This is a genomic window from Hyphomonas sp. UBA4505 (assembly GCF_002388685.1).
Taxonomy (GTDB): Bacteria; Pseudomonadota; Alphaproteobacteria; order Caulobacterales; family Hyphomonadaceae; genus Hyphomonas.
Map to the genome: position 1 here is coordinate 721,568 of NZ_DGMZ01000012.1, position 57,671 is coordinate 779,238.

General features: G+C 58.2%; 48 protein-coding genes, 1 tRNA gene and 1 pseudogene (1 of these 50 cut by a window edge). 27 read left to right on the top strand and 23 right to left on the bottom strand.

What is annotated here, in order from left to right; genetic code table 11:
* The first annotated feature begins 146 nt into the window (after positions 1 to 146).
* From B3527_RS12575 to B3527_RS12590, 4 genes are all read left to right on the top strand, one after another.
* A complete protein-coding gene (locus B3527_RS12575) occupies positions 147 to 2,507 on the top strand; it encodes an EAL domain-containing protein (RefSeq protein WP_290480093.1) in 2,361 nt (786 codons plus the stop codon).
* A gap of 309 nt (positions 2,508 to 2,816) precedes the next feature.
* The gene (locus B3527_RS12580; RefSeq protein WP_290480825.1) at positions 2,817 to 4,073 is read left to right on the top strand and encodes a site-specific integrase; all 1,257 of its coding nucleotides are present in this window, start codon (positions 2,817 to 2,819) and stop codon (positions 4,071 to 4,073) included.
* A gap of 184 nt (positions 4,074 to 4,257) precedes the next feature.
* Positions 4,258 to 5,814, top strand: coding sequence for a Fic family protein (locus B3527_RS12585; RefSeq protein WP_290480095.1), 1,557 nt, complete (start codon positions 4,258 to 4,260; stop codon positions 5,812 to 5,814).
* A gap of 66 nt (positions 5,815 to 5,880) precedes the next feature.
* The gene (locus B3527_RS12590) at positions 5,881 to 6,741 is read left to right on the top strand and encodes a hypothetical protein (protein WP_290480096.1); all 861 of its coding nucleotides are present in this window, start codon (positions 5,881 to 5,883) and stop codon (positions 6,739 to 6,741) included.
* Positions 6,742 to 6,813: 72 nt separating this feature from the next.
* On the opposite strand, the gene B3527_RS12595 is transcribed toward B3527_RS12590, so the two are convergent.
* Positions 6,814 to 7,167, bottom strand: coding sequence for a hypothetical protein (locus B3527_RS12595; RefSeq protein ID WP_290480097.1), 354 nt, complete (start codon positions 7,165 to 7,167; stop codon positions 6,814 to 6,816).
* A 244-nt stretch (positions 7,168 to 7,411) separates the two neighbouring features.
* Between B3527_RS12595 and B3527_RS12600 the strand changes: the two genes are divergently transcribed.
* From B3527_RS12600 to mobF, 6 genes are all read left to right on the top strand, one after another.
* On the top strand, positions 7,412 to 8,185 hold the full coding sequence (locus B3527_RS12600; RefSeq protein WP_290480098.1) for a hypothetical protein: 774 nt from the start codon (positions 7,412 to 7,414) through the stop codon (positions 8,183 to 8,185).
* A 673-nt stretch (positions 8,186 to 8,858) separates the two neighbouring features.
* A complete protein-coding gene (locus B3527_RS12605; RefSeq protein ID WP_290480099.1) occupies positions 8,859 to 9,479 on the top strand; it encodes a hypothetical protein in 621 nt (206 codons plus the stop codon).
* 466 nt (positions 9,480 to 9,945) lie between these two features.
* Positions 9,946 to 10,212 carry a helix-turn-helix transcriptional regulator gene (locus B3527_RS12610; protein WP_290480101.1) on the top strand — a complete coding sequence of 89 codons (267 nt, stop codon included), beginning with the start codon at positions 9,946 to 9,948 and terminating at the stop codon, positions 10,210 to 10,212.
* Positions 10,205 to 10,534 (top strand): hypothetical protein, encoded by a 330-nt coding sequence (locus tag B3527_RS12615; RefSeq protein ID WP_290480102.1) that lies wholly within the window; start codon positions 10,205 to 10,207, stop codon positions 10,532 to 10,534. Before B3527_RS12610 ends, B3527_RS12615 begins: the two co-directional genes overlap by 8 nt.
* On the top strand, positions 10,527 to 12,347 hold the full coding sequence (locus B3527_RS12620; RefSeq protein WP_290480103.1) for a type IV secretion system DNA-binding domain-containing protein: 1,821 nt from the start codon (positions 10,527 to 10,529) through the stop codon (positions 12,345 to 12,347). The genes B3527_RS12615 and B3527_RS12620 overlap by 8 nt, the downstream gene beginning before the upstream one ends.
* A complete protein-coding gene (gene mobF / locus B3527_RS12625) occupies positions 12,347 to 13,441 on the top strand; it encodes a MobF family relaxase (protein ID WP_290480104.1) in 1,095 nt (364 codons plus the stop codon). Before B3527_RS12620 ends, mobF begins: the two co-directional genes overlap by 1 nt.
* Before the next feature lie 42 nt (positions 13,442 to 13,483).
* Here mobF and B3527_RS12630 read toward each other — a convergent pair whose 3' ends face one another.
* Both B3527_RS12630 and B3527_RS12635 read right to left on the bottom strand, forming a co-directional pair.
* Positions 13,484 to 13,750 (bottom strand): hypothetical protein, encoded by a 267-nt coding sequence (locus tag B3527_RS12630; protein WP_290480105.1) that lies wholly within the window; start codon positions 13,748 to 13,750, stop codon positions 13,484 to 13,486.
* A gap of 293 nt (positions 13,751 to 14,043) precedes the next feature.
* The gene (locus tag B3527_RS12635; RefSeq protein ID WP_290480106.1) at positions 14,044 to 15,180 is read right to left on the bottom strand and encodes a Fic family protein; all 1,137 of its coding nucleotides are present in this window, start codon (positions 15,178 to 15,180) and stop codon (positions 14,044 to 14,046) included.
* Positions 15,181 to 15,361: 181 nt separating this feature from the next.
* Between B3527_RS12635 and B3527_RS16940 the strand changes: the two are divergent.
* Positions 15,362 to 15,601 (top strand): annotated as a pseudogene (locus B3527_RS16940) (phage integrase central domain-containing protein); the annotation flags it as partial.
* 199 nt (positions 15,602 to 15,800) lie between these two features.
* Here B3527_RS16940 and B3527_RS12640 read toward each other — a convergent pair.
* Complete coding sequence (locus tag B3527_RS12640) at positions 15,801 to 16,124, bottom strand: DUF736 domain-containing protein (RefSeq protein ID WP_290480107.1); 324 nt, start codon at positions 16,122 to 16,124, stop codon at positions 15,801 to 15,803.
* 304 nt (positions 16,125 to 16,428) lie between these two features.
* The gene (locus B3527_RS12645; RefSeq protein ID WP_290480108.1) at positions 16,429 to 16,980 is read right to left on the bottom strand and encodes an antirestriction protein ArdA; all 552 of its coding nucleotides are present in this window, start codon (positions 16,978 to 16,980) and stop codon (positions 16,429 to 16,431) included.
* Between the two features lie 589 nt (positions 16,981 to 17,569).
* Here B3527_RS12645 and B3527_RS12650 point away from each other — a divergent pair.
* Positions 17,570 to 18,409, top strand: a complete 840-nt coding sequence (locus B3527_RS12650; RefSeq protein WP_290480109.1) for a DUF3883 domain-containing protein — start codon at positions 17,570 to 17,572, stop codon at positions 18,407 to 18,409.
* Between the two features lie 55 nt (positions 18,410 to 18,464).
* Here the strand turns inward: B3527_RS12650 and B3527_RS12655 are convergent, their stop codons facing one another.
* From B3527_RS12655 to B3527_RS12685, 7 genes are all read right to left on the bottom strand, one after another.
* Positions 18,465 to 21,611, bottom strand: coding sequence for a type I restriction endonuclease subunit R (locus tag B3527_RS12655; protein ID WP_290480110.1), 3,147 nt, complete (start codon positions 21,609 to 21,611; stop codon positions 18,465 to 18,467).
* The gene (locus tag B3527_RS12660) at positions 21,604 to 22,500 is read right to left on the bottom strand and encodes a DUF6615 family protein (RefSeq protein WP_290480111.1); all 897 of its coding nucleotides are present in this window, start codon (positions 22,498 to 22,500) and stop codon (positions 21,604 to 21,606) included. Before B3527_RS12660 ends, B3527_RS12655 begins: the two co-directional genes overlap by 8 nt.
* The gene (locus B3527_RS12665; RefSeq protein WP_290488454.1) at positions 22,497 to 23,705 is read right to left on the bottom strand and encodes a restriction endonuclease subunit S; all 1,209 of its coding nucleotides are present in this window, start codon (positions 23,703 to 23,705) and stop codon (positions 22,497 to 22,499) included. The genes B3527_RS12660 and B3527_RS12665 overlap by 4 nt, the downstream gene beginning before the upstream one ends.
* On the bottom strand, positions 23,698 to 25,317 hold the full coding sequence (locus B3527_RS12670; RefSeq protein ID WP_290480113.1) for a type I restriction-modification system subunit M: 1,620 nt from the start codon (positions 25,315 to 25,317) through the stop codon (positions 23,698 to 23,700). The genes B3527_RS12665 and B3527_RS12670 overlap by 8 nt, the downstream gene beginning before the upstream one ends.
* A gap of 341 nt (positions 25,318 to 25,658) precedes the next feature.
* Positions 25,659 to 26,693 carry a FecR family protein gene (locus B3527_RS12675; protein WP_290480114.1) on the bottom strand — a complete coding sequence of 345 codons (1,035 nt, stop codon included), beginning with the start codon at positions 26,691 to 26,693 and terminating at the stop codon, positions 25,659 to 25,661.
* A 5-nt stretch (positions 26,694 to 26,698) separates the two neighbouring features.
* Positions 26,699 to 27,304 carry an RNA polymerase sigma factor gene (locus tag B3527_RS12680; RefSeq protein WP_290480115.1) on the bottom strand — a complete coding sequence of 202 codons (606 nt, stop codon included), beginning with the start codon at positions 27,302 to 27,304 and terminating at the stop codon, positions 26,699 to 26,701.
* A complete protein-coding gene (locus tag B3527_RS12685) occupies positions 27,301 to 27,867 on the bottom strand; it encodes an RNA polymerase sigma factor (protein WP_290480116.1) in 567 nt (188 codons plus the stop codon). Before B3527_RS12685 ends, B3527_RS12680 begins: the two co-directional genes overlap by 4 nt.
* A gap of 268 nt (positions 27,868 to 28,135) precedes the next feature.
* Here B3527_RS12685 and B3527_RS12690 point away from each other — a divergent pair, with 268 nt between their 5' ends.
* The 5 genes from B3527_RS12690 (at position 28,136) to B3527_RS12710 (ending at position 34,385) form a co-directional block, all read left to right on the top strand.
* Positions 28,136 to 28,360 carry a helix-turn-helix domain-containing protein gene (locus B3527_RS12690; protein ID WP_045699850.1) on the top strand — a complete coding sequence of 75 codons (225 nt, stop codon included), beginning with the start codon at positions 28,136 to 28,138 and terminating at the stop codon, positions 28,358 to 28,360.
* A 194-nt stretch (positions 28,361 to 28,554) separates the two neighbouring features.
* Positions 28,555 to 28,857 carry a helix-turn-helix domain-containing protein gene (locus B3527_RS12695; RefSeq protein WP_290480117.1) on the top strand — a complete coding sequence of 101 codons (303 nt, stop codon included), beginning with the start codon at positions 28,555 to 28,557 and terminating at the stop codon, positions 28,855 to 28,857.
* Positions 28,858 to 29,227: 370 nt separating this feature from the next.
* Entirely contained in the window at positions 29,228 to 29,515 is a 288-nt protein-coding gene (locus B3527_RS12700; protein ID WP_290480118.1) for a hypothetical protein, read from the top strand.
* Positions 29,502 to 32,021 carry an AAA family ATPase gene (locus tag B3527_RS12705; protein WP_290480119.1) on the top strand — a complete coding sequence of 840 codons (2,520 nt, stop codon included), beginning with the start codon at positions 29,502 to 29,504 and terminating at the stop codon, positions 32,019 to 32,021. Before B3527_RS12700 ends, B3527_RS12705 begins: the two co-directional genes overlap by 14 nt.
* Before the next feature lie 69 nt (positions 32,022 to 32,090).
* Complete coding sequence (locus B3527_RS12710) at positions 32,091 to 34,385, top strand: hypothetical protein (RefSeq protein ID WP_290480120.1); 2,295 nt, start codon at positions 32,091 to 32,093, stop codon at positions 34,383 to 34,385.
* Between the two features lie 259 nt (positions 34,386 to 34,644).
* Here the strand turns inward: B3527_RS12710 and B3527_RS12715 are convergent.
* The 5 genes from B3527_RS12715 to hemC form a co-directional block, all read right to left on the bottom strand.
* Positions 34,645 to 34,720: transfer RNA gene (locus B3527_RS12715), tRNA-Thr, on the bottom strand.
* 93 nt (positions 34,721 to 34,813) lie between these two features.
* Entirely contained in the window at positions 34,814 to 36,250 is a 1,437-nt protein-coding gene (locus tag B3527_RS12720; RefSeq protein ID WP_290480121.1) for a heme biosynthesis protein HemY, read from the bottom strand.
* Positions 36,251 to 36,256: 6 nt separating this feature from the next.
* Positions 36,257 to 37,480 (bottom strand): COG4223 family protein, encoded by a 1,224-nt coding sequence (locus tag B3527_RS12725; protein WP_290480122.1) that lies wholly within the window; start codon positions 37,478 to 37,480, stop codon positions 36,257 to 36,259.
* A 59-nt stretch (positions 37,481 to 37,539) separates the two neighbouring features.
* Positions 37,540 to 38,268: a uroporphyrinogen-III synthase gene (locus B3527_RS12730; RefSeq protein WP_290480123.1), complete on the bottom strand. Its 729-nt coding sequence runs from the start codon at positions 38,266 to 38,268 to the stop codon at positions 37,540 to 37,542.
* On the bottom strand, positions 38,262 to 39,245 hold the full coding sequence (gene hemC / locus B3527_RS12735) for a hydroxymethylbilane synthase (RefSeq protein ID WP_290480124.1): 984 nt from the start codon (positions 39,243 to 39,245) through the stop codon (positions 38,262 to 38,264). Before hemC ends, B3527_RS12730 begins: the two co-directional genes overlap by 7 nt.
* Before the next feature lie 104 nt (positions 39,246 to 39,349).
* Here hemC and B3527_RS12740 point away from each other — a divergent pair, with 104 nt between their 5' ends.
* Positions 39,350 to 41,221, top strand: a complete 1,872-nt coding sequence (locus B3527_RS12740; protein ID WP_290480125.1) for a DUF885 domain-containing protein — start codon at positions 39,350 to 39,352, stop codon at positions 41,219 to 41,221.
* 97 nt (positions 41,222 to 41,318) lie between these two features.
* Positions 41,319 to 42,503 (top strand): acyl-CoA dehydrogenase family protein, encoded by a 1,185-nt coding sequence (locus tag B3527_RS12745; protein ID WP_290480126.1) that lies wholly within the window; start codon positions 41,319 to 41,321, stop codon positions 42,501 to 42,503.
* 11 nt (positions 42,504 to 42,514) lie between these two features.
* Here B3527_RS12745 and B3527_RS12750 read toward each other — a convergent pair whose 3' ends face one another.
* Positions 42,515 to 42,730 (bottom strand): DUF1674 domain-containing protein, encoded by a 216-nt coding sequence (locus B3527_RS12750; RefSeq protein ID WP_290480127.1) that lies wholly within the window; start codon positions 42,728 to 42,730, stop codon positions 42,515 to 42,517.
* Positions 42,731 to 42,819: 89 nt separating this feature from the next.
* On the opposite strand from B3527_RS12750, the gene htpX reads away from it, so the two are divergent.
* The 8 genes from htpX to B3527_RS12790 all read left to right on the top strand — a co-directional run bounded on the left by htpX (position 42,820) and on the right by B3527_RS12790 (position 52,267).
* A complete protein-coding gene (gene htpX / locus B3527_RS12755; RefSeq protein WP_206991525.1) occupies positions 42,820 to 43,716 on the top strand; it encodes a zinc metalloprotease HtpX in 897 nt (298 codons plus the stop codon).
* A 16-nt stretch (positions 43,717 to 43,732) separates the two neighbouring features.
* Positions 43,733 to 45,001 (top strand): RsmB/NOP family class I SAM-dependent RNA methyltransferase, encoded by a 1,269-nt coding sequence (locus B3527_RS12760; RefSeq protein ID WP_290480128.1) that lies wholly within the window; start codon positions 43,733 to 43,735, stop codon positions 44,999 to 45,001.
* Between the two features lie 129 nt (positions 45,002 to 45,130).
* Positions 45,131 to 45,616 carry a glycine zipper 2TM domain-containing protein gene (locus B3527_RS12765; protein ID WP_051607800.1) on the top strand — a complete coding sequence of 162 codons (486 nt, stop codon included), beginning with the start codon at positions 45,131 to 45,133 and terminating at the stop codon, positions 45,614 to 45,616.
* Between the two features lie 69 nt (positions 45,617 to 45,685).
* Complete coding sequence (gene rpe, locus B3527_RS12770; protein WP_034814829.1) at positions 45,686 to 46,354, top strand: ribulose-phosphate 3-epimerase; 669 nt, start codon at positions 45,686 to 45,688, stop codon at positions 46,352 to 46,354.
* 3 nt (positions 46,355 to 46,357) lie between these two features.
* Positions 46,358 to 48,106: a heparinase II/III family protein gene (locus B3527_RS12775; RefSeq protein ID WP_290480129.1), complete on the top strand. Its 1,749-nt coding sequence runs from the start codon at positions 46,358 to 46,360 to the stop codon at positions 48,104 to 48,106.
* The gene (locus B3527_RS12780; protein ID WP_290480130.1) at positions 48,103 to 49,995 is read left to right on the top strand and encodes a polysaccharide biosynthesis protein; all 1,893 of its coding nucleotides are present in this window, start codon (positions 48,103 to 48,105) and stop codon (positions 49,993 to 49,995) included. Before B3527_RS12775 ends, B3527_RS12780 begins: the two co-directional genes overlap by 4 nt.
* Before the next feature lie 66 nt (positions 49,996 to 50,061).
* On the top strand, positions 50,062 to 51,666 hold the full coding sequence (gene purH / locus B3527_RS12785; RefSeq protein WP_290480131.1) for a bifunctional phosphoribosylaminoimidazolecarboxamide formyltransferase/IMP cyclohydrolase: 1,605 nt from the start codon (positions 50,062 to 50,064) through the stop codon (positions 51,664 to 51,666).
* A 13-nt stretch (positions 51,667 to 51,679) separates the two neighbouring features.
* Positions 51,680 to 52,267 carry a hypothetical protein gene (locus B3527_RS12790; protein WP_290480132.1) on the top strand — a complete coding sequence of 196 codons (588 nt, stop codon included), beginning with the start codon at positions 51,680 to 51,682 and terminating at the stop codon, positions 52,265 to 52,267.
* Between the two features lie 4 nt (positions 52,268 to 52,271).
* Here B3527_RS12790 and B3527_RS12795 read toward each other — a convergent pair whose 3' ends face one another.
* From B3527_RS12795 to B3527_RS12815, 5 genes are all read right to left on the bottom strand, one after another.
* Positions 52,272 to 53,090 (bottom strand): PhzF family phenazine biosynthesis protein, encoded by an 819-nt coding sequence (locus B3527_RS12795; RefSeq protein ID WP_290480133.1) that lies wholly within the window; start codon positions 53,088 to 53,090, stop codon positions 52,272 to 52,274.
* 84 nt (positions 53,091 to 53,174) lie between these two features.
* A complete protein-coding gene (thiD, locus tag B3527_RS12800) occupies positions 53,175 to 53,990 on the bottom strand; it encodes a bifunctional hydroxymethylpyrimidine kinase/phosphomethylpyrimidine kinase (RefSeq protein ID WP_290480134.1) in 816 nt (271 codons plus the stop codon).
* Between the two features lie 5 nt (positions 53,991 to 53,995).
* Positions 53,996 to 54,646 (bottom strand): fructose-6-phosphate aldolase, encoded by a 651-nt coding sequence (fsa, locus tag B3527_RS12805; protein ID WP_290480135.1) that lies wholly within the window; start codon positions 54,644 to 54,646, stop codon positions 53,996 to 53,998.
* A 26-nt stretch (positions 54,647 to 54,672) separates the two neighbouring features.
* Complete coding sequence (locus tag B3527_RS12810) at positions 54,673 to 55,983, bottom strand: UDP-glucose dehydrogenase family protein (protein WP_206991532.1); 1,311 nt, start codon at positions 55,981 to 55,983, stop codon at positions 54,673 to 54,675.
* Between the two features lie 226 nt (positions 55,984 to 56,209).
* A protein-coding gene (locus tag B3527_RS12815; RefSeq protein ID WP_349678100.1) for a phosphomannomutase/phosphoglucomutase crosses the window boundary here: on the bottom strand, positions 56,210 to 57,671 show its 3' portion. The gene runs 53 nt beyond the window's last position; the window shows 1,462 of its 1,515 coding nt (coding positions 54–1,515); the start codon falls outside the window, past its right edge — the gene reads right to left on this strand; its stop codon occupies positions 56,210 to 56,212.

A 57,671-nucleotide genomic window follows, 5' to 3' on the forward strand; every position in this document is an offset into this window, starting at 1 on the left:
GGAAACGGCAATGGTAACGGAAACGGAGATGGGTCGGACGATTTCGACGGTGACGATGGTGATGATGGTGACGACGATCGGGACGACGACTAATCACTGTGTCCAAAAGTCCGAAACTCTCCGCCGTCTATGATCTTTTTTGGCGAATGCGCGGGTGCCTGATTGGCTGCCTGACCCTGGTGGTATTCTCTTTTTCCGGCGCTTCAGTATCCCTCGACAACAATCTCGCGTCTGCACGGATGAATGCGCTGTCGCTCGCGCCAAGCGGCACGGTCACGATCGTCACGATCGACGCTGAAAGCATCAGCAAGGCTGGCGAATGGCCATGGCCGCGCGAGCGTTTCGCACAGGCACTGGACAATCTGAACGCCGCCGGTGCTGGCATGATCGCCCTCGACGTGGATTTCAGCGCCCGGTCGTCACCGGAGGGCGATGCGGCACTGGTTCAGGCTGTCCAGGACAATGCGGGCTGGATCGCCCTGCCGGCTTTCCTCCAGCGGGATTACAGGCAGTCAAATACTCCGTTTGGTGAACTGGCAGAGAACGCCGTCATCGCAAGTGTGAATGTGGAGCTTTCCCGCGACGGGCGCCTGCGCAAGTATCGTCGCGGTTTTGTCCATGAAGGAAAGTACATTCCCACATTGGGAGGCCTTCTTGCCGGAGCGGAGCCCAGCGATACACGCGCATTCATGATCGACTATGGTATTGATGCAGACCAGATAGATACGATCAGCTTTGACGATGTCCTACACAATCGGTTTGATCCCAAATTGATCGCTGGCCGCAGCGTCGTCATCGGTGCCACGGCACTCGAACTGGGAGACCTGCTTTCTACTCCGCATTCCCCTGCCATGCCGGGCGTCTATGTGCATGCGCTGGGCTATGAGAGCCTTGTTCAAAACCGAGCCCTGACCAGCCCGTCCAAACTTCCAATGCTCATCCTCGGAATGGCGCTGCTCATGATAACCAGTGTGGTGGCAAGACATACGCCGCTGCGACAGCTGTTCGGCATCCATGTTCTTGTGATGTCTTCCGTTCTTGTCATTCCGTTCATCATACAGAATTTCTTTCCAATCAGCATCAACACATCCAGTTTGATCTTCGCATTGGGATGGAGTTCCGCTGCGGGCATCTGGAATGCCTTCTCCAGGCACAAGCGCGCACTTCTCGAGCAGGAATCAAACTATCTGACCTATATGGCCGAACATGATTCCGAGACAGGCATGCCCAATCGTCGCTCCATGCTGGCCGCCCTGACGGACCTGCACAGAACAGACCCCGAGGCGAGCATACTCGTTGTCACATTCGGCATCAGGAGGTTCGGCGAACTACGCGGCGCGATTGGTTACACCAACGCAAAAACCCTGATCCGGTCGGCTGCCGAACGTCTCTACGAAACCGGCACAGGTCTTACACATTACCATTTGGGAGCATCTGTCCTCGGCACGCTAATCAGAGTGGGCGACCAGGACAGCGTCGACAAATGCATCGATGACGTTCGATCGGCGCTGCAACACACGATCGTCGTCGCCGGTCAGTCGCTCCATATCGAGCTCTCGGCAGGCGTCGCCATGATCGCAAGCCAGACCGACGATGAGGAGACAGCGTTGTCCCGCGCCTCCTTGTCATTGGACCATGCCCGACGGACAAGACGCGACCTGGTTCGCTGGGGAGAGGCCCAGTTTGAAGATCCCCAGCTCAGGCTCGCCCTGCTGACGGAAGTGAACGTGGGACTGGACCGTGATGAGTTCCACCTCGTCTACCAGCCCAAGATATGTACCAGAAGCAACGAAATCGTCGGCGTCGAAGCGTTGATGCGCTGGAACCATCCGGCCTTCGGTCAGATCGCGCCGGACAGCTTCATCACCGTCGCCGAGAAAACCGGTGCAATCGACAAGCTGACGCTCTGGGCGATCAAGCAGGCTATACGAGATCAATCGACGATGCGCCGGATGGGGGTAGATGCCGCCATTGCCGTGAACATGTCTGCTAGGTCCCTGCTTGAGATCGACTTCTGTCGGCAGCTCGCTGACACGATCAATCAGTCCGGCGCAACGATTGCGATCGAGATCACCGAAACGGCTGTGATGGAGCAGCCTGAACTCGCCATCTGCTCAGCGAATGCCTTCCGCGATGCCGGAATCAAGCTAGCGATTGATGATTATGGCGCAGGGCAATCCTCAATTGCATATCTCAAGCGTCTGCCGGCCGATGAACTGAAACTCGACCGGAGCATGATTTCGGATGTCCGGGACAGCCAGCGTGACCGCATGATCCTGAAATCCACATTCGATCTTGCACATGCGCTGGGCATGCGGGTGGTGTGCGAAGGTGTCGAGGATGAAGCCACTTATGACGCACTCAAGGCGCTCGGCTGCGATGCGATCCAAGGCTACCTCACGGGGCGCCCTATGGCAGTCGACAAACTGATCGCATTTTCTCGCAGCAGGCGCCTTCCCGCAAATCACCTGCTTCCCGAGCATTCACTGGCAGAGACCGGTACATGAAACGTATCTGGGGAGCGCACGCAGATAGGCGAGCGCTTGAGGGTATTGAATTTTCGGGAAGAGAGAATGGTGCCGCTAAGGTGACTTGAACACCTGACCCCCGCATTACGAATAGGTTTTTTTTCCTATGCGCAAGTTTGCGGACCTCTGAGCAAGCGTGATATTTTACAACTAAAACAAAGTGTTATAAGATATTAATGTCTGCGCGCGCTTGACTGCATTTGCGCACAATAGCGCCGCCCGTGCGGACATGGTGCGAGCACGAAACAGCCGCATGCAGATGAAAATATGGGAGGTATGAGCCGTAATATGTCGCCACGAAAACACAAGCTCACTCAGAATTTTATCGACTCAGTCGAACCAGAAGACAAGCGCTTTATCATCTGGGACACCGAGATCGCCGCTTTCGGTCTCCGGGTGATGCCAACAGGCGTGAAGTCCTTCATCATCCGGTATCGTATCGGCCAGGGGCGTCTGGCGCGCGAGCGCATGGTTACCCTCGGTAAGACGACTGACCTTCGGTGTGAAGCGGCACGAAGCAAGGCTAAGGACTTCCGGTCCGAGGCCCGCATCGGCCTCGATCCCGAAGCCGAACGCCGGCGCGACGAACTCGGCATCATGAAAGTGTCAGCCCTCATTGAGTTGTGGGGAAAGGAAGCCGCGCCTTTCAATCGCCGAACAGGCGCACCCCGCAAGTCGCAAAGGTACAATGACGACATCCGGCTGTTGCGGGTCCACGTGAACCCCATTCTCGGCAAGATGCCGATTACCGAGGTCAAGAAGCACGACATCGTTCGTCTGCGTGACGGGATCGCGACTGGCGCTACAGCCAAGAAGCAGAAAACGAAATCTCGTGGTATTCAGGAAGTCAAAGGCGGTATGGGCACCGCGCGTCGTACGATCGCGATGCTCAAGAGCGTCTTCGCCTATGCCCTGGATCTCGAACTCCTGGAAAAGAACCCCTGCCACGGTGTCCGCATTCCCCCCGGTGTGCAGCGTGAGCGATATCTCACTCAAGCTGAGGCACAACGGCTGGGAGAAGTCCTTTCCTCGTTCGAGGCGCGCGGCGAGGCGGCAAGCGCCATCCGCATCATTCGCCTCTTGTCCCTGACCGGCGCTCGCCGGGGCGAGATCATGGAACTGAGATGGTCCGAGATTGATTTCGAGCGCGGCTTCCTTCGGCTGGATGCCACGAAATCCGGCAAGTCTATCCGACCCATCTCAGGCGCGGCTCAAAAGCTTCTGTCTGAAGCGCCGCGCGTTCATGAAACCTGGGTTTTTCCGGATGCAAAAGGCACGGGCCCCTATCAGGGCCTCCCCAAGATCTGGCGCGAGGTGCGCGAGGCTGCCGGTCTGGAAGATTTTCGCATGCACGACCTGCGGCACAGCTTTGCCAGCTTCGGTGCAGCCAACGGGCTGTCACTCCCCATCATCGGCGCCCTGCTCGGCCACAAGAATACATCGACCACTCAGCGCTACGCACACCTTACCGACATCGCAGCAAGACAAGCGGCCAATGATGTATCGGACATGGTGGCGGCCGCATTGGGTGTTTCGACAGGATGAGTTGGCCCATGGAATGATTGGCTCGAATTCGCACAATTTTTATGCCTTTTTCGACGAATTGACTTCCTATGAGGCCATTATCGACGATCGATTGCGGTTTTCGACGTTATCGAGTAATTTTCCTTTTTCGACGATGCTGCAAAAAATCAATCATATTTCGACGTCAATAAGAGTTTTTCGACGCATGGCCTTCCTTTCAGACTCTCCCGCCAGCTTCCAGGACGAACTGCTCCCGGAAAACTCCGGCCTCATCGGATGGGCCGCCCTCGTGCACGGTCTCGGGCTTGACGCGCCTGTACGTGAGCCCGCCTGTGTCTCGTCTGGCCATATCAGCGGAAGTCAGCGGCACGAAGGACCCTGGCGGCTGTTCGACAAGAGATACAATCCGGGCGAGGATCCAATCGCCCACATAGTCTTCGCGCTCCGCAACGAGACATTCGACCTGCTGATTCTGAAGCGCGCATTCGATGCCCTCGGCCCGAAACCCCTTGAAGCCTATATTGCAAGCGCACCAACAGGCGTATTCGCCCGCAGGCTCTGGTTCTTCTACGAAGAGTTCACCGACCAGAAACTGGATATCCCCGATGCGCCAAGCATCGCGGCAATCGATGCGCTTGATCCCGGTGACTATATTACCCTTGATCGTCCGCATCTTTCGCAGCGCCACCGTGTCAGGGACAATCTTCTGGGTGGCAAGGGTTTCTGCCCGACCGTGCGCAGAACCGAGGCTCTGCAAGGCTTCATTGCCAGAGACCTTGCACACGCAGCGCAGGAAACCGTGGGCCAGACCGGCGCGCATCTGATTTCCCGAGCAGCCAGCTTCATGCTTCTGGCAGACAGTCAGGCGAGTTTTGCAATCGAGGGCGAACGTCCCCCGCGCAACCGTCTTGAACGCTGGGCCAACGCCATCAAGGAGGCTGGCAAGCGCCCATTGAACCAGACGGAAATCTATAGGCTACACAGAATTCTGCTGGGAGATGACCGATTCACCTCGGTCGGGTATCGTACTGACGGTGTGTTTCTGGGCGAACGCGACCACAATCAGGATCCATTGCCCGAGTTCATTGGCGCAAGGCCGGACGATCTACCGGGGCTGATGCTGGCCTGGAACACTTGCAACAACAGGCTGCGCCTGACGGACGTAGATGCAGTCATCCAAGCCGCCGTCATTGCGTTCGGCTTTGTCTATATTCACCCGCTCGAAGACGGAAACGGGCGCCTGCACCGCTGCCTGATCCATCATGTTCTGGCCGAACGTAAATTTGCCCCTGCGGGCATGGTGTTTCCGGTCTCCAGCGTCATGCTCGACCGGATCGACGAATACAGGGCAACACTGCAAGCCCACTCCGCTCCGCTGATGCCATTTATTGACTGGCGCGCCACGCCTGAGCGCAATGTCGAAGTGCTCAATGACACGGGCGATCTCTATCGCTACTTCGACGCAACAGAGGCGGCAGAGTTCTTGTATGCCTGCGTCCAGCGAACCATCGAGACCGATCTCCCAAGGGAAATCGCCTATCTTCGAGCCCATGATGACGCTGAACGTAATATCATGAACCGTATCGAAATGCCGGACCGTCTGGCCAAGGATTTCATCATGTTCGTTCGGCAGAACAACGGCCATCTGTCCAAGGCGAGACGTACAGGCGCTTTCGCCAGTCTGGCCGATGCAGAAGTCGCCGAACTGGAGGAAATCGTACAAGCCGCATTCGCGGACTATTCTGCAGCCGCATACGATTGATCCCGTCAAAAAAGGGCCGAGACGGCCCTTTTGGCATCAATCGTGCTTCGGCAAGGCTCTACACTGATGGAGTCGGCCATTCCGAAGCTCGCACTGTCACTTTCCGAAGAAGCCCGGTTTTCCCGGCTCGCAGAGCTGGCAGAATTGCTTGAATCGCTGAATGTGGGAATCAGCGGTGACAGGGTGATGCAGCTTCTTGTGTCTGACCTCTTTCTCGGCGTGTTCGATCCACCCGATATCGAGCCTGTGCATTCCCGGTATGGGCACGCGCGGTTCCGAAACGCGCAGACAATCGCAATTCCTGACCTGTCTGTGTTCGATGCAAGATTGCTCTGTGTCCGCTCCAGCGCGATGGCCGATTTCGACTACAGATATGCGACAAGCCGGGATGTCGCTCTGACGCTACATCAAGTCGGGGCGCTTCCGATGGACACGCCCAAGCATTTGACCAGGGAAGCGGCCGCAGAAGTCTGCGCTGCTCTGGCTACTCTCCCAATAGAGCAATTCAGCGAAAATGCGCGCAACTTGCTCGATGGCGTTCTGATTGAGCGGAACCGCCTCATGCACTGGTTCGAGATCGCAGGCCTGATGTCCGCGCCAAAGCACCCTGCCAGCCGCCAGTTGCCCGAATACGAGACTGCCGCCAACTGCAACGAGCCACAACGAGCAGTACCATTCATGGTGGCAAGTCCGCCTCCGGTGCGCGGGCGACCAAATTCCGATCTCTGGCCGCGGATCCAGGAACTGGTAACCGAGCTTCACCGCGCCAACCCTGATCGATACAACAACGAAATCGCTTCGACCGTGCATGCGACACTCACTTCCGAGTTTCCCGAGCAGGAAATTCTTGCGCTCTCGACGATTGTTCGACAAATGAAGCGGCTTCGGAATGCTGCCAGGTCAGACTCGACCACCCGTCAGGCGTGAATGTCACGATTGGAGTGTGCCCGCCACTCAACGGAGGAAGCATGACTGGAAGACTTTGGCCCAATGTGGACTCTACCGCGTCCAGTGTTCCAGCGCCCAAGAGAAGTCGGGCAACTGGCCAATGAGCACACTTGGAATAGACGATTGAGAGCGCGCGCTTTCCAATTCGCGCGCGTCATCGCTGACCCAATGAGCAAACCCGTCATTGATCCAAGAGCGTGGAGGCATGCTCGCCCGCTCGTAGAGAAGACCAACAAATCGCTCGGCTATTTCCCGTCCCCACGCGAGCGCTGCCTCACCGTCGTCGGCTGAAATCCAAACAGCCCAGCTCGACTCGAAGTCTGTGCCGTCGCGCTCGTTTAAAACGTGTTCGGTAGGGCTCTCAAAGCCGAACATGAACAGGAATGGCTGTGCTGCGTTTGCCATTGGCTCGCTCTATAGTCTTGGCAGGACGTCTGCAATCGGCGAGATTACGCCTGAGCGATCAGCCGGAGTGAACGACCGGACTGGATCGGCTCTACCATTTAGGAGCTGGACGGCGACATGGTAGAGTTGGCCCCAATTTGCCGTTCGAAAGAGGCTCTAGAATGTCAGCTCAAAATTGCTAGTCTCGGCAAATTGAAGACAGGTGGAGGACCTCATTCGAACCGCCGACAAAAGGAGATTGGGATTGACTGACCTGACTTTGAAACAAGCGCTCATTAACTGGGACACTCTTGCTGCTTATGGCGGCATTATCCGCAATGATTGCAGCGTTGTGCCAGACTTCGGTCCCTTCCAAACTCAAGAAAAAGATGCAGAAGGCCGTCGGGTCGCCGGCTGGCTTGGCGCGCTTGGTCCGTCGATCTCCTGTGTAAACGATGTTCCGACCTCGATCATGCCACGATGGCTCGCGAGTCTTACGGATATAATGGATGAAGGCACCAGCAATGATAGATGGATGGGCTTCATGGTTCGCTATCGGGCCGTGCTGGGTCGTATGGACAGTTTGTCCCCCCAAGCCTCCGATCGTGCACGTGATTACATGCTAATCCGCGCGCTTGAAATCGCTTTGCCTCACGATAAAGCAGATGTTGTTCAGCCAACGATTACCCTACTGCATCGCCGGTTAGGAGGGGAGGAAGTGGCGGCAGAAATGAGCAAGGCGGCGGAGTCCGCACGTGCGGTGAGGGCCGACCCGAACAACGCCAAGGACAGCTCTGGTTTGCAGTGTGGGTACGCTGCGGAAGCCGAGTCAGCGAAGGCTGCATTATGTGCGGCAAACGCGAATGTGAGGTGGGCAGCTAACGCTGCGACGGCTTCGGAGGCGTGGGGGAAATCCACATTCTCATTTGGGAGGCGGCAGCTAGCATCAGTGCGGACGGCGTGGGATGAGATCACCGATGCCTGTCTCAGTGCGTTGGAAAAGGAGTTGGGATTGCTGGGCAATCCTGCTCACGGTTGATCCATTACGACGCCCAATCTCAGTCTGGTGAGATTGGGGGAACCATGCAGTGGACAAAGAAGCGCAGTGAACTTCCTGCAAGTGGCGCCGAAACGTTCTGCATCTAAGTCAGTTTCCAACCTTGAACCGCCAAGAACGAAGACTAGCCAAAATCGAACAAGAGATCACCCCGTCGTTCGGGGGGGATGATTCCATCCGAAACAAGGACGTCAGCGAAGTGCTGTTTCATATTTTTGTATTCGGTCTCGAAATGCAATTCGTCAGCACACGGTGAGGTGAATCCTGTAATGGAAATCCTCTCTGCTAAGTTTTCGTCTGGTGCCTCGGGCAATGTGATCCGAATACTAATATTCATCGGCTGATCTTTCTAATTCAAGTTTCTCAGACAGCTAATGTTTAATTCTGGCTTTTCAATATTTGGGAGCGTTGCGCCTCGGGTAACTCAGTCGCGGAAATAGCTGCATTCGTTGTTGTTTGAAGCCCGGACAGTCGCCATATTGGTTTGGCTCATTGTTGTAACGCACTCACGATTTCCGACGCAGTCTAACCGCAGGGTGACGAAGGCTTTAGCAGCTCGACCTGACCCTAAGCAACCGCACGGTGCATTGATGCTCGAAATGCACTACGTTTAGAAAGTCGCATTCTGCAGGGGAAGTCAAAAAGGGCCACCCATTTGGCTCAGGATCGGATCAGGCAAATAGCGAAGAAGGAATTCCACGACCCTGCGGAGGTGTTGCGTCATTTTCGATCTATCGAGCTTGAGATGGCGAGGCATCGCGAAGCCGGCACAATCGATATGCCTCACAAGGCACATGCCCTTCGCACCAATGATCTCAAGAATTCTCGCGAAATGCGACAAGCGGCATTGTTCTGCTATGGAATGTCGGTTGCGATAAACAAACCCGTACTCTTCTCGCCTGAAGAGCGAGATGACTACGATTTTGTAGCTTCATGGTTTGATGGAGACGCGCAACATTTTGCTCCCGTGCAACTGAAAGAGCTGGTTCCAGAGCATCTCAACTCTCGTCAAACATTTGAAGCATTGCTGGAAAAAGCGAAGCAAAAATACACGAACTCTGACGACCTGACGCTCGCGATTTATTTGAATCGAGTGGGGCGTTTCGATCCTGGCGAGGTGCGTATTGATCGCGATTTGAAGCTTGCAGGAATTTGGGCGTTTGGCGGAACTTCGCCTGATCAAAGCAAGTTTGGGCTCTGGGGTGACCTTCTGCACGATGAGCCGTGTTTAGGAATCGAATTCGAATACCCCAAATCTTTGGGAATCGTTTTTTAGTTCTGCGCCGTAGGATGCACAAAATACACTTTGCCCAGGTTCAGGCATTGGCGCGATACGCGCGGCGTCCCGAAATTGGCGGGTATCACTGCACTCAACTTGACTTACTGTTACGTCCACTATCGGCGATATCCGGCCGGATTCCGTGTTGCCTTTGAACGACCGGAAAGGGACGCACACCTGCCTCTTGACCTCGGGGGCGCTTCAGTGGTCTGACTTCCGCTATTTGTTGTCAGGTGCCGGAATCCGGTGTCAGTCTTTCGAGGATTGGAGAGTCGAGTTTTCTGGAATCACCAGTAGACTGACTCTCGCGTTGCGCGAGTCGCCAAAACTCCTCTCCTCGCGTTGGGCGAACAATTGCAGATAAATGCGCAAGTTGGCTCCATATTGATCGATATCTTTCGCTTTTTTGCCTTCAAAATCCGTGCTGGCCTTCTTCTTACTCGCAACGAGAGGAGTCGCGTTCATGTCCAGCCACAATCACAACTTTCCAGATCTGGAAGAGATTCTTCAAGGCAATCCAGGCTGGCTTGACGAGGCTATCGACACCCCTTCCGTCAGTCAGCTGACGGGTGTCCCCATCTGCACCCTGACCACCTGGCGCAGCCGGGGCGGCGGACCACGCTTCTTGAAACTTGGCAAGAGTGTGCGCTACCGTCGCCGCGCCGTCCTGTCCTGGATGTCGGACTGCGAGGCACCTTATATCGACCGCGACGGGGTGATCCATGACTGAACCAACCCGCCCCTTGTCCATTCGCCTTGCAGTCAAGGACATCGACCATCTCGCCGAACGCGCCCGTCGCATTTCCGGTACACCGACCGGGGTGGCCCGTGAACTCATTCGGTCCGGCCTGACTGACGGCGACCCGTTCACGCAGGCCGAACGACTCCTGAAAATCGAACGCCGATTGGCGGTGCTGTCCCAGGATCTTCGGGGAATGATGACCGCAACCGATGGGCATTCCCATTCACTCGAACAGATTGAAACCATGTTCGACGCGCTGCTCAAAGCGCTCGGCGGCGAGGTCGAACCTTTGGAGGCACGTCATGCCTAGTATCAGAAAGCTGCTTGCCGGCACTGGCTGCATTCTGGTTCTGGCGACATGGGGCTTCTACGAAATCGCATTTCTGAGGATCACACCGACCTATCCGCTTCCATCCGGTGAAATCATTACGCTTCATCCCAGCTACATGACCGGTTGCGGGAAGGCAGAACTGTTTGCCCGTCTTGGCGTGGCGCAGGCGCAAAACCAGAAGGCATATTGTGATGAAGTCCTGGGCTCAGCCGGCATTCGAGGCGCGGTCCATTTGCGATGGGGGATATTTGCGGCGGGGGTCTTTGCGACCGTGCTACTTTTTGCCTCCGCGTTGATCGCCCTTCGCTTCGAAAAGCCGGCACCCAAAGTCGTACGCGGTCCCGTGCGCCTGACCGGGAGAAAAGCATACGCCGCGATAAGAAAGATAAGCAGAAAGGAGATCAGGCAGACCGGTGCGGGGATCGACTTTCCACCCGGCCTCCCCATGAGCCGAGACCGGGAATCGCGTCACTGCCTGACATCCGGGTCTGTGGGCTCCGGCAAAACCCAGACCATCCAGCACATGATCCTGGAAGCCATGCGCTGGGGCGACAAGATGCTCATCCTCGACACCAAGGGCGACATGACCGAACGCTTGCCGGGCAAGATCACGCTGATTGCACCGCAGGACAAGCGATCAGCGGTCTGGGATATCTCAGCCGATTGCGTCACCAAGCAGGACGCGCGGGAGCTGGCGGCCCGGTTCATTCCGAAAAGCAGCGACCCGATGTGGGCAGAGGCTGCCCGCGAGCTGCTCGTTGCCTGTATTGTCGGCCTCCAGCATGAAATGCCCGCCACCTGGTCGTGGGGCGATCTCCATGCCCGCGCTCTGCTGGGTGCCGACGCGTTGAAAGACATGGCGCTCGCCCATCATCCGGCCGCCGCGCAGATGATCGGCGATCCGTCCAGCAAGACGGCCATGTCCATCCTGACCACGTTCAAGGCACATATTCATGTGCTGGAAGCCATGGCAGAAGCCTGGAGCGCAGGGGATCAGGAAAAGTTCAGCGCTGCGAACTGGCTGACCGATCCCCACGCCACCAATCCTGTCATCCTGCAACGCGACGGGCGCTACCCCCAGCTGACCAATGCCTGGATCGGCGGGCTGGTCAGCCTGTTGTCATCGCATGTCTGCAGTCCTGCATTCAGCGAAAGCAGCCAGCGCCGCATCTGGCTCTTCCTTGACGAGTTTCCGCAACTCGAAGCGATGGATGACCTGGCCGCCTTGCTAGACCTCGGGCGATCGAAGGGCGTGTGCGTGGTGCTGGCTGCTCAGGATACATCCCAGATCCGCATCAGGTATGGCCGCGACCGGACCAATGCCTGGCTGTCGATGATCGGCACCCACATCATCGGCCGCATGAATCCCGGTGAAGGGGCCGAGGATATCAGCCGGGCCATCGGCATGCAGGAGATAGAAAAGGAAGCACGCAGCAAAAGCCATTCCGGCGGAAACAGTTCGGTCAACATATCGACCGAACACTCGCTGCGTCCGGTGATGACGCCGAGTGAACTGTCGTCGCGTCTTGGCCGTAAGGGTCGCAAGGTCCGGATGCTGGTGCTGGGCTTCGGGGAAGACGTGTACGAAATCGAGCTGCCGATCACGATCCTTCCCTCCCAGCGTCCGGCGAATGTACCGGCTGACTGGACCCGGCCCAATCACGAACCTCTGGGCGCCAATCCTGCACCTGTTCGCCCTGCCTCACCGATCCAGCGGCCGCAAAAAGCGGGCCTGCTCTCGGCTGACGTCATTGCCCGCATTCGCAAGCCGAAGCCCGGAAGCATGGACTGATGGTCGCCTCCATCTCCGCCCGGAAATCGGTGGGCGCCGCCGTCAGTTATTTCAAGCACATGGCCCAGGACGAATACTATACCGGCAAGGGTGAGGCCGAAGCGGAAGCAGATGGCGAATGGGATGGGCGGGGCGCCGAACGCCTCGCCCTTGAAGGCCCCGTCTCGAAGGCAGACTTCGAAGCGGCCCTGAACGGCATCGACCCGAAGACCGGCGAACGCCTCACCCAGACCGGCAAGTCCCATGCGCCGGGATGGGACATGACGCTCTCAGCCCCCAAGTCGGTCTCGGTCATGTGGGCGCTCTCAGCTCCAGCCGATCGCAAGACAATCGACGCCGCGCACCGCCAGGCCGTTCATGCCGCCACCACACACCTTGAAGACCATCACGCGTTCACCCGCCGCGGCAAGGGCGGCGCGATCCGCGAGCCCGTCGCCGGGCTGACCATTGCCCGGTTTCATCATCACACGAGCCGCGATCTCGATCCTCAGCTGCACACGCACGCGTTCATTTTCAACACAGCCCCGCGCCGGGACGGAACCTGGGGCAGTCTCGTCAGCCGCGATCTCTACAAGGCCCAGAAGGAGGTTGGGGCAGTCTATCGCGAACACCTCGCCAACCGGCTCGAACGCGGCGGCCATGCCGTCGAGCGCTATGGCACAGGCTTTCGTCTGAAAGCCATCCCGCGCGACATCGAACGCGCATTCTCGAAGCGCAGGCAGGCGATCGAACAGGCCGCCGACACATACGGCTACCGGACGCCCAAAGGCATGGAACTCGCAGCGCTGCGCACGAGGCAAGCCAAGCGCCCACGGGAGCGTACGGCACTGTTCCAAGCATGGCAGGCAGAGGCCAGAACGCTCGGCTTCGATCTCGCCACATCGCGCCAACAGCAATTACAAACAGCGCCCCAACAACAACAAACGCCCGAACCGGGCATTGGCAATGCCACCAAATCCGCAAGCCGCGTCTTTACTTCAGCGAGACAAATGCTCACCGCAATCGCCGCCGTCTCGCGCGCGTCAACAGGCATGCCGGGCATCGCGGTAAACCTGCGTCAGAGACGGATTGAGCGGGAACGTGAAGCAGAATAGAAGACGGGATCACCTGCGCTCAGAGTAGATTTGCCGGACGGCTCAGCGGCGCGGAAACGGGATGATCCTGGCGTCATCAAGAAAAGCCTCCATCCCCTCTTCGGCAATCGTCCGTTCGAATTCCTCGAAGGCGGCTTCGTCGCTCTCGAACGGATCATCCCACACAATCGAGGTCCCGTTCTGGTTCACCACTTCCAGAGTCCATTCCTCTCCGTGCTCCAGACGCACGATGCACAATTCCACCGTCATTCCATTGCGCGTCACCCAGCCATTCCGGGACGAGAAGACAAGGTTGGGATCGCGTTCCATGAGGATTCTCCAAGCTGGCCGGGGGCCTTTCCGCCCGCTCCTAAATAGCTCGCCCGTTCCCGTCGCGAAACCTGAAAATGTGCTGCTTCGCATTGTACACGGCGACAGGCCCAATTGCGCTGGTAACTTTTGCGCCTAACCTGTTCGCTCCGTAATCGCCCTGCACACCATTCGTGTACAGGATAAGCGCGCGAATTTCCCTTCTGCAGTGGGTGTTTCAAACAAAATCGCTCGCGATTTGTCAGCATCGAAGGTGCATGGGGTGTGACACCCAACTCTATACCGAAAAGCGTCTAGTCAAAAACTATCGGTCGTATCAAGTCGATCAATGGATCGATGTTACCTTGATCCGCATTTTTTAGCGCCGAGTAGTAGTCCGCGCCTTTATTGAGTAAGGACATTTCTGCGCGCTGAAATAGATCAAGGCATTGTTGCATCAGAACTGCACGTGCAACACGTCCGTTTCCATCCAAAAATGGATGTATAAGGAGCAATCTGGCGTGGAACTTAGAAATCGCCCTAAGCTTGTCATCAGGGTTTCGAAGTCCGGGATATTCGTCAACCCAAGCTTTGCAGAGTTCTTCCAAACCTCCTTTTATGTCCTGTGGTCTCATGGGTTGAGCTAGCTCAGTGCTTCGTCCCTTTGAAGTTCCTAACCAAGCATCTTCAGTGCGCAATTGACCCACCGAGCGTTTGGGCAAATCAAAACATAGCAGTCTATGAAATAACAGAATATGCGCGGGAGTTAGCTGAACTGAAATGCTGGACCAAGAATCACTTTTCACGAAAGAAGAAACCGATATTAGATCAGCGGTGGGTGGGGCCATTGGGGCGGATAGTTTGAATGTTCGGACGATATCTTCCTGCCCAGCGCTCATGCGCTCGATAGAAGCTCGCAACAGCAGCAATTCACGCGTGTGAGCGGTTAGCGCTTGTGCTGTTTGCGAATCAGATTGCACTGCCCAAGAAAGCTGTTCCTCCAAGGTCATTGGGATCGATAGATATTGGATACGGACGCCATAGCCATGCGGTGAATCGAGTAAATTTTGCAACTGCTGGAGATGGATAAGGTCGGCTTCTTTACGTAGATCGGTCGCGTACTTCGTAAGCGTCACTCTCTGCTTTGCCGTGAGAGTTTGATTTGTCACGAAAACGAAGCCGCCGTACTCGTTTGTAGCTCCCGCTAGGTCGGACAAGTATTTCTTTTTAACGGCAGAGAAGGATTTGGGCCCGCCAGGAAAAAAGACAGCGGCCACCCACCGAACTCCACCCTTAATACAAACGATATCCTTTTTCCCGTCGGGTCCGCCGAGCGGATTTTGAGGATCGATCTCCTCATACCCTGAGAGTTTCAGTGCAGCAGCAGCTAGTCGTTCCGACTTCGTCGAACCATCTCGCCAAAACGACAACCGCAATTCCGTATCGTTCATCCGCCAATCACCCTTCGTAGTCGAAAGCAACAAATAGCATGAAGCTTTGTCGAGTCATGTCGAATAAGTACATGTTCCGTTTAAGGTCACTCACTCACCGACTATCTACCCGCCGCAGTTCAGCAGTGTCGCAGAAGCGGCCTCGCCAAAGCAACGTTCGACGTGATCGCCGCCGATTTTTGTGGAAGAACGAGGGGCTCACCGAAACCTCCCTCCCGAAAAAGCCTGGCTCCTCTACTTCGCAAGGGAAGAACTGGGCATCATGCCCTGCTCTGGCATCCAGCCGCGCAACGTCCTCACCTTCCTGCAAACAGTCGAGGCGAAAAGCGATTATGAAACCGCCAAGTGCCTGCGCGCCACGATTGGGGAAGTCTTGCGCTACGCAGTCGCCACCCTGCGCGCCGAGACAGATCCGACACCGGTCCTGCACAGTGCGTTGATCTCGCGGAAGGTGCGCCACATGCCAGCCATCTTCGATGCGCCCACGTTCGCGCGCGTCGCCTGGACGATCTGGACCTATGAAGGCCGAGCGCGTCGAGATGATGAACTGGTGGAGCGAGCACGTCGTCCGAAACACGAATGCGAGGTGACGGCTCCTCTGGGAGCCGTCACCAGTGCGATCAGTCCCTGGGGTTCCAGAGGAGCACGTAGCGCCCCTTCTTGCCCTTCACAGGCGCCAGGTTCGCATAGACCTTGCGTGGCCCGATATTCGGATCGGCGAGCGTCAGCGATACATAGTCCTTGCCGCTGGATTTTGCCTTGACGATCCAGCCGCCGCCGATCTCGGTTTGGATCTCGCCTGCGAAGATGCGGTAGTCGGGCTGGGTGTCGACTGTCTTGTCCGCGTTCTTCTCGATCCGGATGGGCGCGGTAAGGTTCATCATCGCGAGGGCGCCTTCGAAGCCGGTTTTGGTTTCGCTGACGTAGCCGAGTGCGTTTGCCATGGGATGTTTTCCTTTTCGTTTGCGTGGCTGCCGACCCGGGCCCGATTGTCCCTGTCGACGCCTGACCAGAAGGACGGCGCGGCCCGGCCCTGAACCCGAAAGGGGCAAAGCGAAGCGGCGCACCGGCAAGGCCCCGCGAATTTGGATCGCGATGAATGCGCGGAACGCGCAGAGGACATTCGTGGGGACGTCCGGTTTCAGGGCCGGGCTGCGCCGTCCAGGTCAAAAGGCAAGAGACAGGGACAGGACGGGCCAAAAGGCTGCCCGGCGAAAGGGAACACAAGGCAGCCCCGGGCGATCGCCGTCACCGGTTCCAGAACACGTGCACTTCATCGAAGCCAAGCGTGATGGTGAACACATCGCCATTCAGTTCCAGATCGCGGCCCATGGCTTCCCAGTCGATATAGTATTGCAGCGCGTCAGGAATCTCCGGACCGTTCTCGCGTGTGATCTCTTCGGCAAAGTCGGCAAGGGAGCGATATTCGCCCGCATGATTGTCGAATGCGGCGCGGGCCTCGTCCAGGCTGTTCCCGAAATGGCCATATAGCCTGGCGCCAAGGCGTCCATGCTGCTCTATGAAATCGGCAAGCTCGCACACCGTGTCGAAACTCGCCCATTCCGAAATCGTGCATCCCTCGAACCCCTCATAGTCGTGAATCGCGTGCTCTTCGGCATCGGGCTCCGGCGAGGCGGCGAGCATCGCGCGCACCTCCTTCCAGACCTCGTCCGGCTCGGTCGCATCGATCCATCGGCCATGCAGTCGCCCGCCATTATAGGCAGCAAGGCATGCCACATAGATTCGGGGGCGGCCTGCCCGGCAAGGTACTGCCGGTGCGGGTGTAGCGCTGGTGTCCATATCATCCTCCTTCCCGCCCTGTCGCTTTTCCCGGGAAGACGGGATGGGGCGGCGGAAGACGCGTCAGCCAGCGCGCATTAGGACTGGCTGCAAGGGGAACAGGTAGGACGCCACACAGAAACAGACGGCCCTCCAAGCCCGCCCCCTTGCGGGCAGGCCGCGCGCTGGCATACGCGCCGTCCGCCCCGGACCGGCATTCCGGAAATACTCACCGATGCCTTCACACGATCCTGCCGGTGTTCCCATCGCGCCTACGACCCCCTCTGCCCCGCAGCGAGGAAGCGCAGGCGCGGCGACAAGTCGGTGAGCCCCCGCAGCGCGCCCCGCAGCGGCGTGACCGGAGACGAACCGGGCCGGAGGCGGTGCTCATATCAGGCAGGCGGACGTGATCGCCGGACGAAAGGTCGGTGTCTCGCCCGCCTGTCGGCCGAAGGTGGGCCGGGCGATGTCCGGCAGCAGCAAGGCGATGTGCGCACAGCCTCCGAACAGCCCCCTCCCCAGAGGGGCGTTCGCGTAAATCAGTCCCTGGTATATCTTGTTAGAACCAGATTAGATGTGTGCCGCAGTGACATGATAGTGGACACGCAGAATGAGTTCGGAAGATCGTACAGGCCAAGACTGGAACAAGAAAGAAGTCGACCTGATCGTCGCGGACTATTTCGACATGCGCGATATGGAGCTTCGCGGTGAGCGATATGTGAAATCGCAGCGCAATGCCGCCTTGCAATCTCTCACCGGACGATCACGCGGATCGATTGAGTTCAAACACCAAAATATCAGCGCCGTGCTGATGAAGCTCGGTGAGCCCTGGATATCAGGCTACAAACCGATGATGAATTTCCAAACCGCGCTCATCGAAGGCGTTGAGCGCTTTATCGAAAGTCAGACCGGGCGCGTCATTCCATTTCCTGTTCAAAAGAAGGGCGTGGCAGATGCCGCACAACTCTTCCTTGAGCAAGCACCCGACATGACACAGGGCGAAGTCGAAGATGACGCAAGTATCAAGCGGCTTATCCGCAAGTTCGACCCGGCGGCGCGTGATGCGCGCAACCGCGAACTTGGTAAACTAGGAGAGGCGCGCGTGCTCGCATCCGAGCAGACCCGGCTCACCAGCGACGGCAGAGCTGATCTAGCCGACAAAATCCGTTGGGTTTCAGAACTCGATGGCGACGGAGCGGGTTACGACATTTTGTCTTTCGAGAAAGACGGCAGCGAGCGATACTTGGAAGTTAAAACTACGGTCGGGTACAGTCGAACACCGTTTTACCTGTCACGAAACGAGATTCGTTTCTCACAGGAACGCCCAGACGGGTTCCGGCTCTTCCGGCTCTATGACTTTGCCAAAGCGCCAAAGGCATTCGTTATCGAACCTCCGCTTGAACATCGCCTCGTACTCGAACCAACGAACTATCAGGCTTCGTTTGGATGAAAAGCGGTTCGCATGGAGCACCAATCAGTCGGCAGGGTCCTCGACGACGCACCCGCTACCGGCCAACCTCGCGGAGGAGAATTTCTGCCTGCGCCAGAACCGTCTGCACGGCCTCATCAGACAGATCCGGGGGATACCCATATTTCTTCAGGATGCGCTTCACAAGAATACGCATTCGGGCGCGCGCACTTTCCTTTCGGTGCCAATCAACAGTGGCATTCGAACGCAAATTCTCCAGAAGCTCATGTGCAATCACACGGAGCCGTTCATCACCCATCGCCTCAACGGCGCTCTCATTCTCGGCAAGGGCATCATAGAAGGCGATCTCTTCAGGGCTGAGGCCCAGATCCAGTCCGCGTGACTGCGAGGCCTTCAGGTCTTTGGCAAGCGCGATCAGCTCCTGAATCATTTCGAGCGCTGATATGGCGTTGGCGTGATACCGGGCCACGGCATCCTCCAGTCGCGCGGAAAACGTTCGGGCCTCGACGTGGTTCGTTCGCGATCGCGCTGAAATCGCGCCGTTCAGAAGCTTCTTCAACGCTTCCAGCGCTAGGTTCTTCTGCTTCATCCCCGCGACTTCAGCGAGGAACTCATCCGACAGGATGGAAATATCAGGCGCATTCAAGCCGGTCGCGCGAAGAACGTCCACGATCTCCGACGATGCGACGGCTTGGTCAATCAACTGCTGGACGGCGAAGGCGCGATCATGCGCTGAAAGCTTGCCTGTGACCGTCTTTTTATTGAGCGTTGCCCTGACCGCTTGGAAGAAGCCGACTTCATCCCGCACGGTCGCCGCGTAGTCGCTTGCCGCCGCCAGCGCGTAGGCCTTTGACAGGTTCAGAACCAGGTCATTGAAGGCGCGGTGCGCTTTCTTCTTCTCGGCATCATTGGCGGCTTTTCCGGCCTCAACCTCCTGCCAGCGCAGCACCCAGTCCAGGGCACCTGCCAAAGCCGCGAGCTTCCGGAGCGGTGTGCCGTGGATGCCTTCCGAATAGTCGAAGCCATGGAACACGAGACTGACGCGTTCGTAGTATTCCTGAAGCGCCGCGACGGCGTCTTCTTCATCAATACCCGTCTTCGATTTGTCCGAGTCGCTGTAATCGGCGAGCGCGGTCCGAAGATTCTGGGCGATCCCGATATAGTCAACGATCAACCCGCCTGGCTTGTCCTTGAACACGCGGTTCACCCGCGCGATCGCCTGCATCAGGCCATGCCCGCGCATTGGCTTGTCGACATACATCGTATTCATGCAAGGCGCGTCGAATCCTGTGAGCCACATATCGCGCACGATGACGAGCTTCAGGGGATCGGACGGATCACGCGCCCGCTTGGCGAGTGCGTCGCTACGCCTCTTCCCGCCTATATGCTGTTGCCATTCCAGGGGATCGGACGCGGCGCCGCTCATCACGATCTTGATCGCGCCGCCTTCGTCATCCTCTGAATGCCAGTCGGGCCGAAGCGCAACAATCTCATTGTAGAGCGCAACACAGATCCGCCGGCTCATGCAAACAGCCATCGCCTTTCCGTCGAGCGCTTCGATGCGCTTCTCCAGGTGCGTTACCAGATCGGCGGCGACCTGCTGCAACCGCTCATGCGAACCAACAAGCGCTTCCACATTGGACCATTTCGCCTTGAACTTCTCCGCCTCGCTGAGCGTGTCATCCTCCGTCAACGCCTCGATCTCGGCGTCGATCAGCGGCTTCTTGTCTGCGTCAAGTTCAATGCGGGCGAGGCGGCTTTCGTAATAGATGGGCACGGTCGCGCCATCTTCCACGGCACGGGAGATGTCGTAGACGTCGATATAGTCACCGAAGATCGCGGGCGTGTTGACATCGCTACCTTCAATCGGCGTTCCCGTGAATCCAATGAATGAGGCGTTCGGCAGGGCCTGGCGAATATAGTGTGCATAGCCATAGCGCTTCACGCCGGTGTCCGCGTCGATCCTCGCGGACAGGCCATACTGGCTGCGGTGGGCTTCGTCGGCGATGATGATGACATTCCGGCGATCGGTGAGTAGCGGGAAATGCTCCTCGCCGGGCATGGGGGAAAATTTCTGAACGGTCGAGAAGATCACACCGCCCGCCGACGTATCGAGCAGGCTTTTCAGGTCTTCCCGGCTCGTGGCCTGTTTCGGCGCCTGGCGGATCAGATCGCTGCACAGGCTGAACGTGCCGAACAGCTGATCGTCCAGATCGTTTCGATCTGTCAGAACAAGCAGTGTCGGATTTTCCAGATCCCTCGCCTTGACGGCGAGGCCCGCAAAGAAGGCCATCAGGAAGCTCTTGCCAGAGCCTTGCGTGTGCCAGATCACGCCGATCTTGCGATCACCGCCCGGCTTCACCGCTTCGATCGTTTCGCGCACAGCCTTCTTCGCGCCGTGATACTGGTGATAGCCCGCGACGATCTTGAACAGGCCCTGATCGCCCGTGCCGAAGACGGTAAAGTCGCGGATCAGATCGAGGAACACGCGCCTGTCGAACACGCCGCGCAACAGCGTATCCTGTTCCGGCGTGCCGGGCGGGGCGTAGTCCTCGCCGGTCACCGTGCGCCATGGCATGAAGCGTTCTTCATTCGCCGAGAGCGAGCCGATGCGCGCTTCCATTCCGTCGGAGGTGACGAGAACGGCATTGGTGCGGAACAGGGACGGCACCTGTTCCTTGTATGTCTGGAGCTGATTATAGGCCGATGTCAGCGTCGCGGATTGAGAGCCGGGATTCTTCAGCTCCACCACGGCAACGGGCAGGCCGTTCAGGAAGCAGACGAGATCGGGGCGGCGGGTCCGCTGGCCCTCAACAACGGTGAACTGGTTTGTCACCAGCCAGTCATTGGCCGCGATCGTGTCAAAATCGACCAGCCAGACCCGGTCGCTTTTCACGCTTCCATCGTCTGCGCGGTATTCAACGCCGACACCATCCGTGATCAGCTTATGCAGGCGGCGGTTCTCTTCCAGCAGGTTTGGCTTGTCCGTGTTCAGAACCTGGCGCAGGGCTGACTCGATCGCCTCATCGGGCAAGCCCGGATTGATCGCGCGCACGGCAGAATCGAACCGGCGCGTCAGGATCGTGTCGGCAAAACCTGTCCGCTGCGGCGCCGCGCCGTCTGGCGAAATGGCGATACCATCGAGATAGCGCCAGCCAAGGCCCTTGAGCGTCTCAATGCCCGCCTGTTCGACATGGTCCTCGGAAAAGCCAGGGTTAGCCATCTCTTCTTTCCTCAGAACGCACGTCTATTATGATAGCGCCGCGCGGAGGCGAACTTGAGTCTCGACCACCGCTTTGTATCTGGGCGAGCAGATCAAGGCTTGTAGGCATCACGCCTTCCATCGAATCGATTTCAGTCGATTCTTCATTGAGCTCGGTCAGCAGAGGTATACCCAGAACACTTAGACTGGTGTCGCCCTGTGAGGCTGATGATTGGATTAGTTCGGCACTATCTTTGGGAAACCAGTCTGGTGACAACTTCAATTCGAGAGTGGAAATTCTCGAAACACCAGGACTGTAAGTAGCAAATGTGGATCGCGTGTATTTATTGGTATCGATTAGGAAGTGCCAAGGTGCGCTGATCCTCTCGACGTCCTTGAACGTCGGCTTATGCAGCTTCTTCACTTTTCGCGCGTCCGCCAACAGGCAGCCCGCCTCATAAGAGGCAAAGCGAATTGAATGAGTAGGATTCAACCATTTGGCCCGGTGTTGCTCTGCACTATAGAAGCAATACAATGGCATCATGGCATCTTGCTTCGCAGCTGAGATTAGCGCGTCTATCTGTTTCAGTTTCGCAGTTTTTGATTTTCGGTGAAGACCGACCAGCTGGCCTGATTTGTTGATTCTTTTTGCCTGAATCCGCATTCGGATCGTCTTCACATCTCCGATGATGTTCCATTCCCAATCGGTACCGTTGTCCGCTTCTGTCTTCTTGGAGAATGTCCGAATGCTGATGCGCTCGGGATGTCGTCTTTGGAGCGCTAGCAGGTTTGTTTCCGTTATCGTTTCCTCACCAAAGCTGATCTCCACATCATCCCGGTAAGCAAAAGCCAGCCCACGCGAAGTCGCATCCCCCAAGTCAAGAAGAGTAGGTACGAGTTGCTCTATCAACAGAATGCCCCGCTCCGAATCTCACCCGACATCAGTTTGGGGAGGAGGTAGTCGCGGGTTTCTACCAGTTCGCTTACCTCCTTTACAGAATGCCAAGTCTTCCGCTTCATCGGCCGGACTAGTTCTACAAATGCTTGAATGAGGTTCTTTCCTGGGTCGATCAAATCAAAATCTTTGATGTCACCGGATGATAGACTTGGAAAAACAGAACCTGTTGTCTTCTCCAATAGACGATCCATGCTCTGTAACATTGCCGTTTCGACGTATTCCTGATCGTCCTCTCTTCCTCGAATCGAGGCAACACCTCGCCCAAGGCAGTACTCTGCGTCCGCGAAGGCGTGACGGCCAGTGGTCGATCCGCGCACACAGACAATCAAATCACCACGCTTTGCAAGCTTGTTTGGTGCGGTCGTCCACTTAACCTTTCGGAGAAAGAAATCGCCATACTCGACAGGACCATTCACAAGCGGAACTCCGATACCTTCCCCATTGTAGGTAGAGCCGGCTGGAGAGTTCCCCATAGTCACGACAGCCAAGCTGTCCAATGGCACGAACTTCCACGCTTGCGGCAACTCATTGTCGTCAAGCGTATCGGGGAAGAGCGCGGCCAGGGCGGCGGCTTTCGCAGAGCGCTCGATCAGGCCGCCGAGAATGGCGGTGGGATCGGTTTCGCCTTGCATCTTGCGGTGGACGGGGCCGAAGTCGACGAACCAGTCCCTGAAGATCGCCTGCGCCATCGCCTCCAGCGTCTCATTCGTCCGCCGATTCAGTTCGATCTTGTCGTCGATGGAAGAAAGCACACCAACTATTGCCTTTTGCGTGTCCTGATCGGCAATAGAAACAATTGCTCTGTGCACATCATTGCGGTTTACGCCCGGAACACCACTTTTGTCGTTGAAAGACTCCCAATTCAAACCTTGAAGAAAATAGTAGATAAAGCGGGGATTGTTGCCCTTAAAATCACGAACATACAGCGTCGTATTGAGCGGCCAAAAATCTTCTTCAATATAAAATACTTGCCCTATCGTACCGTATCGCCCCGTGACTACACCCGGTCCAGAAACTTTGGATTGGTCGTGCGTATCTGATCGACCCGACGATGAAATAAGCGGGAACTCTCCGCCAGTTCGGAGTCTGCTCGGAAGATCGTAGCCTCTCTTCAGCTCGATAACATCACCGAGCTCACACTTGCGCCACTCACCCACCTTCACGCACCCCCGCCAGCGCCGCCTCGATCTGCGCCTCCAGCTTTCGCCCTTCCGCAAACTGCTCTGCCAGCGTCGTGCGCAGTTCGGCGAACTTCTCCGCAAACGGAATGCCGTCATCCTCGATATCTTCCGCGCCGACATAGCGGCCCGGCGTCAGGACGTGGCCCTGTTTCGCAATGTCGGCATGGCTGACACTGGCGCAGAAGCCCGGCACGTCTTCGTAAGGCGTGAGCCCGTTTGCCGCTAGCGCCTCCGGCTTGCAGCGCCAGGCATGATAGGCGCCGGTAATCTTCGCGATGTCTTCAGCGGAAAACTCCCGCCGGGTGCGGTCTACCATCGTGCCGAGCTTGCGGGCATCGATGAACAGCACTTCGCCGCGCCGGTCGCGGTGGCCATTGGCAGACTTGTCACGCGCCAGGAACCAGAGGCAGGCCGGAATCTGGGTTGAGTAGAACAGCTGGCCCGGCAGGGCGACCATGCAGTCAACCGCGTCCTTCTCGATCATCCGCTGGCGGATCTCGCCCTCGCCGCTGCTCTGCGAGGACATGGAGCCATTGGCCAGCACCACACCCGCCGTGCCGCGCGGGGCCAGGTGGTGATAGATATGGGCCAGCCAGGCATAGTTGGCATTGCCCGCAGGCGGCGTGCCAAAGTGCTGCCAGCGCGCATCCTCTGCCAGGCTTTCATTCCACCAGTCGGAAATGTTGAATGGCGGGTTGGCGAGGGAGTAGTCGAACTTGAGATTGGGGAAGGCGTCGCGCGTGAAGCTGCCCTCATTGTTCCAGGCGATTTCGGCATCGATGCCGCGCACCGCCAGGTTCATCTTGGCGAGTTTCCATGTCGTGTGGTTGCGCTCCTGCCCGTAGATGGAGATCTGGCGCTTGGCCTTCTCGACATCCTTCTGATCGGCGTGATCCTCGATGAACTTTTCCGATTGCACGAACATGCCGCCCGAGCCGCAGCAGGGATCATAGACGCGGCCTTTATAGGGCTCCAGCATCTCAACCATTGTGCGCACCACGGAGCGCGGCGTGAAGAACTCGCCGCCCCGCCGGCCTTCAGCGCCCGCAAAGCCCGAGAGGAAGTATTCATAGGCCCGGCCCAGCAGGTCCGTCGACTGGCCATCCTTGCTGTGCATGCCGATGTCGGAGAACAGCATGACCAGATCGCCGATCATGGTCTTGTCGAGCTGCGGGCGGCCGTAATCTTTGGGGAGCACACCCTTGAGCGTGGATTCGTTGGCCTTCTCGATGGCCTCCATGGCCGCGTCGATCAGGCCGCCAATGTCGACCTTGCGATTCTTGCCGGTTGTCGGGTCCACGATCTCCAAATCGCGCGCACGGGCATTGGCCTTGAGATTGGCCCACCGTGCCAGTGGCGGCACCCAGAACACGCGCGCGGCAAGGTATTCCTCCGGGTCTTCAGGATCGGCAAACTCTTCGGCCTCCAGCCGGGCATGCTGAATGTCGAAAGCGTCTGAAATATACTTCAGGAAGATCAGCCCAAGCGCGACATGCTTGTATTCCGACGGCTCAAGATTGCCGCGCAACTTGTCGGCGGCCTTGAACAGCTCCGCCTCAAAGCCAAGTTCTGTTCCGTTCGTTGCCATGCCTGCCCTCTAATTTCGTTGTCAGGCTGGTTGATAAGCGCGTTTGGCTGGAATCGAAAACATCTACTTGGACAATGTCAGGCTTATTCGCACAAAATCGATACTGCCGCCGCAACTAAGGGCTGATCTGTTCGACGTGTGCAAGCCATGGAGATAAGGCTATAAGATCGATTCATTTCGCCCAGATGAATCTACACCACTTATTTGAACCGCCCCCAGTTTGCCGGAGGCTCCTTTTCTTGAGAGGCTGGGTCAAAAAATTCATTCCAGCGCTCGCCAGCAGTCTCGCTTCCTGAAGCCCACCAGCCTTGCTCTCGACGCTGAGGCATGAACGCAGAGCCTCACTCGGCACCCGGCCCCCGCGAAAGCACGACCTCATTCCCAACCCGCTCCGCTTCCAACGCAAACATCATCACCAGCGACCCGACAAACTCCTCCTCTTCACCGACGCGAAAGCCCCCGCTCAGGCGCTCCGCGCCGATGTCTGGATCGTCGATCCGCACCCTTACTCGTGCGTACCTGTTCAGTTCGGTCACGACATCCGCTAGCGCCATGTTATCTAGCCAGACCGTACCGCTCCGCCATAGGCCTGCTTCTGAAGGATTGATTTCCGAAACCGATTCCAGTCCATCCTCCCGTATGACAAGCCTTTCTCCCGGCACGAGCGTTCGCCCGGCAGCGCCGTTCCGGGAAACGGGGCGAATCCAATCCCAATATTCCGGCTCGGCTTGCACCGGGACGACGCCAACCGAGCCTTCTATCAAGGTGACCTCAACCGAGCCCACCTTTGCGTAGACGTCAAAAACGGTACCCAAGGCCGTCGTCTGGCTGCGGCTTGCCTCAACAATAAACGGCCGCTGCCCCTTCTCGACCTCGAACAGGGCCTGTCCGTGGACCAGCCGGACATAGCGCCGGGTGCTTGTGAATGAGATTTCAGCTTCAGTATCGGTGTTGAGCGTCATCACCGACCCATCAGCGAGGTCGAAGCTGCGCTGTTCGCCAACTGATGTTGCGTATCTAATGGGTTCGGGATGAGAGATGGGCATAGCCGCTATGGCCGACACCGTCGCCAGCACCAAGGCCGCTGCAATCCCACCTATCCAAGAGGACCTGGACCCCGCCAATCGGCTTACCAACCTCGTCGGCGCCCCGCCGCCGCTTATAGCGGATTGACCCATCCCGCCGTAAGCCCGGTTCGTTCTATCGAGAACAACCAGGCTTCTCTCAATTTCCTGAAAAGCGGCCGCGTTCTGTGGGTCATGCTCCCATTCCAGAAACGCTTCCCAGGTCTCGAGAGCGACATCTGGATCCTGCAGGTCGCTGTACCAGCGGGCGGCCTCGCCCAGCCTGCCGGAATGGTCCTTGTTGCACGTCATCGGTTTTACCCGATCTCGCCCGGACGGCGCCGGCCTGCACGCGCAAGGCTCTTCGAGATGGCTGTCAACGCATCGGTGATATCGCTCCGCACCGTTCTCGGTGACACCGACAGGCGCCGAGCGATCTCATTATGAGTCAGGCGCTCAAACCGGCTGAGACGCAAAGCCTCGCGTTGTCTGTCCCCCAGCGCGGCTATGGCGGTCTCCGCAATCGCCAATAATTGTGCATCCATAACTTGTGTCTCGGGCGTCGGCGAGTGGGGGCACGCAAGCACATCGCCGAGGTCGCTGAGCGCATCCGACTTTCGCGCGCGCTTGGCATAGCCCGATCTGAGGTAGTCCAGCGTGAGGTTGCGCAAGGTCGTGAACAAAAGCGGCCGCAATTCGCCAATCCCCTTGTCCGGATAGGCGCGCCTCACAGACAGAAAAGCCTCCTGCACCAAGTCTTCGGCATCAGAGGCATTGCCGATACGTATCCGGCTGAATCTCAGGAGCTGGTCATACTGAAGACGAAAGATCTCATCGAGCGCCGCACTTCCCTTAAGCGCGAAAGACTCCCCTACCAGGGGACGTCTCGCAGCAGGCGCATTTCCCGGCTCCTGCATTGTCATTTGCGATCCGCCAGCCAATCAACGCCCTGCCCGCTCTTCTTGGCGAGTGCTTCAGCGACTTCCGCAATGGCATCGGCGAGATCCTTCTTGACCGTCGAGCGTGACACAGACAGGCGCTCTGCGATTTCGTCATAGGTCAGATGCTCAAAACGGTGGAGTTTCAGCACCTCCCGGCGGCGCGCTGTCATCGCCGCGATCGTCTGCTCGGCAATGGCGAGCAATTGCGCGTCCATGAGCTGGGTCTCCGGCGTCGCCGTGCGGGGACAGCCGAGCCGGTCATCACTTCCCAGCAATTCGACCGATGCCTGCCGGCGTTTCGTATTGCCGGATTTCAGGTAGTTGAGGGTCAGGTTCCGGAGCGTCGTGAACAGGAGCGGCCGGAGCTCATCTGTAGACTTGTCCGGGTAGGCCCGCCGGACCGCCACGAACGCATCCTGGACCAGGTCTTCGGCTTCGGGCGCATCGCCAGTCCGGATGCGGCTCAACCTGACCAGCTGGTCAAACTGGGCGCGATACAGTTCAGTGAGCACATCTGCGCCAGGAAGATCGTCAAGCTCACTCACGGGTTTCAGATTGAGTCCACAACCTCCGTCCCTGCTCGACAGTAACTGCCGCTTCGCCACAGGCTTCAGTCTGGCCGCGCTAGCAGGCATGGATCCCAGCCGCCACCGTTTCTGCAAGCCCAACATCCGAAGGGAGCGAGTCGCGCCTCCCAGCCATTCCAGCGTTCACAAGCAATCCTGCAATGTCCACTTTCCCAATCTCCGGCATGTCAATTTTGAGTAGTATACTCCGTGGTTGTATACTACTCAACAGGCGCATTCTCGGACCATGGACATCCGGGAAATCTTCGCGCTCAATCTGAAGGCACACCGGAAGGCCAAAGGCCTTTCGCAGGAGGAACTGGCTCACCTGGCAGGCATCGACCGCACATATGTCAGCTTGCTCGAACGCCGCATCTATAGTGCGAGCATCGACGTCCTCCAACAACTCGCCACAGCCCTCGAGATTGAACCCGACGAACTCCTCAAACGTCCGCGCAAGGCCCGGAAATAGATGCTTTGATAGCAAACAGGCGAACACTATGGTGAGCCGTGTTGTCTAACTGCATTTGAGTGCGATCTGGCGACATCTTCACTGAAGAGACCATTTCGGCCTCGAACATTCGCTCTCAACATGTGTGCAAATTTTGGAGTAGCCGTTCTACTCGTCATCATTCCTCTCCACGATCACGCATAAATAATCCCAAAATGGGATTATCCACTATTGGGATTACGAGGGCAACTGGTTTTGTCCGTGGTGCCGTGGTGAATAAGACTCTTCGAACTCCCGCACATCGCAAGCTCGTTCAGGAACTGAGGACAGCCCGCCGCGAGGCTGGGTTGTCCCAGCAACAAGTTGCTGAACTGCTTGGCGTTCCACAGTCCTATGTCGCCAAAATTGAACTCGGAGAGCGTCGAATTGACGTGATTGAATTTCTTCAATTGGTTGCCGCTATCGATGCGTCTTGGCTTGAAATCCTGGGGCGGGTAGACTCCGCTGACAAACCTTGAAGTTCCGAAGTGTCGTAATTGGAAATAACTGCCCAAAACGCAAAAGTGGGTGTCGAGCTTATAGTGCTAGTCGACTTGGAAGCTCTTTCGCTGTTGGCTTAAGAAAGATAATCCACTTATAGTTGATCACCCGCGGCGTGTTCGGTCTAAATCAAATGGCCAACCTCGATGACGTTAATCGGGCTCGCCCATAAGCCGCCAGAGGAAGTTCTTTCGATCATTGACGCTAATGTTTTCAGGCTTCACGGTGAGTATCGGGAAAAATATGCGGCACTTACAATTGGCCATGATAACCATCTGTCAATGCTGCGACAGCGCTACGGCATTATTGTCGCCATGTCTGGAAAAGTTAAGTTAGCAGGGCGGAATTATGGCACAGGACGAGACGGCAGAGCAAAATGACGCGGCGACTGAGGAAATACTGTCGGCAGAAGTTTCGTTGCAGGCCGAAAAGGCGGACACCGCTGAAGTGTTCCTCACTAATCTGTCTGAGACGCTCAAGGCGTCAGACGGCGTAGATGCCGATCTTGCCGCCATTCTAACCAATCATTTGCTAACCATCACGCCACAGGCCAACGCAGTGGCTGATGCAAGGTCCGCGATCGTCGCGATCGCTTTGAAGCGTGCGGCTCCCTCTCAGGAAAATGCCGGTGGCTGATCCGACGCTGTTGCACACGCTGACGGTCGAAGGATTCCGCGCTTATCTTCAGCCGAAAACCTTCGATCTCAGCAAAAAGCCCTGCCTCGCAATTTTTGCGCCGAATGGTCTGGGCAAGTCGAGTATCATAGACGCGCTCGAATTTCTCTTCTCCGAACATGGCACGCTAGAGAGGCTTGGGCAGCGCACCCTGAACAACCAGGCCGGCCCGCTGGCACTCGTACACAATGGTGCGCAGGCGGCGGGCATCACACCTGCGGTCAAATTTACGACGATCACCGGTAAGACGACGGCCGAGGGACGCCGCTTCGCCGGAGGTAACCAGCGCCCGATTCATGCTGCGGCGACCGCGATGAAGGCCGGGTTCGTGGTCTCGCCGATCATTCGCGGTTATACGCTGCGGTCCTTCGTTGAAACGCATAGCCCGGAGAACCGCTATAGCGACGTGGCGGACTGGCTCCAGCTTTCACCGCTGGTGGAAGTGCAGAAGAACCTTCGCCTTCTGCGCCGGGATGTGAAAGCCGCTGCCGAGAGCACCACCGAACAGGATCGCCTTGCCGATGTGTTGCGGAGCGAAACCGGCCAGGCCGTTCAGGCCTGGGACGAGGCGGATGTGCTCGCCTTCATCAACGTGAACCTCATCGCGCCGCTCGATGCGGCATTGGAGCTTGCAGCGCTCAACACCGAAAACGAGGCCTATGTCGAGATCGTCAAACGTGTCGAGGCGGAGGAAAAGCGGATCGGGCTCGCTGGTCTCAAACAGAAGCGCAATTCGGTGGTGGCGCTGTGGCAGAGGACCGTCCCCGAAGAAGGTGGCGACGCGGAACTCTCCGGCACAATCGCAGCGTTCGAAAAGGCGCTGACCGCCCAGACACAGGCCAAAGCCACTGAAGCGGATGAGCGGGACAAGGCGGCCGGCACTGTTTTCCGATCAGTGTGGAAGGAAGCCGAGAAGTTGTTTGGCGACGACCAGAAATCGCCCGAAATCTGCCCGGTATGCACTACGCCAATCGGCGATACAGCTGCCGGGAACGTCCCCGCGATCCGAGATCTATTGCAGAGCCATCTCGAGGATCTGAAAAGCTACAACGATGCGAAGACCGCGCTGGATGAAGCCGATGCCGTCGCTAACCAAGCGCACCAACGACTTGTGGCGCGTCTTCCCGCCATGATCGAGCATCTTCCCGACGATGACGGCCATGCGTTCAAGGCCGCAGTAATCGCCTATCAGACCGGCATTGTCGGATGGCCGGACGCCGACGTACCTGAGTCTACCGCCATTGTCGCCGAACTGGAGACTCTCCTAGCAGATCTCGACCAAGAGATTACGGATATCGAAGCGAAGCAAGGCGAACACACTTGGGTCAAGACCAAGGCCAGCATCGACCGGCTGCTTAGACTTGAGAAGGACGTGGCGCTGGCAAAGCGCACCGCCGAGGAGCTGACCGCGCTAAGCGAAGCGCTCGTCACCCAGGCGACGCTCGTCTCGGCCAAGATCCGGGAAAAGGTCCAGTCGCTGCTCGACACGCTTCAGGCGCCGATGAACGACATCTACAAGGAGATCCAAGGCGAAAAAGCCAAGTCGATACGACTGGAGCTGCCTGGTGAGGAGGACGCCAACCAGCAGCGAATGCAGTTGGTGATCGATTTTGCAGACAACCGTCCAAGTGTAGCGCCGGGCGGCTACCTGAGCGACTCGCAGATCCATACAGTAGCGCTCGCGCTGCGCCTTGCGGCAATCAAGAAATTTAACGGTACGGCACCTGTAATCGCGCTGGATGATGTCGTGACGTCCTATGACGCTGATCACCGTCGCGCGATCGGTGCTCTGCTCGCGAAGAGGTTCACCAACTGCCAGATCATCTTGGTCACCCATGACGAGCGTTTCTTCAATCATCTGAAGGACCAACTCGCCGCGAAAGATTGGCAGTTCACTCGCATCATCGGATTGGACCCGGCGTTCGGGCCGCGGTTCGCCGACCACAAGGTCACCGATGAGATGATCGCCGACCGCTGGGCAAAGGGAGAATCCGCTGCCAACGAAATGCGCCAGGCCGAGGAAGAATGGCTGCTGGGCATCGCCCGCGGGTTCGGCGTCAATGTTCGCATCCGACAGCTCGAAAAGGCCTATTCGTACGAGCGTGCCGAGCTGGCCTCAGCGATCGGCAGTTTCCTCAGCGACCTCAAGCTGACTCCCACCGATGTGCCGGGCGTAAACAACCGCTTCATCGCTAGCCTCATCAAGGGCGATATCGAGAATTTTGGAAGCCACTTTCAGGATGGACCCTACGGCGACGGCTCAATTGGGGATGAAAAGACCAGATGGGACGAGTTCAAGGCCTTCCGCGAGCAGTTTCAATGTGTGTGCGGCCGGGCGAAATACCAGCGTCCATTCGGACTGAAAAGGCCAGTCTGTGCGCATGAAAAATGCGAGACCCAGTTCGCGTTCAAGCCAGCTGTAGCGAAAGAGAAGGCAGAAGTTGCCACATATGACGGGAAGGCGTGAGATGTCGGGATTGTCCCCCCTCTATGGCTTGGTGGCGGCGTGAAAGTCGAGGTCGACCAAGCCGTATCAATGACGACAAATGCGAGTCTCGCGCACGGCCCGTGGAGCGACCTTGCGCTTCACACAATCGGCTGGCGCGCTTTTCAAGATCTCTGCTCGCAAGTTTGCGAAGTGGTATTGGGTCGTCCCGTGGAGATATTTCGCGAAGCGCAGGACGGCGGTCAGGACGCGGTATTCCTGGTCCCCTCGGCGTCCGATGAACCGCCCGTAGGTACGGTTCAGTGCAAGCATACGTCAGACGCCGGAAAGGCATTGAAGTTTAGTGACCTTACCGCCGAGATCAGTAACGTCCAAGAGCTGGTCAAAGCCGGCCAGGCAGACACTTACGTTTTCATGACAAATATGAGCGTGGACGCGCCCGTCGCAGCTGCCATGCGCACCAAGTTGCGAGAACTTGGCGTGCGCAAACCGCACATTCTGGGCCGCCAATATATAGTCCGGGCAATCAGGAGCAGCGCACGCCTGCGCGCTCTCGTCCCGCAGGTCTATGGCCTGGGGGATTTGACTTCGATCATGGATGAGCGGCTTAGCACGCAAAGCCGGGCGCTACTGGATAGCTGGATTCCGAAGCTGCGCACCTATGTTCCGACCCAAGCGCATCGCGACGCGGTCAACGCCATTTCGGAGCATGGCGTGGTACTGCTGCTCGGCAACCCGTCAAGCGGCAAATCGGCGATCGGCGCCATCGTTTCGACGATCGCTTCTGAGAAGCCCGACAACACGGTCCTTGCCTTGACCAGCCCACGCGATTTCGAAGCAGGTTGGAATCCCAACGATCCCGGCCGCTTTTTCTGGATCGACGACGCTTTTGGCTCAAACGTGCTGCGCGACGACTATGTACAGGACTGGGCATCGGCATTCTCGAAGCTGCGCGCGGCGATCAAGCACGGCAACCGCTTCCTGCTGACCTCGCGGAAGCATATTTATGAAGCTGCTCGACGCCGGTTGGGGCAGCGCAACCTTGCGCAATTCGCCGACAGGAGCGCCGTCGTCGACGTCGGCGAGCTGACCTTCGAAGAGAAGGCGCAGATCCTCTACAACCACATCAATTTCGGGGAGCAGAGCCAGAGTTGGCGTTCGAGCGTTAAATCGCACCTCGCCGCGGTCGCAGCCGTCGACGATTTCTTACCGGGCATCGCCGAACGACTTGGTGATCCGAACTTCACCAAAGGACTGGCGCCCCGCGAGAGTTCGCTCGTGCGCTTCATGGAGGAGCCGACCGAGCACCTTATCGACACGGTCAACGCTCTGGATGAGCCACTTCAGGCCGCGCTCTATCTCGTCTACGTCCATCAAGCCGGTTTCGATCCGAACGATCATGATGCCGGTGCCGCCCAAGCGGTTGCGGAGTTGACCGGCTTCTCCCTCCCCAAGATCCAGGAATGCTTTGTCGAGTTAAAGGGCTCATTTCTCAAGCTGGCCGGCTCCAAATGGACCTTCGCGCATCCAACGATCTCGGACGCCCTGACCGAAATATTGCGGCAAAAGCCTCACATGATGGCGGCACTCATCCGTGGCGCACCAATCGACACAATACTCGGAAGCTTCAGCTGCGAGGGGGCGCCGCTAATTCGCGACGCTCTTACAATTCCAGCTACACTCGACGACGCACTGGTTGTCCGGCTCAGCCGCACGCCGGATGAGACGCATCGAAACTGGATGCTCTTTCATTTCCTGGCCTATAGGGCCAACGACGCGGTCTTCACCAAACTGATGCAACGGTTTCCGGACCTACTCCAACGGTACTGTTGGCAGACGGATCCCCTTGCTAACGACCCCCGTTTTCACTTCTACGCTCGCGCCCATCAATTCGGCCTCTTGCCGGGCGACTTACGGCAAAAGGCGGCCAACAACCTCGAATCCGCGGCACTCACTGATTTCGATGTCTCCTTTTTCGCCGACGAGGTGATGCTCACGCTCATACCCCCGTTTCGTCTAGTCGGTCTGGGCTTGGCGCTGCGAACAATTGTATTGCCAGCACTTGAGGAAAAGATCGATGAGATCTCTGCGGACGCCGATTTGGACGAAGAGCCCGACAGTCACTTCAAGAAATTGCTCGGTACTCTCGATTGTGTCGAAGAGATGGGAGTCGATATGGACGACGACGCCGGCAGTTTTATCGTTGACGCACGAGATCAGGTGAAGCGCGCGATCGACGCACTCGAAGAGCGCAAGCGAGAGCGCGACGAGGAGGTCGAAGACGATACGGACTGGACTCATATCGTGACGCAGAAGAAAGAGGAGCCATCCTCGACCGAACATGCCGCAACAAAGCGCTCGGTCTTCGACGATGTCGATAAGTGACGACGAGTATATCGAGCAATTGGGTATGACCATCGCCACTTCCAGTCCGTGACGATGTAAGAGCGCCGAGGCGGAAGCGCCTATCCAGCCTTTTTGTCCCGCTCTCAAACCTTCTTTGACCGCAGGCACCTTAAAAGCCGACCCAAGTAAACTGTACAGATCATGCGATTCGGTGCGGACATGGTGCGGGCACAAGAAATTAGTGACCGCTCGATCACTCGCAGAGCTTACTTAAATCGATGTTTTTGTTTGAGAAAAATGGTGCCGCTAAGGTGACTTGAACACCTGACCCCCGCATTACGAATGCGATGCTCTACCAGCTGAGCTATAGCGGCAAATCCACTGATGAGCCCCGCGTCATACCGACAGAGGCCTATTTTCGCAAGATGCTTTTGTACGTGGCGAGCCAGCAGCTGCAGTCGCCAAGCTTAGTCATCATCCGAGACATAATCCAGCGGTGGCATGCGGGGTTCGCTCGGCGCAGTGGCAGTGGCGAGATCATCCTCCTCTTCGGGTGACGGCAGCGCCATGACCCGGCCGGCCTCAAGCTCGCGTCCGAAGGATTCATAACGTGGATGGACAAGGTCTCCAACATCGCCAAACGTGTAGACGAGTCGGCTCCAATTGCGCTGCGAGAAGTCGAACGCCATACCTTTCGGATCCAGATCCGACCAGTCTGGCTCGCGCGACGCGGAAACGGCCATGCGGCCCCAGCGTTCGGCTTCAGACGTATCACCATAGCCTTTCAAGGCGCGCTCCATCAGCAAGCAAAGCCGTGCCGTCGGATTCTCTTCGACTAGCAAGGCAAGCGCCTTGATCGCACCTGTCCAGTCGGCAGAATCCATAGCCAGTTCGGCCTCCAGGATACGGCTTTCGCGATGAGTGGGGTTCGTATTAATCAGGGCCCTGAGGCGCGCTGAAACATTCTCCGGTGTGTCCTGAGGAACAAGGCGACGAGACAATTGTGCCAACGCCGGATGTGGCCGCGCCTTCCAGCCCGTTTCCAGCACGCCTTGCGCTGATTTTGCCTTGCCATCGGTCATCAGCTGGCGTGCGCCATGCCAAGCCGCAGGAGAGAATGCCGGTGCAGATCGCATGGCCTCGGCAAGTTCTTTCTGGGCTTCCAGTTTGCGGTCATGCGGCAAGCCAGCGGCTCGCGCCGTGTGCAATACCGCCCGGCGACGGCGTAAACTATCGCCCTTGATGAGACCGCGCTTCTCACCGATCGAGAGCGTTTCCAGCGCCCTCGTCCACTCCCCTCGCGCGACCTGCAAATCGAACAGCGAGTTGAACGGCCAATCGGCCGAGGATTTTATGCCCAGCGCCTCTCGCGCCCGGGACTCCGCCGTCTGCTGGTCACCGCGCTCAGCCGCAGCCGATGCTGATCCGCGCAGGCCCGCCAGCTGCCCGCCCGGCAGGCGTGCCAACTGGCCCCAAGCGCGCTCAGCGCCAGCCCAGTCGTCATTGGCTTCGGCGGCACGGGCTTCGAGCAGCAATTGCAATCGTTCGTCGTCCGCATGCTTCCCGGCCTTGCGAGCCAGTTTCAGCGCGGTATTGGCATCGCCGGCTTCGGCAGCAAGCAAGCCTTCTGTCAGCGCAGAATTGGCCTTACGCGTGCGCGATACCTGGCGGGACTTTCCGATCTTTCCGGGCAGAATGAACAGGCCGCTCAGGATCCACCAGGCAAAGGCGATCACGCCGCCGAGCAACAGCATGAGAAACGCGGCCAGACCCGACTGGATCGAGATCTCCTGCTCGCCATACGGAACAGTCACCGCACCCGGCAGTGACAATGCCCACCAGGCAAAAGAAGCCGCCACTGCAAACAGCAGCAAGATTACGACAAACAGGACAATCCGATTCATGGGGGCTTATTGTTTCCCTTCAAGGAGGCGTTGTTGCAAGGTTTCCAGCGCCGCTTCCAAAGTGATGCGCCGGTTTGCCTGCGCGGTCCAGTCGGCCATAGCTCTGGCGGGCTCGCCTTCAAGTCGGCTTATCATTTCGACTGTCTCTTCGAGGTCGCCGATTGCCAGCGCTTCACTGGCCTTGGCAAGAATGGCATCCGGTTCGCTGTCCTCGCCGTCCAGCCGCCGCACACTGACAGCGTCCCCGAAAGCGCGATTGAGCCAGGACAGTCCCTCTTCCGACGTGTCCGGAATGGCCGCTTCTGCTTTCAATCGCGCGACATCAAAAGAAGCCTGGAGCTCTGCAACCGTCGGCGCCCCCTCCGCGGATATGGACGCCAGCTGTCGAACCGAAGAATCGTCCGGTAGTTGCGACCTGAGCATGCGCAGTTCCGGCGCAAAACCTCCGCCTTTTCGGGAGGCAGCCTCTATTGCGGACACCGCACGGGCCATGTCGGCCGTTTGGGACGCTGTTTCGGCTGCCCCGCGCGCAGCGGCCTCATCCTGACGCATACCCGCAATCAGGCCCGCCATCTGTTCGGCGTCGCGGCTGTTCGAGAGCTTGGCTTCACTCAAATCGTCGCGCAGTTCGGCCAGTTTGGTTTCAACCTCGATCACCCGTTCGATCTGGACGCCGCTCGGTGCCGCTTTCAATTGCTCAACTGATCGGGCGAGCCTTTCCATCCGAGACTCAAGGCTGGCAACAGCGCGGGAGACATCTTCCGGACTGACTTCACCTGTCGTGTCGATAGACTCAAGCGCAACGACGCGCTGCTGAAGCTCATCAAGTGCGCTTGTATCTATTGTAGCTGCGGACCCGGTTTCGCGCTGGGCCAGCGCTTCGACCTCGGTTGCGAGGGCAGAGATGCTCGCACTCAATCCGTCCTGCTCGCGGATCGTCCGGGCCAGCCGGATGGAGACTTCTTCCTGACCTGACTCCATGTCCGTCAGGCGCGAATCCACCATGCCGGGATTGGTCGGATTGTTTGCCAGATATCGTGAACCGACCATGCCGAGAATACCGCCAAGACCGGCCGCAAACAGGGACAAAACGAGTGCACCCAGCCAGCCTGGCCCCGCAGAAACGCCACCGCGTCCCCGTGCGCCTTCTTCAGGGGCAGGTTCGAAATCAGCATCAATCGGCTCAGATGAGTCGATATGGTCGTCTTCCGGTGTCGAATCTTCGGTCATCAATCACATTTCCCTTCAGACGGGAGTTCGAGCCACAATCGCATATAGTTCGGCAGCGATCAAAGCTCTTTGCAAGCCATCAACAAAGCCTCCATGAGCGCGTCCTCATTGGGCCTGACAGCAGATATAAGTGCCCGCGCCTGCAAAGACTTTAACGGGGCTGCGGCGGCCTCCGAAATTGCGACGCAGATATTGGTCACCATTGGTATACTTTCAGACAGGGCCGCAAAAACATGCGCAGCCTTGGCTGAATGAACCAGAACAACCGCACCCGAACCGGAGCGGAGCGTCTGAACCGCATCCGCTTGTAGCGCTGATGCGGGAACCGTCTCATAAAGTGCCAGAAATCGGGCATCGCATTTGGCAGCGGACAGTTGCGCTACCAGGTTTCCGGCTGCCGCCGAATTCGCAATATGAAGAAAGCCGTCTTCTGTGCATTCCGAAGACAGGATCAAGCGGGCGAGTTCATCAGAATTTCCATCTCCCCGTACAATTCTCTGGAAGCCTGCTGCTTCAGCCGCATCCGCCGTCGCGGGCCCTACACACCACGTAGTCAGATCAGCGACGTGCTCCGTGATACCTCCGACAGCTTCCACGAAGAACCGAACACCATTCGCGCTCGTGAAGACCAAATTGTAGATGCCCGACAAGTCCAGCATGGGCGCTTCGAGCGCTTTCAGCTCGAGCATGGGAGACCGAATGGCATGAAAATCCATATCCATCAGCCTTGTCACGGTCTCGGAGGCACCGGGCTCCGCACGGGTCACGATGACCGGTGGCTTCACCATGCGCTGCCGAAGGCTGGCAGTTCACCGCCCGCCGCATCGCGGATGTCAGCGGCAAGCCTGGCCCCCAGATCCGTCATCTGCTGCAATGCGGACGCCTTGGCACACGATCCGCTGGCAGACCAAGTCTGCTTGCCGTCCAGCGACAGAACTTCGCCCTTCACAGACCAGGTGTCGCCCTTGTCAAACGTGTGCGCCGCAATCGGCGTGCGGCAACTGCCGTCGAGTGCTGCAAGGAAAGCCCGTTCGATATGGGCAGCGGACTCGGTCGGCTCATGGTTCATCTTCTTGAACGCCTCTGCAGCATCTTCAGCCAGATTTTCCCGCGCCACAACGCCGACGATCCCCTGCCCGGCGGCTGGCAGCATGTCTTCCAGCGGGATCGGGTGCGCCAAATGCGCCATGCCGAGGCGCGTCAGCCCGGCCATGGCGAGATAGGTCGCATCTGCGAGCCCCTCTTCCAACTTGCGCATACGGGTCGCAACATTGCCGCGGAACGTCACGATCTCAACGTCGGGGCGCAGCGCCAAAGTCTGCGCTTCCCGGCGGAGGGAGGCGGTGCCCACACGTGCACCCTGTTTCAATTCGTTCAGACTGGTTGCACGTGGTGACAGAAAACCTTCGCGCGGGTCTTCCCGATCCGGGAACGCCACAAAACGCTGCCCCTCAGGCAAGACAGACGGCACGTCTTTCAGACTGTGCACGGTCACGTCCACCTCCCCTCGGTCGAGCGCCGCATCGAGTTCGCGCGTAAACAGACCCTTGCCGCCCGCATCAATCAGACGCTCAGTTGTCAGCTGGTCTCCGGACGTCGTGAAGGTAACGATCTCGCCGCGCCATGCACCGCCGGAGTGAATTTCCAGCGCCGCCGCCACCTGCCGGGCCTGCACGAGCGCGAGCGGCGAGCCGCGCGTGCCAATGCGCAGCACACGCTGGTCGCGGCGGGACGTGTCGTCGGGAGAAATACGTGGATCAGTCATCCCCCTCCCCTAACGCCCTCAAGCGGACTTGCCAATTGACACAGCGCCGCGGAAAGGAATACCAAGTCTTATCGTTATTCGAGAAAAATTTTCCGGAGTCTCTCATGATCAAGCAAACCGCCACCGCGATTGCCCTTGCGCTTGCGCTGACCGCCTGTGGCCAGCCCACTCCCGCCGCCGAACCTGAAAAGGCACCTGTGACGGCAGAAGAAATGGCAGCCAATGGCGAACGCCTGAATGCGTGGTTTGACGCGAAATACGAAGAAGAACTGCAATTCAGCCCGATTGGACTGACTTTCCTGGGCCGCAAGGACAAGAATGACCAGATCGATTGCTTTACCCTTGAGTGCCACGAAGAGCAGCTGGCATGGCGCGTTGCAGCCACCGAAGAAATGGAAAACGAGTTCGACTATGATGCGCTCTCACCAGCAGACCGTATCTCCTATGATATCTGGAAGTACCAGACCGAGCAGGAAGTCGCCGGCGAAGAATATCTCTATAATGGCTACATCTTCGACCAGATGAACGGCCCACAGGGCTTCATGCCCACCTTCCTGATCAATTTCCACAATGTGGAAACGGTCGAAGACTTCGATGCCCTCGTCAACCGGATCAGCGAAACTGGTCGCGCCATGAATGAGGCGATCCTGATTGCAAGGGAATCTGCTTCACGCGGCGTCCATGCCCCGAAATTTGCCTATGAAGGCGTGATCGACCAGTCGAAGAAGGTCATCACAGGTGCGCCGTTCACCGAAGGCGAAGACAGCGCGCTTTACGCCGACGTCAAATCCGAGATCGCGAAACTTTCAGAAGCCGGTGAACTGACCGAGGAAGAGGCTGACGCCAAGCTGGAACAGGCCCGCATCGCGCTGGTCGATAACTTCCAGCCTGCGTACGAGGCCATCATCGCTTTCGCGGAAGAAGACATGGCCAATTCGCCGGATCCGGACAGCCCGGTCGGCGCGGACACCCAGCCCAACGGCAAGGACTATTACAACCACCTGCTGGCCACGCAGACCACGACCGACCTGACAGCCGACGAAATCCACGAGATCGGCCTCGCCGAAGTGGCGCGCATCCATGAAGAAATGGAGGCCATCAAGCAGGAAGTAGGCTTCGAAGGCACGCTGCAGGAATTCTTCACCATGCTGCGCGATTCCAAGGATGATGAACGCTTCTACTATCCGAATACGGATGAGGGACGTCAGGCCTATATTGACGACGCGACCCGCGACATCGAAAACATCAAGGCGAACCTGCCGGAATTCTTCGGCATCCTGCCGAAGGCCGACCTTGTCGTGAAGCGCGTTGAGCCGTTCCGCGAACAGGACGGAGCTGCCCAGCACTACTATCCGGGAACGCCGGATGGATCGCGGTCAGGAACCTATTACGCTCACCTGTCCGACATGACCGCGATGCCGAAACGCGAACTGGAAGTGATCGCGTATCATGAAGGCATTCCGGGCCACCACATGCAGATCTCGATTGCTCAGGAGCTGGAAGGCGTACCGCAGTTCCGCACCCAGGCCGGCTTCACCGCTTACATCGAAGGCTGGGCGCTGTATTCCGAATGGCTGGCCACGGAATTCCCGGATACTTATGAAGATCCGTATTCCAATTTCGGTCGCCTCGGCTCCGAAATCTGGCGGGCAATCCGTCTTGTTGTCGACACCGGTATCCACTCCAAGGGCTGGACCGAGGAAGAGGCCGTTCAGTACTTCCTGAACAATACGGCCATCACCGAGATGCAGGCGCGCTCCGAGATCCAGCGTTACATCGTGATGCCGGGTCAGGCGACCAGCTACAAGATCGGCATGATGAAGATCCAGCAGCTGCGCAAGAAGGCTGAAGACGAGCTTGGCGACAAGTTCGACATCCGCGCCTTCCACGACACGGTTCTGGGCGGCGGCGCTCTGCCGCTGGAAATCCTCGAACGCCGCGTCGACCAGTGGATCGAGGAAGTAAAAGCGGCCTGATCCAGTCTGCGAGCTTAGCGCCCTTCCGGGCGACGCGAGGGCAGGGCTTGCTTGAGGCAGGCCCTGCCCTACGCTTTTCAGGAAGGGAGAAAATGCTATGAACCTCGATTTCAGCCCGGAAACTGAAACCTTTCGGCAGACCGTCCGCACCTTCTTTGAAACGGATTTTCCGAAGGACATTCTTGAGAAAAACCGCGCAGGTCACGCGCTGACAACAGCAGAGGTCCGAAAGTCGGAAATGGCGCTCGGCGCGAAAGGCTGGCTCGCCTCGGCATGGCCCGAAGAATATGGAGGCCCCGGCTGGTCCGTCGAGGAACAATACGTCTTTGATGAAGAATTGGAGCGCGCTGGCGTACCAACCGTAACGCCTATGGGCGTCGTCTATGTCGGGCCTGTACTCTACACATTCGGGTCGGACGCTCAGAAGGAAAAATGGCTTCCTGGCATCCGCGACGGCTCGGTCGGCTGGGCACAGGGCTATTCAGAGCCGGGATCAGGATCAGACCTCGCATCGCTCCAGTTCAGCGCCGTGCTGGAAAACGGGACCTATACGCTGAATGGCCACAAGATCTGGACCTCGGCCGCCCAGCATGCCGACTGGATCTTCCTGCTAACGCGCACCTCCAATGAGGGGAAGAAGCAGGAAGGGATTACCTTCATCTGTTGCCCCATTGATGCGCCCGGCGTGACGGTGAAGCCGATCATCACGATTGATGGCAAGCATGTGCTGAACGAAGTTTTCTTCGACAATGTCACCGTGCCGGAAGAGTTTCGCATCGGCGAAGAGGGTAAGGGCTGGACCTATTCGCAGTACCTGCTCGGGTTTGAGCGCACCTCCTATGCTCGCATCGGCGGCAAACGGGCCATGTTGCGCCATGTGCGCGAGATCGCTCGCTCCTTGCCTGAGAGCGGCAATTACCGCCTGATCGATGATCCGGGCTTTGCGCAAAAGCTGACCCAAGCAGAAATGGCGGTGGATGGCCTGGAGATGACTGTCTTCCGCATCCTCTCCGCGCTCTCCGCAGGCGGATCACCGGGCGATGCAGCATCCACAGTAAAAATCCTGGCAACCACGACCCACCAGCAGATTACCGAACTGATGCTGGATGCCGTCGGCCATTTCGGACAGCCCTTCGGCAAGGCCGGCGACCTTCCAGCCACCCTGCCCCCCTATGCCGCGCCGGATGTGGCGACGTATTTCGGAGGGCGCGCCCAATCGATTTATGGCGGCACCAACGAGATCCAGCGCAACATCATCGCAAAGAAGGCGTTGGGTCTCTAGCGTCCATCTGATCAGAAATCGTAGGCAATACCCTTGCGTTCCCAATCGCCATACCGAGTCGGCTCAATCTTGCGAGGGCCGCCACGCTCATTCTCCGGCAGCTTAGAGACGTCCTCAGCCATCTCGATTCGACGCGCATCTGCTTCTTCCAGCGCGCGGCGCGCCTCTGGTCTCAGGGTCTCGCGACGCGCGATTTCGGCCGCATCAGGAAAGTCCGGTGTGCTCATCTGCACTCCCCATTTCGTTAACAATCCCCATATAGGTTTCTGGGGAATTTAAACATCCCCCGACTGAAACCACTGGAGACGTGTCACCCATGGGTACCGCAAAAACCTTCATGTTACTGGCTGCGCTAACCGCGCTGTTCATGGCGGTCGGCTATCTGATCGGCGGTGTTCTCGGCATGGCAATCGCCTTTGTCGCTGCCGCTGGCATGAACGTATTTTCATGGTGGAATGCCGACAAGATTGTCCTGCGCATGCAGGGTGCCAAAGAGGTCACGCCGGAGACCTCCTCCCCCATGCTGCGCACATTTGCGGGTGATGTGGCCCGCATGGCAGAACGCGCTGGCCTGCCTGCACCGCGCGTCTACATTATTGAAACACCGCAACCGAATGCCTTTGCGACCGGGCGCAATCCCGAAAACGCCGCCGTCGCCGCGACCTCTGGCCTGCTCGGCTCGCTGACCCGCGAGGAAGTCGCAGGCGTTATGGCGCACGAACTGGCGCATGTGCAGAACCGCGACACGCTGACCATGACCGTTACCGCAACAATTGCGGGTGCGATCGGCATGTTGGCAAATTTCGCGCTGTTCTTTGGCCGCGAGCGGGCGGGCCTCATCGGCTCTCTCGCAATCATGATCTTCGCGCCGATGGCGGCCGCCCTTGTGCAGATGGCCATCAGCCGATCACGGGAATACGAGGCCGACAAGCGAGGCGCAGAGATTTGTGGCAATCCGCTCTGGTTGGCCTCCGCGCTTCAGAAGATCGAACGCGGTGCTCGCGCCTCGGTCAACATGGCGGCCGAGCGCAACCCCGCCATGGCGCACATGTACATCGCCAATCCCCTCAATGGACGCGGCGCCGACAATCTGTTCTCAACCCATCCGGCAACCGCGAACCGGATCGAGGCCTTGCGCCGCATGGCAGCCGAGATGGGCGTCAGCTCCGAGACTGCGGATGCACCGCGTCGCCAAGCCGGACCGTGGGGCTGATCATGGAGTCAGACTCATGAGCGGCGCCCTGTCACGGCGCGCCGCAGCCGAATTGCTCATGCTGGCGCTGGAAAGCCGCCGCACGCTGGACGAGGCGATGCTCAAATCTGACAGCTTCAACGAGCTGGAAGGGCCCGATCGGGGCTTTGCCCGACTGATGGCGAGTGCCGCCCTGCGCGAACTTGGCCGCATTGATGCGGGTCTCTCACCCCTGCTGTCGCGACCACTCAACGCCACCAGCCCTGCCATTCGCGCCCTATTGCGCATTGGCGTGGTACAGCTTTGGCGGCTGGAAACACCGCCTCATGCCGCTGTGTCGGAGACGGTTGAAGCGGCCAAGGGCTGGCCGGATGCGCGTTCGGGAGGCAGTTTTCTCAACGCCGTGTTACGGCGCGCAGCCGACACACCGCCTGACCTTGATGCAATGCCCGCGAGCCTGATCTGGCCGGATTGGCTGGCCAGCCGGTTCACGAATGATCTTGGCGCCGATGGCGCAGAGCAACTCGCCGCGCACCAACTGCACGAACCGCCTATCTTCCTGTCCGCAAAATCCGGTCCGGCTCAGGTTGCTGAGGCCACCGGCGGCGACCTGCTGCCAACCGGTTCCATCCGGCTGAACAGCGCGAATATCGAGGCCCTGCCCGGGTTTGAAGCAGGCGGCTGGTGGGTTCAGGACGCCGCCGCTGCCCTACCCGCAAAACTGCTCAATGTGACCGGGACCGATCAGGTCGTGGATTTGTGCGCGGCGCCAGGCGGCAAGACACTTCAACTGGCGGCCACCGGTGCGAAAGTGACCGCCGTCGATCGGTCCAAGCCGAGATTGGAGCGCCTCAGGGAAAACCTTGCGCGAACGGGCTTGTCTGCGGACATCGTTGCGGCCAATGCCGATGAATGGCGCCCGGAGATTCCGGTGAACAAATTGCTGCTGGATGCCCCTTGCTCCGCATTGGGCACCTTGAGACGTCATCCAGAGGGCGCATGGATCAAGCGAGAGGAAGAAATTGATCGCTTTCCAGCAGCGCAGACGCGCCTCCTGACAGCCGCCGCCGACATGGTCACTTCGGGCGGCATCGTCATCTATTGCGTCTGCACCCCGCTTGACTCCGAAGGGCGCAATATCGTCGATCAGGCGATTACGGCGGAGCTTTATTCACGTCAGCCTGTATCCGAAGCAGAAATTCCCGGTTTCGAGCATTGCCTGACGCCAGAGGGCGATCTGCTGACCCTGCCGCAAGACGGCGCGGGGCATGATGCCTTCTACATTGCGCGCCTGCAGCGGATTTGATCGATTTCAATCCGCGCATGGTTTTCAAGCGGTAAACAGACTTGCCACAAAAAGGTCTCGCAGAGTTCATCTGCCATTCAGGGCGAACTGTGCAATGATAACCCATCTAATGTGCAGGGAGCACTCAACATGATTACCGAATTTTCTCCCCGGAAAGTTGCTGTGGGCGCATTTGCTGCCCTCGCTTTGGCACTCACCGGATGTGCAAGCAATTATGGCGCTGGAACAGCCACGCCAGGTGCGGTCGGTCAGGCTTCTACCGTTTATACCGGTACAGTGACTTCGGTGCGTGCCGTAACGATCCAATCTGACCGGTCCCTGATTGGTACCGCAACAGGCGCCGTGTTGGGTGGTCTGGCAGGCTCCGAGCTTGGTGGCGGCGACAAGGCCCAGACTGCGGGAGCCATTGGTGGCGCCGTCATCGGCGGCATCGCCGGTAACGCAGCTGGCAAGGCTGTCGGCAAGCAACAGGGTTATGCCTACATTGTCCGTTTCTCGACGGGTGACGTGAAGGAAATCATTCAGGGCGCGGATGTCTATATCGCGCCAGGTACACCGGTCGATATCATTGCCGGGGCTGATGGTTGGAAACTGGTTCCGGCCGGCGGCTACTAGGCCCAATCTCTACACTTTCGGACAGCCGGCCACCTTGTGTGGCCGGCTGTTCCAGCTTAGGGATTGCGCATGCGCGACGTGTTGATTTCCCCCTCGATTCTCTCTGCAGATTTCTCTCGCCTCGGTGAAGAGATTGCCGCCATAGACCATGCTGGCGCAGACATGATCCATATCGACGTCATGGATGGGCATTTCGTGCCAAACCTGACCTTTGGCCCTCCGGTGATCGAAAAGCTCCGCAAATGCACGGACAAGCCGTTCGATGTGCACCTGATGATCGCCCCCGTGGACCCGTTCATTGCTGCCTTTGCGAAGGCTGGCGCAAACATCCTCACGGTTCATCCGGAAGCCGGACCACATATCCATCGTACGATTCAGGCGATTCGCGCTGCCGGTATGAAGCCAGGAATTGCCTTAAATCCGGGCACACCCGCCAGCATCGTGGAGCCCATACTGGACGATATCGACCTGATCCTGGTGATGTCAGTCAATCCCGGTTTCGGCGGTCAGACCTTTATCGACAGCCAGTTGCGCAAGGTCGAACAGCTGCGACGGATGATCGACTCAACCGGCAGAGATATCATCCTGGAAATCGATGGCGGCCTGAATCCGGAGACTGCTCCAAAAGCCATCGCCGCGGGAGTTAGTGCAATTGTTGCCGGGTCAGCCGTTTTCAAGGGCGGCGGGTCGGCCTATGCTGACAACATCAGGTCGCTCAGACCAAATCTAAAAGTATAGTTCTTGACGGAATGGACGGTGGACGTGGGAGGCGGAGATAGCGAAATCCTTGCTGACCGCACGAGAACCGGCGCAGATGACGCCGCTCTCTGGCGCAGGTTTCGTGGAGCTTGTGGCGATGATGCCAAAGTCGGTGTCCTGCAGCGGCTGAAGCTGTCTGGGCCAATTCCTGATGCTTTTTCCCATCATCTGACCCCAATTGTGCCGACGGATGACCGGCGCGGCGAAGCGCTAATGCAGGACATATGGCGCATCGGCATGGAGCGTCTGACCCTCGCGCCGGGCCAACCGCCATGGTCGACTCCCCTTCCCTCCAAACACTTCGCGGATCGGCTGCATCGGTTTTCATGGCTGCCTGATCTGTTTGATCAGGGCGACCTTGGGGCAGAACGTGCCAGACGCTTTGTCGACGACTGGATCGAATCCCATGGAAGCTTCAATGGGTTCTCCTGGAGGCTGGCGCCTACCAGCGTGAGGTGTTGGAACTGGATGTTGTGTGGCGCGGCTCTTTTCGAATCAGGCTCCGCAGATGCCCAACGAACCCGCTCGGAATGCCTGGTTCGGCAAATCCGCTATCTTTCTGATCAAATTGACGCGGCAACCGATCCCAAAGCGCGCTGGTACGGTGCTGTCACAATCGTTGCAGGCGCATTGTGCGTAGACCGCGCAATGAGCCTGGAGACCGCCCTCGCCAGACTGGACGCAGAATGCACGGCGCAAATCCTTCCCGATGGTGGGCATGTAAGCCGCAGCCCGTCGCGAAACCTGCGCGCTCTTGTGCATCTTCTGACGCTTCGGGACCTGTTCCGACGCGCTGGCCACCCGGAACCGGACTTCTTGGAGAAATGGGTTTCGCGCATGGGTGCAATGGTCGCCTTTTTTCGAGCCGGCGACGGCGCGCTCAGCCCGTTCAATGATAGCGACGAGGCGAGACCGGAAGTTGTCGAGGCGGCGCTCGCCCATTTGTCCGCTCCACCCCGCCGGTTCACTTTCGCGCCCAAATCCGGCTTTCAGAAGCTGGAAAAAAATAGTCTTCGGCTGATCCTCGATTGTGGCGAAGCGCCCGAGCGCCCCTTCAGCGATTTTGCCCATGCAGGCGCGCTTGGATTCGAGCTTTCGGACGGACCAAGCCGTCTTGTTACCTCTTGCGGTTATAGCGCCGAGGTGAATGTGGACTGGCAAGCCGCCGTGCGGCGCACGGGGGCCCACTCCACACTGATCCTGGCTGGTCGGGACTCATCCACATTCTCATTGAATGACGAATCACGTCTTCTTTCCGCCCATGGACCGGAAGGTATTTCAGCCAAACGCCTGGAAGAAGGCGACGAGATATGGCTCGATGCGCAGCATGGCGGATACAAGGCACCGTGTGGATTGCTGCATCGTCGCCGCCTTTTCATGTCGGGCGATGGCCAGCGATTGACGGGCGAGGACTCCCTTGTGAGACCAGTCTCTCAGCCGCCGTCGGATGACCGGAAGTTCATTGGCTTTGAAATTCGCTTTCACCTACATCCTACGGTCACAGCCATCATGGGCCGAGATGCCATTCGTTTGGTGTGCGATGACGGTACGGTCTGGAAGTTCAAGACAAGCCATGAAGGTGCGCGCCTTGAACGTACAGTTTATCTTGCGCGCGGTGTGGTTGAAAGACCCGAGCAAATCGTTATGGCTGGTTTTGCAGATCCTAACGGGGACGGACAACAGCCGCCGAATTGTATTCGCTGGGCATTTCTGAAGGAAAGATCCGCATGACGCCAAAACAGGCCGCTCGACGCGCTATGACGCTGACCCTCGGGTTCGACATCAGCATCGCGATCATTGCCATGGCGTTTTCCGGATTACTGGTCTGGTCGTCCGAGGCGCCCCGCGCTGAGTTGCCCTTCAACTCGATCGCCATCAGCACCGCCTTCTTCGCTGCAGCCGTCGCACTGTCTTTCCTCGTGCTTGGCATCCAGAAGCAGGTCTGGCGTCATATGGGCTGGCCGGATGCGGTGCGGATTTTCCAGGGGGTTTGTCTTGCAGCCCTGATCTACTTGCCGGTCATGCTCATGTTGAACGGGTTGCTGGCCACGCCCTTCGCCACATTGAGCGTTGCGCTCATCTTGTGGACGCTTGGCCTGTTTGCCGGACGCATGTTCGCCCTCTCCCGCACGACACACGAGCCGTTTCAAATCTTCAGCCCGGTCGCCAAGAACGGTCAGCCGGTTCTTCTCGTTGGTGATTCACAGAGCTGTGTTCAGGTCATTCGCCGCATCCAGTCATCGGCCCAAAGCAGCAAGATTCGTCTGCTCGGCCTGGTCGACGTGGAGGCGACCGAGCCGGGCCGCGCCATTCGCGGCATTCCGATTCTTGGCTCTCTCGACGAATTGGGTGACCTGATTGAAGTGTTGACGGTGCGCTACAAACAAACGCCATGGGTGGCTGTGACGGGCGCTGCGCGTAAACGCGAGACGACGATCCGCGTACTTGAGACCGCTTCTAACCATGGCGCCGAAATCATGGCGCTGAATCGGGATGAAACAGCCCAAGTGCTGGAGCCCGTTCGCCCGTCCGACTTGCTGTCGCGCCCGGAACGCCATCTCTGCATTGAGCCGGTCCGCGCTCTTGTGAGCAATGCGAACGTCCTGGTGTCAGGTGGTGGCGGAACGATCGGCTCGGAGCTTACACGCCAAGTTGCTCGGCTCGAACCCGCGTCGATTACCGTGTTCGATGCCTCAGAATTCAATCTCTACTCAATCGACATGGAATTGGCGGGCATCCTGCCCCCCAACCGGCACACGGCCCGACTGGGCGATGTTCGCGATATGAACCGTGTCCGCGACGTGTTCACGCGCGCAAAGCCGGATGTCGTCATCCACGCGGCGGCGCTGAAGCATGTTCCCTTGATGGAACGTAACATTTGCGAAGCCATCCTGACCAATGTGTCGGGCGCAGTGAACGCGGCCAAAGCCGCGGCGGCTGTCGGCGCGAAGAGCTTTGTCTTTATCTCCACGGACAAAGCGGTCGATCCGGACAATGTCATGGGCGCCACCAAACGCCTGGCCGAGATGGCCGTATCTCGGGTTGCAGCGCAAACCGGCATGGCCGCCTCTATTGTTCGCTTCGGAAATGTCCTTGGCTCATCAGGATCAGTGGTTCCCTTGTTCGAGCGCCAGATCGCGGCGGGCGGCCCCGTCACTCTGACTGATCCCGGCGTGACGCGATACTTCATGACCGTCGAGGAAGCCTCTTCGCTCGTCCTTCAATCGGCCGCACTTCAGGATCGCACATCAGAAACCGGCCTATACGTACTGGATATGGGCGAACCCATGCCGATCCTGCAATTGGCCGAAACCATGATCCGTATGAAGGGCCTGGTTCCAGGGGTCGACATCAAGATCACCACGACCGGCCTGCGCGATGGCGAAAAGATGCATGAGGTGCTGACCTATGAGCATGAAGCCGTGGTCTCCACCAAAGTGGACGGCATCTGGCAGGTCGAAAACCTGCATGCGCCTTCCGAGCTTTTTGAAAAGCGGCTCGGGGAGCTGATCGAGGCGGCATCCCGGCGCGAACGCTCTGAAGCCCTCCGCCTGTTGGGCGTTCTCGTTCCGGAATATGCCAGCGAGCGAGCCGAAAAGGCGCGACGCTGGAGCGCTTGACCCACGCCGCGGTCATGATACGCCCCGCGGCACAAGCATTCAGCCTGCGCCAAAGGAATTCTCAACATGACAGATGCCGCCACCCGCGGAGCTCCCGTTCGCATTCGCCGCGCCCTGCTTTCCGTGTCCGACAAGACCGGACTGGTGGAACAAGCTCAAAAGCTTGCCGCCAAGGGGGTCGAACTGGTCTCCACCGGCGGCACATCGAAACTTCTGAAAGAAGCCGGCTTGGATGTGAAAGATGTTGCCGACCTGACAGGCTTTCCGGAAATGATGGACGGCCGGGTCAAGACGCTTCACCCGGCGGTGCATGGCGGTCTGCTCTATCTGCGCGACAATCCCTCCCACGTGAAAGATGCCGAAACACACGGCATTGGCGCGATCGACCTGATTTATGTAAATCTCTATCCGTTTGAGGCGACGGTTGCCTCTGGCGCAGACTTCGACACTTGCATCGAGAACATCGATATCGGTGGTCCGGCCATGCTGCGTGCGGCGGCAAAAAATGGTGCCTTCGTCGCCGTCTGCACCGATGGCTTTGATGTCGACGCAGTGCTTGCTGAAATGGAGACAAATGATGGCCATGTCAGCGTCAGACTCTGCCGCAAGTTGGCCGCGAAAACTTATGCCCGTACAGCGGCCTATGATTCCGCAATTTCCAATTGGTATGCAGACCAACTTGGCGAGACCGCTCCAGACTGGGCCAGCCTTGGGGGCAAGCTTCAGCAATCGCTGCGCTATGGCGAAAACCCGCACCAGAAAGCCGCCTTCTACGTGACCGGCGAGAAACGTCCCGGCGTGGCAACTGCAAAACAGCTGCAAGGCAAGGAACTGTCCTACAACAACATCAATGACACAGATGCCGCCTATGAACTGATTGGCGAACTGGGTGATGAGATCCCTGCCGTCGCCATCATCAAGCACGCCAATCCATGCGGCGTTGCGCAAGGCCGGAGCATCATCGAAGCCTATCGTTCGGCACTGGCATGTGACTCGACTTCTGCCTTTGGCGGGATCGTCGCACTGAACCGCCCGCTGGACGAAGCAACCGCTCAGGAAATTTCCCAGGTCTTCACAGAAGTCGTCATAGCACCGGGAGCAGATGCAGCCGCTGAAGCAGTGTTTGCCAAAAAGAAAAACCTCCGCCTCCTGATTACGGAAGGCCTGCCGGACCCCGCTTCGGCTGGCCGGTTCGTCAAGACGGTCTCCGGTGGCTTCCTGATGCAGGATCGTGACTTTGGCCGCATCGGCAAGGCAGACCTGAAGGTCGTGACGAAGAAAGTCCCAACCGAGCAGGAATTGAATGACATGCTGTTCGCCTGGCGCGTCGCCAAGCATGTGAAGTCCAACACCATCATCTACGCCAAAGACGGTGCAACTGTGGGCATTGGCGCGGGACAGATGAGCCGGATTGACTCCGCACGCATTGCCGCGCGCAAAGCAGAGGACGCCGCAGACATCGCAGGCTGGCCCGAGCCAAAGACCAAAGGGTGCGTTGCCGCATCCGACGCATTCTTTCCGTTCCCAGACGGGCTGCTTCAGGCCGCTTCAGCGGGCGCAACAGCCGTCATTCAGCCGGGCGGTTCGATCCGCGATGATGAAGTCATCGCCGCCGCCGACGAGGCTGGCCTCGCCATGGTCTTTACTGGCATGCGCCACTTCCGCCACTAGAGAAAGGTCCAAGATGAAGCTTCCCCTACTCGCAAGCCTTGTCGTTCTGGCTCTGGTAGCCGCCTGCGGCCAGCCAGCAAAACAGGATTCGGACGCAAAATTCATGTCTCGATTGACGACCCTGTGCGGGCAGGCATTTGAGGGCGAGATTGTCAGCAAAGATCCAGAAGATGATGAGTGGCGCACAGAGCGTATTGTTATGCATGTTCGGGAGTGTTCTCCACAGGAAGTCCGTATTCCGCTTCATGTCGGCGATGACCGCTCCCGTGTCTGGGTACTCCACAATGATGGACCCCACCTGGCCTTGCACCATACGCACACGCATGAGGATGGCAGCCCCGATGCAATCACATGGTATGGCGGCGCAGGTAATGACCAGGCCAGCGCCAGTCGAATGGCCTTTCCGGCGGATGACGCCACGAAAGCCCTGTTCGATTCTGAAGGTATTCCTCAGTCCAAAGACAACACCTGGGCGATCGAGGTGCGTCCGTCAGACAATTTGTTCGCTTATGAGATGAAGCGCCCGAAACGCTTTTTCCGAATCGAGTTCGATACTTCACAACCCGTTGCGCCACCTCCTGCGCCTTGGGGCAATGAATAAGGATTCAGAGACGGAAGCTGCCCTCGATCACTGTTACTGCACGACCGACAAGCTTGGCGCGATCGCCTTCAAGACGCGTATCGATCTTTGCGCCCCGGCCCGGATAGGCTTGGTAGCAAGACATCTCGTCCAGACCAAATCGCTCGCTCATGACCCGCGCCAGCATCGTATGCCAACTACCTGTTGCAGGGTCTTCATCGATTCCGCTTCCCGGCGCGAAGAAGCGGCTGGTGACGGCGACACCATCCCCGCCAGCGGCAAAGCACCCGAAATTCCCACGATCCCAGCCTTCACCCGGCGCGCCAAGATCCTTTAGCGCCTTCAGGTTCGGTTTGAGCGCACGGACGTCCTCCGGTGTTTCAAACCGAGCCGCATAGAACATGCCGCCCCATGCCTGAACAGGGCGCGTGCCAAGCGTATCCGCTACCTCATCCGTTACCGGAATTTCTTGAATGGGGGCCGATGGAAAGTCCATTTCCAATCGTCCATCTTTCAAACGCCGAACATGCAGGCGGCCGGACTTCATCGTGTCGAACGCAATTGCCTCACCGGTGTACCCAAGCTCCTGGTACAGCACATGTGCAGTTCCAAGAGTGGCGTGACCGCAAAGGGGAACCTCAACCGACGGCGTAAACCAGCGAAGCGTCCACACTCCCTCCCCCGCCGGAACGATATAGGCCGTCTCGGCGACGTTGTTTTCTGCCGCAATCGCCTGCAGGGTTTCATCCGGCAAGAATGTCTCCAGCGGCATGATGCACGCCTGGTTGCCTTCGAATCGCTTTGAAGCAAAGGCGTCAATTTGGTAGAACGGCAAAGTCGGCATGACAGAGTCTCCAATCAGGACGACTGAATGCCACGGGACGCGTACTTGGAAAAACGATGATTTCTGAACGGTCGTTGAGGCGGTCTATTCCTCGTCAAGTACCCAACCATGATGAACCGGACCATGGCCGGTCCCGAACCCCTTGGCCGCGCGAATCGCTTTCAGCAAGTATTCCCGGGCCTGTTCAACCGAGTCCGGAACACTTGTCCCTTGCGCCAGCAGGGCCGCAATGGCGGACGCCAGTGTGCATCCCGTGCCGTGCGTGGACGTCGTCTCGATCCGCTTGCTTTCAAAAATCCACTCGCCGGTCGTGGTCTGGAGCACATCCGTGATGACATCGCCGCCGATATGCCCGCCCTTCACCAGCGCGCCATTGGCGCCGAGTTCCAGCAGGGCTTCGGCGGCGCGGCGCTGGCCGCTGACCGTCTCGACCGCCTTCCCTGTCAGGACTTCCGCCTCCGGTGCATTCGGCGTCACAAGCCGTGCATTCGGGACGAGTTCAGACCGGATGGCCGCGACGGCTTTGGCATCTACCAAGCGGTCTCCGGACGTCGCCACCATGACCGGATCAATGACACGCGGCACCAGCTGCGCGCGTTCCGACAATAGCTCTGCGACCGCTTCGACAAGCGCCGCAGAACCCAGCATGCCGGTCTTGATGGCGTCGGCGCCAATATCGGCGAGCGTGACCTGCATCTGCCCGATCACGCCCTCAATGGGCACAGGCCACACGCCATGTACGCCGCGCGTATCCTGCGCCGTGATGGCGGTGATGGCGGTCATGGCGTACCCGCCCAGCAGGGTGACCGCCTTGATATCGGCCTGAATGCCCGCGCCACCGCCGGAATCAGATCCGGCGATGATGAGGACACGGCCCTGAGGACCGTCTGGCGTTGCCATATCGGTTAGACCTTGATGCCAGCCTTTGCTGCGTCGGCCAGGAAGGTTTCGAGGCCCTTGTCGGTCAGCGGATGCTTGACGAGGCCCTTGATGACCGAGGGCGGCATGGTGGCGACGTCAGCGCCAGCCAGGGCCGACAGCTTGACGTGGTTTGCCGTCCGGATCGACGCGGCGAGGATTTCCGTGTCGAACAGATAATTGTCATAGATCTGGCGGATGTCAGCGATCAGTTCCATGCCATCGACATTGATGTCGTCGAGACGGCCGATGAAGGGAGAGATGAAGGTCGCGCCGGCCTTCGCCGCCAGCAGCGCCTGGTTGGCCGAGAAACAGAGCGTGACATTGACCATGGTGCCGTCATCCGACAGCGTCCGGCAGGCCTTCAGGCCCTCCAGCGTCAGCGGAAGCTTTACGGCAACGTTGTCAGCGATCTTCGCCAATTTACGGCCTTCGGAGATCATGCCGTCATAGTCAGTCGCGACGACTTCTGCGCTGACCGGGCCGGGCACGATCTCGCAGATCTCCTTGATAATATCCGCGAACGGGCGGCCGGACTTTGCAACAAGCGACGGGTTGGTGGTGACCCCATCAATCAGGCCGGTCGCTGCCAGCTCAGCGATGTCGCCGGTGTCTGCGGTATCTACGAAGAATTTCATGTTCAGGATCCTGTTTGCCTAGCGCCTCAGATAGACGGGCGACCGATGGATGTATACTTGAATCCACGAGCCGCCATGTCGTCCGGTGAATAGATGTTTCGAAGGTCTACCACAATGTTTGTGCTGAGGGCTTCCTTGATTCTTTCAAAATCCAATGCGCGGAATTGGTCCCATTCGGTGATAATCACCATCGCGTCGGCATCCTGAACGGCGTCATACGCGCTCTTTGCGAATTCGATATCGCTCAGCAGATGCGCTGCTTCATCCATAGCTTCCGGATCATAAGCCCGGATCTTGGCGCCGGCCGCTTGCAGAGCCGGAATGATATCCAGGCTTGGCGCGTCGCGCATGTCATCCGTGTTTTGTTTGAACGCGAGGCCCAGCACACCAATTGTCTTGCCTTTCACGTCGCCGCCCATGGCCGCAATGACCTTTTCAGCCATTGCCTTCTTGCGCGCCGCGTTCACCTCAACCACCGTATCGACGATGCGAACGGGAGAATTATGGTCATTGGCCGTCTTGGTCAGCGCCAGCGTGTCTTTCGGGAAACAGGACCCCCCATAGCCGGGACCGGCATTCAGGAATTTCTTGCCAATCCGACCATCCAGGCCAATGCCGCGAGAGACTTCCTGAACGTTCGCGCCGACTTTTTCGCAGAGATCCGCCATCTCATTGATGAAGGTGATCTTCACAGCGAGGAAGGCGTTGGCGGCGTATTTGATAAGTTCAGATGTACGCCGGGCCGTAAACAGAATCGGCGTCTCATTCAGGAAGAGTGGACGATAGAGTTCCTGCATGACTTCACGGGCACGGTCATCATCGGTTCCAACAACCACACGGTCGGGAATCTTGAAGTCCTTGATCGCCGCGCCTTCACGCAGGAATTCAGGATTGGAGACGACAGCAAATTCGCCATCAGGGCGCTTCTTGCGGATGATTTCCTCAACTTCGTCGCCCGTGCCGACCGGAACAGTCGATTTGGTGACGATCACGGTGAAGCCATCCATGAGTTCGGCGATCTCTTCAGCCGCCGCGTAGACATAGGATAGGTCCGCATGTCCATCGCCGCGCCGTGAGGGCGTGCCGACCGCAATGAAGACGGCGTCGGCATCGCGGATCGCATCCTTGGCTTCGGTCGTGAAGAACAGGCGCTCTTCCTTGACGTTCTTCTCAACCAGGCTGTCGAGCCCGGGCTCGAAAATCGGCATGATGCCGGCTTCCAGCTTTTCAATCTTGGATGCATCCTTGTCGACGCATGTTACAACGTGCCCAAAATCGGCAAAACAGGCTCCGCTGACAAGGCCGACATAGCCCGTTCCAATCATCGCAACGCGCATGAAAAATCCTCACAAGATACTAGTGTCTTCGCGGCAGGGGGTGCGATTTTTATGCCAGTTGGTCAAGGGGCTGAGTGTGCCATTCTGGCCAGTTCACCAGAGGGCACTTCACACCCGGCCCACGCGGGATGCTGCGAGACATTCTGCCCGGTTAAAATGGATCAGGCCCGCTCCGGGCGATACAGGCCTGATCATGTTCTAAAGAGTTTCCCTTGGCAGAAAGGGATCAGATTTCCTGATTATATGCTCCGACTTCCGGGTGCTTGCCGAGGCGCGGCTTGATTTCCTTGTGGAAGAGATCGCGCATATCATCGGCGCTCGTCATGGATTCAACCACCACAACCAGTTCCGGCTTGTTGGAGGACGCACGTATAAGAACCCAGGACCCGTCTTCCAGTGTCACGCGGGCACCATTGACAGTATTCACATCAATGACTTTCCGACCAAGAATTTCGGTGCCATTCAGGCCTTCATATTCTGCGACCATCTTGTCGACGACGCCATATTTGGTTTCATCATCGCAATGCGGTGACATGGTGAGTGAAGTATAGGCAACGCCCAGCTCCCCCTTCATATCGGCCATTGTCTTGCCCGGATTGCGATCCAGCATTTCGAGAATGGCCTTCGCCGCAACCAGCCCATCATCATAACCAAGCCCAATTGGAGGCTGGAAGAAGAAGTGACCGGACTTTTCAAACCCTGCCAGCGCGCCCAACTCATTGGTGCGGCGCTTGATGTAGGAATGGCCGGTCTTGTAGTAATCGACCGTCGCACCATTTTCCTTCAGCACGGGATCGGTCTTGTAGAGGCCGGTTGACTTCACATCGACGACGAAAGTCGCGTCCTTGTAGAGTTTCGACAAATCGCGCGCCAACATCAGGCCGATCTTGTCCGCGAAGATTTCCTCGCCTGTATTGTCCACAACACCACAGCGGTCGCCATCACCATCAAAACCGAGCGCGACATCTGCGCCAAGATCTTTGACGGCTTTCGACATTTCATGCAGCATTTCTGCATCTTCCGGGTTGGGATTATATTTCGGGAACGTGTTGTCGAGGTTGCAGTCCATCTCGACAACTTCTGCGCCCATCATACGCAACGCATCCGGCGCAAACGCGCCCGCAGTGCCATTGCCACACGCCGCAATCACCTTGATCGGACGACTAAGCTTCGTATCGCCAACGACTGCCTTGATATACTTGTCCCGCAAATCATCGACCCGGAAATGACCGCCGCCCGCGCGGGGCTGAAACTCGCCACCCATGACGATCTCTTTCAGGCGGCCCATCTCAACTGGTCCGAATGTTAGCGGCTTGTCGGCCCCCATCTTGACCCCGGTCCAGCCGTTTTCGTTGTGGCTCGCTGTCACCATGGCACAGCAGGCTGCATCCAGCTCGAACTGTGCCCAATAGACCATTGGCGAAAGCGCGAGGCCCACATCCAGTACTTCACAGCCGCCTTGCACCATGCCGAGGATGAGCGCGTTCTTGATCGGCTGACTGATCGAGCGGAAATCATGCCCGGTCACCACTTTGGGCTCGACCCCCAATTCATGGAACAGCGTTGCCATGCCGAGGCCCAGCGCCTGAACACCGGTGAAATTCAGTTCCGGTGCCTTCTCCTTACCGATTCCGTTGAACCACCAACGCGCATCATATTCGCGAAAGCCTGTTGGCTTCACCAGCGGC

Bases quoted from the DNA above. Each gene is read 5' to 3' on its own strand.
- B3527_RS12740 (WP_290480125.1), top strand. From the start codon at position 39,350: ATGATCAAGCAAACCGCCACCGCGATTGCCCTTGCGCTTGCGCTGACC.
- B3527_RS12760 (WP_290480128.1), top strand. From the start codon at position 43,733: ATGAGCGGCGCCCTGTCACGGCGCGCCGCAGCCGAATTGCTCATGCTG.
- B3527_RS12655 (WP_290480110.1), bottom strand. From the start codon at position 21,611: ATGGCTAACCCTGGCTTTTCCGAGGACCATGTCGAACAGGCGGGCATT.
- B3527_RS12680 (WP_290480115.1), bottom strand. From the start codon at position 27,304: ATGACAATGCAGGAGCCGGGAAATGCGCCTGCTGCGAGACGTCCCCTG.
- B3527_RS12720 (WP_290480121.1), bottom strand. From the start codon at position 36,250: ATGAATCGGATTGTCCTGTTTGTCGTAATCTTGCTGCTGTTTGCAGTG.
- B3527_RS12790 (WP_290480132.1), top strand. From the start codon at position 51,680: ATGAAGCTTCCCCTACTCGCAAGCCTTGTCGTTCTGGCTCTGGTAGCC.
- B3527_RS12690 (WP_045699850.1), top strand. From the start codon at position 28,136: ATGGACATCCGGGAAATCTTCGCGCTCAATCTGAAGGCACACCGGAAG.
- B3527_RS12615 (WP_290480102.1), top strand. From the start codon at position 10,205: ATGACTGAACCAACCCGCCCCTTGTCCATTCGCCTTGCAGTCAAGGAC.
- B3527_RS12585 (WP_290480095.1), top strand. From the start codon at position 4,258: ATGGCCTTCCTTTCAGACTCTCCCGCCAGCTTCCAGGACGAACTGCTC.
- B3527_RS12650 (WP_290480109.1), top strand. From the start codon at position 17,570: ATGAGTTCGGAAGATCGTACAGGCCAAGACTGGAACAAGAAAGAAGTC.
- B3527_RS12795 (WP_290480133.1), bottom strand. From the start codon at position 53,090: ATGCCGACTTTGCCGTTCTACCAAATTGACGCCTTTGCTTCAAAGCGA.
- fsa (WP_290480135.1), bottom strand. From the start codon at position 54,646: ATGAAATTCTTCGTAGATACCGCAGACACCGGCGACATCGCTGAGCTG.
- B3527_RS12730 (WP_290480123.1), bottom strand. From the start codon at position 38,268: ATGGTGAAGCCACCGGTCATCGTGACCCGTGCGGAGCCCGGTGCCTCC.
- B3527_RS12745 (WP_290480126.1), top strand. From the start codon at position 41,319: ATGAACCTCGATTTCAGCCCGGAAACTGAAACCTTTCGGCAGACCGTC.
- B3527_RS12590 (WP_290480096.1), top strand. From the start codon at position 5,881: ATGGAGTCGGCCATTCCGAAGCTCGCACTGTCACTTTCCGAAGAAGCC.
- B3527_RS12635 (WP_290480106.1), bottom strand. From the start codon at position 15,180: ATGAACGATACGGAATTGCGGTTGTCGTTTTGGCGAGATGGTTCGACG.
- B3527_RS12810 (WP_206991532.1), bottom strand. From the start codon at position 55,983: ATGCGCGTTGCGATGATTGGAACGGGCTATGTCGGCCTTGTCAGCGGA.
- rpe (WP_034814829.1), top strand. From the start codon at position 45,686: ATGCGCGACGTGTTGATTTCCCCCTCGATTCTCTCTGCAGATTTCTCT.
- B3527_RS12630 (WP_290480105.1), bottom strand. From the start codon at position 13,750: ATGGAACGCGATCCCAACCTTGTCTTCTCGTCCCGGAATGGCTGGGTG.
- B3527_RS12610 (WP_290480101.1), top strand. From the start codon at position 9,946: ATGTCCAGCCACAATCACAACTTTCCAGATCTGGAAGAGATTCTTCAA.
- B3527_RS12695 (WP_290480117.1), top strand. From the start codon at position 28,555: ATGGGATTATCCACTATTGGGATTACGAGGGCAACTGGTTTTGTCCGT.
- B3527_RS12675 (WP_290480114.1), bottom strand. From the start codon at position 26,693: ATGACGTGCAACAAGGACCATTCCGGCAGGCTGGGCGAGGCCGCCCGC.
- B3527_RS12620 (WP_290480103.1), top strand. From the start codon at position 10,527: ATGCCTAGTATCAGAAAGCTGCTTGCCGGCACTGGCTGCATTCTGGTT.
- B3527_RS12595 (WP_290480097.1), bottom strand. From the start codon at position 7,167: ATGGCAAACGCAGCACAGCCATTCCTGTTCATGTTCGGCTTTGAGAGC.
- B3527_RS12670 (WP_290480113.1), bottom strand. From the start codon at position 25,317: ATGGCAACGAACGGAACAGAACTTGGCTTTGAGGCGGAGCTGTTCAAG.
- B3527_RS12705 (WP_290480119.1), top strand. From the start codon at position 29,502: ATGCCGGTGGCTGATCCGACGCTGTTGCACACGCTGACGGTCGAAGGA.
- B3527_RS12580 (WP_290480825.1), top strand. From the start codon at position 2,817: ATGTCGCCACGAAAACACAAGCTCACTCAGAATTTTATCGACTCAGTC.
- B3527_RS12710 (WP_290480120.1), top strand. From the start codon at position 32,091: ATGACGACAAATGCGAGTCTCGCGCACGGCCCGTGGAGCGACCTTGCG.
- B3527_RS12575 (WP_290480093.1), top strand. From the start codon at position 147: ATGCGCGGGTGCCTGATTGGCTGCCTGACCCTGGTGGTATTCTCTTTT.
- B3527_RS12700 (WP_290480118.1), top strand. From the start codon at position 29,228: ATGGCACAGGACGAGACGGCAGAGCAAAATGACGCGGCGACTGAGGAA.
- purH (WP_290480131.1), top strand. From the start codon at position 50,062: ATGACAGATGCCGCCACCCGCGGAGCTCCCGTTCGCATTCGCCGCGCC.
- B3527_RS12765 (WP_051607800.1), top strand. From the start codon at position 45,131: ATGATTACCGAATTTTCTCCCCGGAAAGTTGCTGTGGGCGCATTTGCT.
- B3527_RS12645 (WP_290480108.1), bottom strand. From the start codon at position 16,980: ATGGACACCAGCGCTACACCCGCACCGGCAGTACCTTGCCGGGCAGGC.
- B3527_RS12725 (WP_290480122.1), bottom strand. From the start codon at position 37,480: ATGACCGAAGATTCGACACCGGAAGACGACCATATCGACTCATCTGAG.
- B3527_RS12780 (WP_290480130.1), top strand. From the start codon at position 48,103: ATGACGCCAAAACAGGCCGCTCGACGCGCTATGACGCTGACCCTCGGG.
- htpX (WP_206991525.1), top strand. From the start codon at position 42,820: ATGGGTACCGCAAAAACCTTCATGTTACTGGCTGCGCTAACCGCGCTG.
- B3527_RS12750 (WP_290480127.1), bottom strand. From the start codon at position 42,730: ATGAGCACACCGGACTTTCCTGATGCGGCCGAAATCGCGCGTCGCGAG.
- mobF (WP_290480104.1), top strand. From the start codon at position 12,347: ATGGTCGCCTCCATCTCCGCCCGGAAATCGGTGGGCGCCGCCGTCAGT.
- B3527_RS12640 (WP_290480107.1), bottom strand. From the start codon at position 16,124: ATGGCAAACGCACTCGGCTACGTCAGCGAAACCAAAACCGGCTTCGAA.
- hemC (WP_290480124.1), bottom strand. From the start codon at position 39,245: ATGACTGATCCACGTATTTCTCCCGACGACACGTCCCGCCGCGACCAG.
- thiD (WP_290480134.1), bottom strand. From the start codon at position 53,990: ATGGCAACGCCAGACGGTCCTCAGGGCCGTGTCCTCATCATCGCCGGA.